Source organism: Halobacteriovoraceae bacterium, from assembly GCA_020635115.1.
Lineage (GTDB): Bacteria > Bdellovibrionota > Bacteriovoracia > Bacteriovoracales > Bacteriovoracaceae > JACKAK01.
The window spans coordinates 57,672-115,342 of the sequence record JACKAK010000007.1; the positions used below are offsets into that span (position 1 = coordinate 57,672).

A 57,671-nucleotide genomic window follows, 5' to 3' on the forward strand; every position below is an offset into this window, starting at 1 on the left:
CAGTTTCATTACTTATTGCCAGAACTTTCATCTTTAGAGAATATACTCTTGGCACCAAGAAAATTAGGAATTCAAAAGAAATTCATTCCAAAAGCAAATGAACTCTTAGAAACTATGGGAATTGAATATGTTGCTCATAAACTACCTTCTCAGATGTCTGGAGGAGAACAGCAAAGAGTTGCTATTGCGAGGGCATTAATTATGAATCCTAGATATATTTTCGCAGATGAACCTACTGGAAATTTAGATAGTGTTAGTGGAAATATAGTCATGGACATACTTAAAAAAACGAATAAAGAAAATGGGACAACAATTTGTATGGTCACACATGATCAAGAATTTGCATCAATGGCCAACCGTGAAATTTATTTGATTGATGGACAAGTAGCTAGAAGTTAAAAAAATAAGTGTAGTTATGATTAGATGTAACTTTACAATTTAAAAGGCGCAATTTTTGAAAAAAATATTTTTGTTTTTAGTTTTTTTTCCTCAATATGTTTTTGCCACAAAATCATGTGCACCTTCTCCATGTATTCAAAATGGTAAATTTAATTCTAGTAAATGTGCTCTCATTTCAAAATGGGTTGCAGTTGGTGAAATTAAAAATATTAAACATAATAAAAAAGGGTTCCCCGAAAATACTGACTTTGCAGAGTTCGATTTTCAAATTGAATTAACTGAAAAAGGTAAAATAGAAGGGACAAATACTTTAAAATTTAAAATCGGTTGGTGTAAAAACGTAGGGCCAATTCCTCGAGAGGTTGAAGGGAGATTATTTAGATTCTATGGAAAAGACGAAACTGAATATTTTTATTTTCAAGAGTTTAAAATATAGTTGGCCAAATAAAAATGAAGTTTTATAAACCTGAAGAATATCAATTAAAGGTCGAAAAATTATATCATTTAGTTTCAAATGATCTGAGAAAAATATTGCCTAAAGCTCGAATTGAGCATATTGGGTCTTCATCTATTCCAGGTTCAGTTTCTAAGGGAGATTTAGATATATTTGTCGGTGTTGAATGTGATGAAATCGATAATGCTTTAAGTATACTGCAGAAACATAGTTACTTTTTAAAAGAAGGTTCATTTGAATGTGAACATCTTAAAATGTTAATAACCGATAAATATAATCATGATGTGGCCCTGCAGTTGGTCGTAAATGGCAGCGAATATGAATTTTTTATTCATTTTCGTGAAATTCTAAGAAGTTCTCCAAATCTCATTGGAGAATACAATGCTTTGAAACTCAGTTGTGCTGGTATGGATGAAAATAAATATCGAAAATTGAAATCGGATTGGATAGAAAAAGTGTTATCTAATAATTAGATTAAAAAATATTCAAATGAACCTTTGATAAACTCCTTTCATTTTAATAGAATATACTAGCTCTTTCTCATTAATTTTTTGGGCAATGATATGAAATGTTTAATAATTCTCTTTTTTATATTATCAACAAACGCTTTGGCCAAAACTATACTTTTTTTAGGAGACTCATTAACAGCTGGTTATGGTATAGATCAAGAAAACTCATACCCATATCTATTAGAAACCTTACTCAAAAAAGAGGGGATCTCAATTGAACTCATCAATGCAAGTGAAAGTGGTGCAACTACAAGTGTTGGTCTGTCTAGATTTAGATGGGTATTAAAGCGAAGAATTGATATTCTCGTGCTAGCACTCGGTGGAAATGATGGTCTAAGAGGGATTGACGTAAATGCAACAAAAGAAAACTTGCAAAAAATAATGACACTTGCAAAAAAAAATAATGTAAGTGTTTTACTTGCAGGCATGATGGCACCTAAAAACATGGGGACTTTATTCACAGAAAAATTTGATAATCTTTTCAAAGATCTTGGAAAAAATAATGAAATATTTTTTATGCCCTTTCTTCTCAAAGATGTTGCCGGTTTGAAAAAAATGAATATTGGCGATGGAATTCACCCTAATGAAACTGGCCATCAAATAATTGCAAAAAATATGTACCCAATATTAAAAAAGGCAATACAAGGTAAATAATGATAGAAGTTATTAATCTGAAAAAATCCTTCCAAGGCCCTCATGGAAAAATTGAAATTTTAAAATCAATAGATCTAAAAGTTAATAAAGGTGAAGTTATTTCAATTCTTGGAAAATCTGGCGTAGGTAAAAGTACTTTGCTTTCACTCTTATGCGGATTGGAATTACCTGATTCAGGAAAAATTATTCTTAATTCTCAAGAATTTAGTTCTTTAAACGATTCTGCTAGAGCTGCATTAAGGTCTGACTACATAGGGTATATATTTCAGAACTATCATTTAGTTTCTAATTTGACAGCTATTGAAAATATTGAAGTTGTCCTAGATATTCAAAAAAGAAAGAATACTAAACAGGAGGCCATCAAATGGCTGAAATATGTAGGACTTGAGGATAGAGCAGATCATTTTCCGTCAACTTTAAGTGGGGGGGAGTCTCAAAGAGTTGCAATAGCTCGAGCTTTGTCTACTAGACCAAAAATTATTTTAGCAGATGAGCCCAGTGGTAGTTTAGATGAGGAAACTGGTGAAATGATTAATGATTTACTATTTAAAATCGTAAAAGAATTTGAAACGTCTATGATTATTGTTACTCACAACCAGGATTTGGCCAGAAGAACTTTTAAAACTTATCAACTCCAACATGGCTCTTTATTAGAATTATGATTTTAAAATTGAAATATGCATGGAAGTTTTTTAGAAACGGTAGAAGATATACATTTCTAATACTTTTTAATTTTACGATCGCTTTATCAGGTCTAATTAGTGTACTTCTTCTTACAGAATCAATGAGAGAATCATTAAATAATCAATCAAGAAATCTTGTCGGTGCAGATATTGTTATTCAAACAAGGCAGGATCTTGAAGATAAAAAAATTTCCGAAGTGGTCAATTTAATAGGTGGAGAAAAAAATATCTCAAAGGTCTATAGTCTATATTCCATGTTATCAGATGGCAATTCATTGCGCTTAATTGAAATCAAAGGTGTGGATAATAAATATCCTTTTTATGGAGAAGTTCAAACTCAATTTGGTTCTCTTGATCTGAAAAATAAGAAAATAGTGGTCTATCCAGAATTAATTGATCAAATTCAAGAAGGAGTACACAGCGTTCAAATAGGTGAGAAAAAATTTGAAATTGAGCAGGTTGCTAAGAACGATACTTTACAAGGTGGAATTACCACAAGTATGGCCCCACGAGTATACATGTCTCATGAAACTTTAAAGCTAACTGAGCTAATGAAACCTGGAAGTACTTTGTTTTATCAGTATCTTATTAAAGATGAAAGGAACGACACTCAACTCATAAAAAAATTAAAAAAATTAATTAATGATCCTGAAATTCGAATATTAAGTGCTACTGAATCATCTGAACAAATTCATCGGATGACTTCATACCTCTTTGATTTTTTGGGAATTGTTGCTCTTATAGGATTATTGTTGGGTGTAATTTGTATATTTTATCTCATAAAAAGTTATATCTCTCATATTCGAAAGGACTTATCTATTCTGAGTTTTATCACCGGAAAAAATAAAATTATCGGGCAAATTATCCAGTTACAAATGAATTTGAATTTAGCATTTTCACTTATATTATCCCTTTGTATCTCTTTTGCCTTCTCATATTGGATCAAAAATCTATTACAAGAATACTTAAAATTTCAAATTGAAATAATTTTTGATTACAGACTTGTCATAACAATATTTACATTTATTCTATTGTTATCTGTGTTAGTCTTAAGACCTATTGTTTATCATCAATTAAATTTGTCTTTTGGAAGTATTTTAAGAAGTAATAATTTTTTTCAGATAAATAAAAGTAAAAGACTCCTGATCGATTTGATAATCTTTATTATCTTTTTTTATTTCATCACCATTATTATATCGAATTCTTTTTTTATAGGAACAATTTTTGTTATTTCATTGATAATAATTTTGGGAATCTGTTCAATCAGTGTTTCAGGCCTGCTTAAATTTATGGCATCTAGGTCTTCTTTATCAAATAATTTTAATTATTTCATAAAGAACCTTTCAAGAGAAAGGTCTGGCCCCATCATTTTAGTATGCACATTTGTTCCAATATTATCTTTTTTAATCATGATATCTCAGCTGGAAGATTCAGTATCAAATGAATTAAAAAATGATCAATCAAAACAACAAGTTATTTTTTTATTTGATGTACAAGAATATCAACTTAATTTATTACAAGAAACAGTAAAAGATGAGGGAGGTGAAGTTTTGCTGATATCACCACTTGTAAGATCTAGACTGACTTCTATTAATAACAATAAACTAAAGAGAGCAGATGAGGATCAATTCTCAAGAGAATCTCAAAGATCGGCCAGATTTAGAAATAGAGGCATAAATCTAAGTTTTAGAGATCATTTGATTGCTGATGAAAAAATTGTGGAAGGGATGTCACTAGAAAAATTTAAAAAAAATCATCCCAATATAAATGGGATTTCTATAGAAAAAAGATATGCTCAAAGAATGCAAATCAAGATTGGGGACGTTTTAGAGTTTGATGTTCTTGGAATTAAAATTAAGGGAACTGTTGCAAATATTCGAAGTGTAAAATGGACAACTTTTAATCCAAACTTTTTTATTTTATTTTCCTCTGGTCTTTTAGAAGATGCTCCTAAGACTTATCTCACTTCCATAAACTCAAAAAATGTCAAAAAGAAAATAATGAATTCAGTATTTAGCAAATTTCCAAATATTTCCATGATTGATGTTGAAAGATTAATAAAAAAAATATACATCATCATTGATCTGATTAATAAGTCAATGTATTCAATGTCAGTTTATATAGTGATACTTGGATTATTTATATTCTTCTCACTTTCAAAAGTTCAATTTGAAGAAAGATCTAAAAATTTTATTCTTCTCAAACTTCTAGGGGCACCCTATAGTTATATATTGAAAAATTCAACTTATGAAATATCTATACTTATGGTTCTTGTTTTATTGTTTTCTTTAATATTTGGCACAATCTTATCATTTATTGTTCAAACAGTTGTATTTGATTTGGAATTCATTTTTGAACTTAAAAAAATAATATTTTTCATTTTACCTTCATTTCTGACAATTTTATTTTTTCAAGTATATACTTATTTAAGAATCAAAAAATCATATTCTCAACTTAGAGAAATGCAAATTAGTGAGTTTTAATAATTTTTTCTAGCTCATAAAAATAGCGTAAAAGTTTCTCTGAAGGATATTTTGATTTTAATACTGAAATGATTTGAGAAATTTTTGAATTATCAAAATGTTGACGATACATACCCATAACTAATTTATGTGCTAAATTGAAACATATACAATAAGGAGGGAGATTATCTAAAGTCTCTTCATGATGTTTTTCTACAATATTTATAACTTCACTAGAAATATTTGGATTCGCCCTCAGAACAGAGGCCATCTGTCTAGGATGTACTCTTAATAGTCTTTCTTGTAATTGATTGAGATCTTGTTCAAGTTCAATATCTTTTAACTGAATGGCCTCTACATTCAAATCATGAAAAAAAGATGCCATGCAAATTTTTTCTTCTATTTGAACATTGTGCCAGTCCATACCTCTTGCAATTTGTGTGGCCAGGGCGCATGTCAAATAACTATGTTCATACTGAAATTGATCGTCCGATTGAGTAATTTCACTAACTAACTTGCTTAGGGATTTATCATTTTTCAAAAAATTTTCTACTTTGTCTGCAAGATCGTTAACTTTACTCAGGACTTCTTCTGAAACACCAATTTCTTGTAAAATCCCTCCAAGAATTTCACGAGCAAAAATTTTATCGAGATCCTTATTGGTGAGACTAGAGAGTTCAATATGAAATTTTTCTTTTGCAGATTGAGTTATATAAAAATCATAAACTTTTCTCCTTATATACTTTTCAACAAATTCCTTCTCGATCCTATCGCCGGCCGCTAAGATCTTGACGTAATTTGTTTGAGAAAGTTGGACAAATATATCACATGGTGAATCCAGGAATTTCAAAAAAAGAATGGCCTTATATGGATAGAACAGAATTTTACTCATGTCACATTCTATCATATTTAAATTAAAGAGGGAGAGTGTAGTGGAAATTTTCATAAAAATTATTCTGATCCATATTGCCGCAGTGAGTTCCCCTGGACCTGATTTTGCACTTGTTGTAAACTACTCTCTCAAAAAAGGAATGAAGAGTGCCATGATTGTTTCTTGTGGAATTGGTACAGGTCTTATCTTCCATATAACCTATTCTCTTTTTGGACTTGGTATTCTTATTGAAAAATATCCTCTTATAAATTCAATGTTTAAATATTTAGGTTGTTTATATATTATCTATATTGGATTTATGATCACTTTTAGCTCTTGGAAAACGAGAGGAAAAATTGTTTTAGAAAGTAAAAAGTATGAAATAAACTCACCTTTTCTTGTTGGATTGTGGACAAACATACTCAATTTTAAAGCTTCACTATATTTCGTAAGTATTTTCTCGCCAATACTCGTAGTTGATACAGTAAAATTAACAGAGAAGTATATTTTATCCTTTTTGATTATATTGATTACAATTTTATGGTTTTGGTTAATTTCATTTATTTTTTCTCGTAATTTTGCTCGTAAGCAATACGAAAAAAGGGCGTATCTCATAGATTGCGCCCTTGGTACAATGATGGTGATGATTGGAGTTTCACTATTAGTGGGCCAATACAGCTCCTAAAATAATTCCTCCTAAAAATCCAAGTCCTACTTGCAACGAATTGTTGCTTTCATGATGGTGTGAATAATAATTGTGGTATTGAATATAATTGTTTCTAAAACGTGAGTAAAAAACAGGTGCTCCATAAAATCTTTGATGAAAACTATTAAAGTGATTAGCTCTCATACTATTAAAACCATTTGAAATTTGGATATTAACCTTATTAAATGTCACTGTTTGTCCAGTAGTATACTTTAGTACAAGCTGATTATTTGTAACAGATAGAATATTAAAACTATCAAATGGTCTGACATCTCCATTAAAACCGAATCCATTTCGAGAAAACGAAGTTGTTTCTAGAATATCTCCATTAACTCTATATTCAATTTTTGCAATTTCTCGGTAAAAGTTCTGATATCTTCCTACAACTCTACCTGAGCCATCTTCAGAGAATTCAAAAATCATTCCAACTTGAGATTTAGAAAAGTCAGTATTTAAACTCATATTATCACATAAATAATATAATCTGTTATACCCACAACCATCATTGAAATGATTTCTCTCAAAACTTATATTTGTGACTTGCCACTGTCCAATCATTTGATCTCTATATTGAGTAACGGGATCAGCTTGCTGGTGTGTGTCAGTTGAATTATTATCACTTCCACAGGCAGTTAAAATAACAAACAAAGCGTAGATTAAATTTAATTTTTTCATAAACAACCTCTCTTTTACTTTTAAATAGGCTTTCTTGATTATTTTATTACAGATTAAGTTAAGATTACGGGCCCTTGAAAAGGTTACATACGTGTGTTAAAAGTTTTGCCACCTTCAACTTGCCGAAGACCCACAAAGCTATGTAGAATAAGGAGTCACTATTAGGATAAACTGGTTACCAGGAAGGTTGACTTATGATTTTCCACGAATTTAAATCACAAATGAAAACACTTATTGTACTATTTTCCATTCTGACTCCTTTGTTTGATGCATTTTCAAGTAATCCTCCCACTTGGTTCGTATTAAATCCCCAAACAGGAGCAGTCGTTGCTGGAAAATCTCATAGGCCTCCTCAAGTATCTGAAAATGAGGTTATCATAAGTAAGCAGGATAGAGATATCTATAACAGGTACGTAAAAGACGTTTTTCTACCAAAATTTCAAAGTGTTGACGATCAAACGGCCTCAAAGCTTTTGGCAAAAAGATATGGAATAGGAGTTGAAAAACTTTATCAAATATCCAAAAAGGTTGAAATGCTTAACTATGCGATTAAAAAAGGAAAAGTTACAACCTCACAGTGATTAAATCTTCTGATTTTCCGAGAAAAAATTAAGAGGCTGTCTAACATCAACTTGACCACCGCCCTTGGGTTTAGGGAACTGAATAACACCCAAAACTTGTTTCATACAATTTGTACCTCGTTTGGTGAATCTTGACCTTTTTGCCAAGACTTGAGATTTGGTAACTTTACCATCGTGCCCAATAGTGAATTGCAGATCAATAATACCTTTTACTTGTTCGTTAACTTGCAGTTCCTTTTGATAACAATGTCTAAATTGGGGGAGATATTCTTGTAGTATTTTTCTTAAAACTTCAGGGTCAATGGATCCAAGAACAACAGTTTCTGGTTCCACATAGGCCGTATCAACTCCTTTTTTAGACGATAGACCATAAGTTCCATATGACTTGTTTTTGAATCCATCACGATCGGAGCCTAAGTTTCCGATTTTAGTAGTGGATTGAGTTTTAATTTCAGAGGATTTATTGAGTGAATTTGTTAAACCAGTATTTACAGCAAGTTGGGCATCGGCCTTATTGACTGTGACTTTTTTAGGTGTATTCGTGTTATTTGTAATCGCACTTAGTGAGTTTTCGAATTTGAAATTATAGGCCTTTATTTTAGGTTTCTTTGGTCTTTGCTCTTTCTTTTCTTCAGTTTTTTTAACTTCTGCCACCTTCTCTAACTTCTTGTTCTGCGGTACTTTTTTTTCTTTTTTAGGCTCCGGTTTTGGTTCTCCTTCTTTTGCTTTTGCCACTTCTTTTTCTGGCTGTTTTTCTTCTTTTTGACCAGGCGGTTTATCATCTGATATTTTCTCAGATGTGGGTTGTTCGGAAGGTATAGGTGCCTTGACAACTTTTTTATAGATGACAGGAGTTTCTTCTACATCTTCTTCTTTGAGAGTTGTTACATCTACAAGCAAAAGCGATAAAACACAGGCAAATAAAAGTCCAGTGACTTTGAATAAATGCATCTGAAACTTTCTGTCTCGGCCAAAAAATGGTGCAAATTTCAAAGCTGGTGGTTTGGGAACGATCTTTATAAGTAACTGAACAGAATTATATGTGAAAAGAAGATTTTCTCCTTCTTCTAATGAATGTACAGAATCATCGCTAAATATTGGATTTTGAATATTTGCCAAATTATAGGCCTTAAACTGATCAATCTTATGGATGGTGATATTACCATTTTTGATGGAAATAAAAGGAAATAATGTATCCTCAAAGATTTCAAGTCGAATATTATTTCTTTTTTTACTATCTCCTAGAGTATATGTTCTGTTTTTTAAAGGTAAATATCTGGTGCTAATTATATTCCCATTTGATAATGTTGTTACTTCAATACTGTCCCCTGAACTATCTTTTTGTATACCGAGATCATTTTCTGGAGCGACTTCTGTATCGATAAAGTCTGAATAATCATATTTATATTCATAGACAGGAATATCTAAGCGTTCAAGCTCAGGCTCATCAAATTTGATATCGCAGTACTCACCATCAATAATTGAAAGACCTTCAACTGGTCTTTTTTCTACAAAATGTTCTCTAAAAGTAGTTACATCTATAATTGAGGTTTCCTGATTAACGTCTTCAATGTCATCTTCAATATGTGTTTCTTCAATATAAAAATCAACACTTCCAAAACGTATAACATCACCTAGAGAAAAAAATATTTCTTCCTTTTTATCTCCATTGATGAATGTACCATTAATAGTATCCAGGTCGATTATTTTCCCAGAGTCCGGGCCCGCTAAATTGATAATGGCGTGATAATAAGAGACAGATGGGTCATTAATTAAAATATCGCAATTAGGCGCTCTTCCTACAATAAGTTGTGACTGATCAAGATTGCGTTGATACAGGACCTCTCCCTCTTTGTAGGCCGTAATTTTTAAGTAATTCATTTCCTGCGCAGTCGAAAACATTTTATTCACCACTTAAGCAATTACTTTTCAAGCTCTTTTAGCTTTTTGGCAACGAGCTCATTTAATTGTTTTGCCATAGTGTTTATATCGGAATTATTTGAATTTTCTTTATTACTTAATACTTCATTTGAAAATTGATATTGACCATCCTTGTAGAGAGCAAATGCATAATATGTTGCAATGTCGGCCCGTTTCACAAATTCTGAATCAATTTTTGTAAAATAAGTTAACGCTTCCTTTGGTTTGTTGTCTAAAACATAGGCAGTACCAATTGCAGCGAGCACATCGATATCCTCAGGAGCACTACTTAACAAACTATTTAAATAATTAATAGATGACTGATAATGTCCGAATTCAAGTTGTAACTGTGCAAGATTAAAAACAGGAGTTTTTAAATGTTTTGCAGTATTAATTGCTTTTTTGAAATGTAAATTTGCCTTGGCCCATTGTGAGTTGGACAAATATATAACTCCTAAATTATTTAAAGCTGTTGCTTTCGTAAGTTGAGTGCTTTTTTTAGAATTTAGTGATAGACCGTAATAAAACTTGGATTTAATGATATCTCCCTTATAGTAATAACAACTCGCAAGAGCATTCCAATATTCGGCCGATTCATTTTCTGGATTATAAAATTGCATGAGATCTTTGAGACCTTCCTTCACATCACCAGAATAGCACTGTGAAATAGATTTTACATATAAACTTTTCTCCAAATTTAAAATTCTACCTTTACTATATCGTATTAAAGATTCATGAGCGAGGACGTCTTTTCTCTCATCATTGATTTCAGTGAATAGGGTTTTTTGAGCACAAGAAGATAAGAATATCATTATAATTGTGAAAACTTTCATTTATTCGCTCCCACAAGATCTATCGTTCCTGTCTTGAGAGACGCAGGATATCGATGGTTGATTTTTTTGATTAATTGGTTTTTTTGTAAAATGGTGTGATTAATTGCCATGATATCTGTATCTTTTAGAATACTTTCTGAAATAGTATTAAATGATTTGATCTCTTTATCCAAATTATGTATTACTTGTTTCATTGCTCCTTTAAAACCTGTAATATACTCTTTTGGCATTTTGGGAGGAGTGAAATTTTCGATTTGTTTTTTTAGCTCTTCATAAAAAGATATCAAAATTTCATAGGAACGAAGAATTTGCTCTGGATCACCACTACTAATAAAACGGTTTGAGGTATTTGAAATATCTTTTAATAGCTGAAATTTTTCTTCTAGAGATTTATTGTAGTGATTTTCATCAAAATCTTTGTTTGACGGTAACGAATATAATTTAAAGTTTAACTGTTTTGGAATATTCTCAGAAAAATTTTCAAAATCTTTATATGTTAAATACTGATTAATACTTTTATTCTCGATATTAAAATGAGATTGTACAAGAGAATCAAGTAACTTTTGGATTTTTTTCTTTTTTGATTCTTCCCCGTTATATTTATTAATTTTATAGATTTCAAAATAGGTAACAAAATATTCTGTATTATATTGTTGAAAACGTGATTTGAAATGATCATATAATTTAATCATATTATCTGAATCTAAACCATCAGCGTAATGCAAAAGTGTTTTATGATAGAGATCACTGATTAGTGTATTTGGTAGACTACATTTATCAAGAAATTTGAAACTATTAAAAATTTCATTATGGTCACTTATAACCAAATTTAGAGAGTGGTATCTTTCAAAAATTTCATTTTTTAGATCGTATTTTTCATTACAGTATCTTTCTAGTAGAAACTTAGTGAGTTTAATTGAATTTTCAAAATCTTGTAGTTTGAAATATCTAATAGACATACTATTTAAATCACTTCTGATTTCATTTACCTCTTTAGATGAAAAATAACTTAGGGCAGTTTTTAACCAGCTCGATGATTTGCTCGTTTCATTTATTTTTAAATAGAGTATTGAAGAGTTATAAGCAGCTTTTGCTTTAACTGATTTAGGATATCTTTCATCGTCAAAGATTTTTTTATAACCAACAATCGCTTCGCTATTTTTACCATTTTTAGATAGTTTATCGAAATCTTCAAAAAGTAAATTCGCTAAAATAACTTCTGCTTTATCAATATAACTTTTCTCGAAACTTAAATAGCCAGATCTCATTTGTTTGATCCAGTAATTTACCCTTGGAGTATTTTTTTCTTTAATTCTTATATCAATAACACTTGTGAGCATCTTTCGTTGTAAATTTACACTTTCTTTATAATGTTGATTGAATTTTTTAATCACTTCAACTGCTTCAACATATTTTTTATTCGTAAAATAAAGGGCATATAAATTTTCAAATATTTTTGAACTATTTTGATCTTGAGGCCAATAGGTAATAAATTTATTGTAGGCATATTCTAACTCGTAATCACGTGATTTTTTAGTCAATTCAACTTTTTCTAACGAACTTAAAATAGCATCAATGTTCTTTCTACTTTTATCATCTTTTACTACTTGTTTTAAGTTATTCTTGCTATTTTTTTCTATTGTCTCAAACGATTTTTTATAATAAATAATTGCATCTTTGTATTTAGATAATGAGAAGAATGTCTCTCCTTGCAGGTATTCGTAATTTGATCTATCTTTTGGATCTAATCCTATAAGTATATTAAAATAACTTATGACTCGTTTAAGTAATTTAGGATCAAAGTCTTTTATTTTTATTTTCCCATTTCTGGTTAATGTTAACTGATGAAGGCCAACAATTTCTTTAATTTTTTCTATCGCATCGAGTGTTTGAGAATCGTTAAGTTGCTTACTTCTTTTCATTTTAAGAAGTTTGATAGAAGTATTGTAAAAGTTACTGAATTTTTTGAACTGTTTATAAACATTTAAATATTCAAGCTGATAATTCCCAATTGATTCTTTTTGTTTGTAACGAATAGACTTTTTCAATCCAGAATTTAAAACTAAAAGTGTTTCTTTATAATCTCCATTTTCAGTTGTAGATTTAGACATTTTGATTAAATATTCAGAAGGATCATTTACATTTTTTAAATAAAAGAGAACACCTTCAGGTATTTTACCTGCGTGAATATGAAATAAACCAACAGAATTAAATATTTGTTCAGACATATCAATATACTTTTTTGTTAAACTCTCTGTATATGAAAGTTTTAAAAGCTCTATTGCCTTTGTGTGTTTTTTTATTTTAAAATAGCACCAGGCGTTATTAAAAAGGTGCTTGGTATACCACTCATCCCCAGGCCTTTTTAAAGCGTAATTATAATACTTGATCGCCTTTTCATATTGTTTTTCATTGTAGTAATGATCTCCTAAAGACGTCCACGCATTGTACTGTGTACCTTTTGATATTGACTGCTCGGCCAGGGCCCTTAATAAATATTTTTCCGTTTGGTTATTGTCTCCATAATCTCTCGAATTTAGAGCAAGCGTGTAGTAAACATCTGGTCTAGATCTAAAGTGGGGATATTTTGATAAAATATTTATACCAAAACGTTCTACTTTGATATTTAATTTTTTAGATTCTCTAAAAAAGTAATCCCTTCCAAATTGCTCTCTTTTTTTTGGAGATGATGAAAGATATGAATTGTTTTCTTTTGTCTTGATAAGTCCAATTTTCTCTGTGTAAAGTTCTAATAATCGGTATTCAAGTTGTGCACTTTTCTTTTTCACTTTTTCAATAAGTAGAATCTCTCTGTTTACTGCCTTCATGAGCTTATGCCATCGATTCTGTTGAAATTTATCAACAGAATCTTCTGCACTCGCTATGAGTGAAAAATCTAAAAATAAAAGGAGAATAAAAAAACGCATTAATTGTAATCTCCTTGAACAATAAATTTAAATTTAGGATAACCAGCAATAGCAGCAGTATGCATTACTTGTTGCATCACTTCGTATGGTAGAGTTTCATCAAGGACAATGTTTATTTTTTCAGTTAACTTCTTATCTCTATTAACGGTATTTGCGGGGGCCCTTTTATACATCTCAAGTTCTTCCGTTTCTTGTTGTTTCAAATCTTGTAATTTTTTTAAAAGAGTCGGAATTTCATTTGATCCAGTTGTAATATTTCCTATGTTTTTATTATTTACCCATATTTCTTTATTCTTATTGACTTGGACAATTACTCCAAATGATCCCATGACTCTCGTATTTGAAAGAGGTAGCTCAATATGTTCTTGAAGGTCGATTGATAAATCAGAAGCATTATAACTTCTTAGAAGAAAAACAAGTAGAATAACTAATATATCCAATAAAGAAGTTATATCTATATCGACATTTTTTTCATTTTTTGAATGTCTTTTATTAAACCTACTTCTCATAAATCCTACATAATTGTTTCAAATGTTATATTGTCAAATAACTTTCTTGTAGTTTTAACAACTCCATTCACTGATTGCCCCGTAAGTGGAGGATGTGACTGATCAACTTTTCTAACTGCATCCATCACTTGAATTATTGTTTTATAACTTATATTTTGTTGTGGTCTAAAGATGGCCGTTTTCTCATCAATATTTTTTACTTTTAACTCTATGAGTGTTCTATTGAGTAAATCCAAATCATAGGCCTTACCATCAAAGGGAATACTTTTTTGTATATCTCCATCTAGTCCTGTTTTGACTAGAATTTCTTGTTTTGATATTTCAACGACTAAATTTAATGGTGGTTTTTGATCCTTAAGATCATTTTCTTCTACCTCACTAACTACTGGAGCAGCACTTTCAAGTTCAAAAATATCTACAAACTGAGCAGACATTAAAAGAAAGAAAATAAATATAAATACTGCATCCATAATTGGAATTAAATTTAGTTTTTCTACTTGATTTCTTTTCTTTCTTGTTTTCATAAAATTATCCTATTAAATACTCCCTGGGGCCGGGGGCAATCCACCATCGTCATCATCATCAATCTCTTCTTTTGTATAAGGAGCTGGAGAATAACTTTCACCAGAGGCAATCGCCTCTCGGTTTTCTTTAATTCCTCTGTTGGCCACCTTTTTTGTACCAAGTAAGTCTACTAGTCTTATTGAATATTTTTCAATATCAGCAATAATCTTATCAGACTTACTCGTTAGAATAGAGTGGATAACTAACACAGAGATTGCTGAGATTAGTCCTAATGCAGTTGTATTCATAGCTTTTGAAATCCCAAGTGCTAAAAGTTTTGCTTTGGAAGCTGGATCAGCAGTAGCAACTGCACTAAAAGACTGAATCAATCCATAAATAGTACCTAATAATCCCACCAAAGTTGAAATATTTGCAATTAGTCCAAGATAATTCATACGTTTTTCCAACCTAGGAACTGCATCTAGAACCGCTGCTTCTAGTGCATCATGTATTTGCTCTTTAGATTGATTGGCCCTTTTTAAGCCATCTCGCAAAACATTTGGAAGAAGTGCCTTTGAATTTGAACAGGATTGAATTGCTTTTTGAACATCGTTGAGAAGGACATTTCTCTTAATGATACTCATAAGGTTATCAGCATCAATGTCGTAAGTAAAAAAACTCATAACCCTCTCAAGTGCAATTGCAATACCTATGATCCATACACCTGCAATGATCCACATAAAGATACCACCATCATCCATGAAGATCCTTAAATCTTGTAGGAACGATGTTTGTTGGATTATTTCATTAGTCGTTTCCATTCTAAACCCCTGAGTTTATCTTAAATTGACTACGTCAACTTTATTTTCTTTATCAAAATTTGTTCTATCATATAAATTTCGGTTAAATGTTCTTCGTTCCCTTTGTTTTACCGAGAGATCTCCAGGAGAGATTATATTTCCTTTGATTTCTAAATCACCAAGATCTATTCTCTCGTACTTTTTAAATTTTATTCGTACATTTTTATTTTTATATTGATCAGGAACTTCATCTTGAGAATATAAAAGGTTCGCATTTAATAAAAATAAAAGTAATATGTACTTCATGATTTAGCTCCTGGCCCAACTTTTACAGACTTACAATTTGACTCTAAACCAAAACTATAGTCTCCAAGTTCATCGGCCCAAAAAGACCCTTTAAATTCCCAAAAAAATTGAAAGGTATCTCTTTTCACATTTTCATGACTCCCTCTTGATCGACCAGAAATTAATTTTTGATTTTTATATAGGAGACTTCTTTTCTTTGATGAAATCTCAAGCTTTATATTGAACATTTCTGCTGAAAAACTATAGATTTCATTAACCGTTTGGAACATATTTTTTTTCACAAAGTGGTTCATTTTTAGTTTTATAAGTTCATAATCATCGAGCACCCATTCTGCCATAATTCTTTTTAACGAATTATTTGGAAGTTTTTTAATCCTCTTGTATTCATCTTTCGATTCATTATAAGCTATTAAATCAAGACTGTATTTTACGGTTTTTTTCATCTTTGTTTTCATATTCCTCATGAAAAAAGTATTTCCAATTTTTGTCTCTTTATTACTCATTATTAAATTGAAAAAGAAATGCTCTGAATCTTTATATTTGTCTAATATTGTTTTCAACTGATTGCTACGCTTTTTATACTCTTCATAATAATTGTTAATTACATTTATTGAATCATCCCACAGGCAAAGTTTAAAATACGCCAGGGACATTAATACTTCAGATTCGGGGTAAAAATATTCTGAAAGAAGGGGAGACTTATAAGTGGTTATGATGCCAAGAGTTCTGTTATAATCTCCCAGCTTATAAAAAACCCACGCTTTTTCAAGTAAGATAAATGGCCAGTTATAGGAAGTTTTAGGAATGAGATCATAGATTTCAAGAGCTTTTTGAAAATCCTCAGATCTATAATACAATCTGGCAGAATGAATAATACATTTTTCGGCCACAAGAATATAATATTTTTTGAGTTTTTCATTTTTAACTTGATCGGCGGCCACACTTGATAGATTTTGGCATCTGTTATAATACTTTTGCGCGTCTTTATCCTTATTGAAATTAGAGCTTATAACACCTAAAACAAACACACTTTCAACAATATTTTTATTGCTCTCTTCAACATTTTTTAAGTATTTTTGGGCCAATTCATAATTTCTTTCGTTAAAATATTTCATTCCTAATAAAAAATTTATGGTTGGGTCACTGAATTTTTTAAGCACATCTATTTCAATATCCATGAAAGCTTCTTTTCCTGTCTTCATAAGAATAACTTCTAGTGCTTTAGAAAACTTATTTGACAATTTTTCAGTTTTTTCGAGATGTAATTTTGCAGAATTTAGAGCTGAAAAATAGTATTTTGAATTAATAAATTGATAGGTCATTTTTTCGTATTTGCTAGGATCTTTTGAACGATAATACTTATAGGCCTTCTTTAATGAAGCTTGTCCATTAAAACTCAGTGAAATAAATAGAAGACCAAATAAGAACTTCATTTTAAAACCTAAAACCAAAGTTTAACATTGTATCTACATTTGTTCTGGTTTTTTCACCTGACAACACTCCAGGTGCTTTATACCAATCATTTTGTAATTCAAGACCAATATGCCAGTTTTTATTCAAATAAAATCTAAGCGCCATTTTCAGCATTAATGCATTATAGGATTCTGTTTCATATATTGTTTCTGCAGAACTATCGGCCGCAGAAGTTTTATTACTTTCTGCTTGTAGTATTCCAAAACCAGCTCCAAAATACCAATCGAAATAGAATATTTTATTAAAAGTATTTATTTTCCCATAAAAGGGAGACCATATAAAGTATCCACCCATGCTTGTGTTAATTCTTCTAATAAAAGGCATAACTTCAGCAGCTCTTTGGACTTCTTTTAAAGCTGTGTTATCTGAATTTTGATACATTGAATATTTCAGTTCTATTCCAAACTCTTCCGTAAAAAAGAAACCTGGTTTAATCTGAAAACCTGTTGTATTTTGAAAATCACTTGATAGACCTATAAGTGCACTTACATCAAAATAAATAGTACCTTTTTTTCTAAACACTTTATTTTGAAGAACGTAAACTTTTTTGTCTGGATCAAGCCAAAGAAATTTATACAAATCAGATTCGGCCGCATAAACTCGTGGGATTATCCATACAAACAATATAAAAAATAGTATTATCCTCTTCATAAACCTTCCAATACTTTTCTCCTCTATTTTACTGATCGACACAAATGCTTGAATAAATTAGTAATAAAAAGGAAAAAAATTCCTTTTTCACTATAAGTTCTTGTTATAAGATAAAAAAAATAATCTATTAACATTAGTTAAAACTAATATTCAATGATAGTGCCTAGAGAAATGGGCATATTTTAGACAAAATAATTTTATTATAAATCATCTCTTACCCGATAAGCAGATAACCATAGACATTCAATATAATCCACGGAGGTATTATGAAGTTTTTTAGATTTAACTTATTCTTAATTCTAATTTCATTTTTGCATTTATCTTGTTCCAGCGGAGATGGTAAAAACGTCCAAGTCAATGGCCTACAGGGCCCCTATGTTGAAAAAAATGATCGTCAGCTACTCATTTCGGTTGTTTTGGAAAATGTTTTTACTGATGGAGGGCTTAGGTATCCATTACATGAAATTAAAGATTCATACATCGAAATTGCTCCACATCAATCAAGTAAAGGAACTCTCTTTGCTGCTTCTTTAAATATTGATGAAATATTAAATGGAGATGTAAAAGAACTTCCTGAAATGTCACTTCCTGGAGGGAGAGCACTACCAGGTGTTTCAAGAGGAAAATTACCTGCTTCAGCATTTACTATTGATAGATTTCCAAATACAGTCATTTATGTTGGAAGTGAGGTATTTGGGATCTTTGTACCTGTTAAAGGATTAAATGTCGGACAAGGTATTTTAACATTTCGTTACTATATCAAAGGACATAGGGCCGGAAATTTATCAGTTGTTGGACACGATGCAAACGGTGAAAATGAAGGTTTACTTTTGATGCTTGATCTAAATGAAACTGTTAAGCAAAAACTTAAAGATCTTGGATATCTTTAAATTTTTGAAAATAAGATAAGAGGAGAGCTTGTCTTTCCTCTTATCTTTTGACATATATAAATCATGAAACACACTTCTGATGCACTGGTATTTTGTGATAAAGGTGAGAATTTAAAAATTCTACTCATTAAAAGAAAAAATAATCCTTATAAAAACTTTTGGGCACTTCCTGGTGGTTTTTTGGAAGAAGGTGAAAATCCACATACTGCATGTCTACGGGAGTTGGAAGAAGAAACCCAATTAAATTTAAACCAAGAAGGTTATCCTCTATCCCTCAGGCAACGAATCGGTCGAGATCCCCGTGGAGAAGTAAAGTCTTATCCTTTTATGTTTCATATTGAAAATGAAGTCCCTGTAATTGCTCAAGATGATGCTAAAGAAGTTAAGTGGATAAGAATTTTAGATTTTCCAAGTTTAGCATTTGATCATGAGGAAATTATTTGTGAAGGACTTGGTTGTTTATTCAATTTATTTAAAGAAAAATTTTCACGAAATTTATTGCCTAGTTGTTTTTATCCATTTTCATTGGACCCTATGAAGGAAGTTGTTTTCTTTGGCGGTAGCTTTAATCCCTGGCACGAAGGCCATGCAGAGGCAATAAGACAAATAAATGAAAAACATAAAATTCCAGTAGTCATTGTTCCAGATTTTAACCCTTGGAAAAAGAGAAATCAATTGAGTTCTTTTTTGATCTTAAAAGAAATTATTTCAAAAAATAGTGATAAGAATATTTTTATCTTTCCAGGTTTTATTGGGATAGAAAATGAAAACCCTACGATAGACTGGATTTCAAAACTAGATTTGACAAAGATTTCACTACTAATAGGAGAGGATAATCTTGAGAGATTTCATCTGTGGAAAAATTATAAGCTCGTATTAAATAAAATTGAAAAGCTATATGTCTTACCACGTGCTCATTGTAAGAAACAATCTAATGAACTGATACTTCGTAAGGTTAAGTTTCTTGATAAGCATCTGTATGAAGAAATTTCATCATCTAAAATCAGAGAGAAAACTAATAACTAGAACCAATCGGTAAACTTGTGAAATCTACTTTTGTTCCTTTTATATCATAAACTTCGCTTGTATCGTTCATTTTTTGAAATGCCGTTTTGTTTTCAATATTTTCAAAAATACTACTAGTGCCTTGTCCTGGTGCGAGAAAGTCAGTATCTTTGTTGCGAGTAAAATCATCATCATAAAAAACGATATAGTCACTAAGCAACTCTTCATCAATAAATGACAACTCAACTGAATTCTTGTTATTTAGGAGTATGTTATCTACAACATAATTTGTAATATCTTTTTTACGATAATAGTTTGAAGAAGCAAAATATTCTCCATTTCTTATATTGATCTCATTGATCAGGATATCAAAGTTATCAACATAATCATTTGAGAATGAAAAATTATTGAAATAATGTAATTTATGAAATTGCCCATCACTATCTGTTAGGTTCAAAGTATGTGTTAGACCAATAGATGTATTGTTAAACATATAGAGATTCATTATTGGATCAGATGAGGCCAGGGTAGTAGAAGATACTACCGCGTATTGATTCGATCCCGTCCCATTGGTGTATGTGTTGCTAAATTGATTAAAATAAATAAAGTACCTGCTTCCACCATTGAGACCTATATAATTTATGCCTATGCTAGGATCGTGTGAGTGAAAGAGATTTGAGCGAATATGAATATTATCAAGTCCATATTCACTAGTGTCATCAAGAGCTGCTATCATATAAACGTTGTTTGCGTTACGTTTAAAATAGATTCCTTCAATGATGACGTTGGGAACTCTGATTTGTATTGAATTATTACTTCCTTCAGTTTGATAGACATAGAAATGATCAGATGGATTATCACTTATGACTCCCAAATGTCTAAAAGATAGCTTTGAATATTTTCGACCTTGAGGTGTTATAAGATGAATTCTGTTTCGATTACTTGTTATATAATTCTCAATTTGTATTTGTATATTAGGTTTCTCTATATGAGCGCTATCTCCATAGCAAAATACCTTAAAGTCTATTTTTTCAGTGACAAGATCTATTTTGCTTCCATTTGTTTTTAACCATCCTTGAGGATAAATAAAATTCAAAGGGTTTTCTAACTCACCTTCATAATGTTTATAAATTTGACTTCCAAGAATATAGTTAACCACTGCGGTTTGAGATATAGATGGTATTGTAGGTACAGATGTTGCGTTAAAAAGGGCTTTCAAACTTATAAATGATTTGGAGATGAAAAAGTGTTTTGTACCACCAGTCGAAATGACATTTCTTGGATTTTTTCCTTTATCTAGAGACTGGACGCTATATCGATTTGTCGATTTATTATATCCTGTCACAACTAATAATGCATTTGCTTGTCTCCTCGTATCGTTGGTATCATATAAAATCAGATCTCCTGCTCCAATAAAATCAATTTGATCTTGATCAATTTCTTCGACATTTTCAAACCATACTTGCCCATTTTTAACCATCAAAGAAAGCTCTCTTCCCTGATTAAGAATAGACTGTGAGTCAATTGACCATGGTGTTCCACTCTCTTCAACTGGCATTAGAGAGCGCATCTCTGTTCTGATAACGTTTCCTTTGGATGTACTACCGGCAACTCTAAAAGCAGGAGAAAAAGAAGTTGAATAGGCCCTAGTTGTATCAATATTTTGCGCCGTTACCTTTAGTCTGATTTTTTGCCCCACTAACCTCTGTGGAATCTTAATATCTCTAAGAAAGAAAAATCCTTTGTTCAAACCTGCAGATGCACTTGGAAGACTTTTGTTATTTTCGTCAATATTCATTAAGAATTCTAGGTCGATATTGCTAAGAAGGAGTGACTCAATTGGGATATCTCCCGCTTCGTTGTAAAAATCAATAGTGAGATTGAAAACATTTTGATTTAAATCAATTCCGCCTTTGTCAAGATAAAGCATGACATCTCTTAAATCCCAATCAACTGAAAATAGATTGTCTTCAAATCGATTGAGAAAGACAAATTCTGTTATTTCATTTTGTGTCTTAATTTCATCGTAAATGATCGACTTATTTCCATGTTCTCCGTCAGGATCAACGACTTCAATGAGTGCCCTGTAGGGCATATTTTTATAGATTGTCTCTATTCCTGCATATGAAAAATCTTTTGCATTGATATGAATTGTATTTTCACCAGCAGGAAAAGGCCCAAGTTTTTTGAATTTTTCACCTAACCCATCTTCATCTATGATATTGCAATCTGCATGCTTACATAGATACAGGTCATACTTAGCATTTTGATTTGTGTCCCCTTCAACCTTGAAAGTTATATCTATAGTTAGATTAGTGGTTGAATTTCCCTGTTTTGAAATGGCCACGGTATTTAAAGCACTCGATTCGACAGATATGATATTCAATGCTTCTGTAAAACTCTCTGGAGATACAATACAGGATGTAAATTGAGTCGCAATAATCAGAAGTAAAAATGCTTTAAAATTCATTAACGTCCTACATCGTTTCTCACGTTTGTATTGACATTATTATAAAGCATTGACTTGTATAATCATTTTGAGTGAATAAAAACAAGATGTTATAAATTCTTTTTACAAATGTTCTTTTTTTTGATGCCTTAGAAGATTGGCGCTTAATAATCAGAACCAATTGGAAGTGAATTCAGATCGACCTGTCGACCTTCACTATCAAAAAAATTACCGGGAAGAGATTCTTTGAAATCAATATTTCTAACAGGAGAGAGATTTCCATTTCCACTTTTTAAAAGAAGATGTTGTTTACTTCTTAAATCTATAGATTCTCCAATTATTATGTCTTGAATGAAACTTTCAAAAATTGAAGAACTTGCTATGATTCTATTATCTCCCAAAATATCTAAATCCATTGGATTATTTGCTACTTCGATCGATCTTATGAAATTCATGGCCCCTTCATATATCCCACTTGAATAATCTCCTGACCCAAAGTCTTGATAGATGAAATCAAAATAACCCTGTTGTCCAAATGATAAGTTGTTAAACACTCCTACTTCGTGTGACTGATCATTGTTTTGAGCGATATAGAGTGAATGAGTCAGATTATAGAAACTATTGTTAAAAATTAGAGGTTTCATACTCCATGCATTGTGATTAGCATGAGGGCTTGTTTGAATACGAATTCCATACTGGAGGTCTACTTGAGCATTACTTGTATCGAATATGTTCAAAAACTGATTAAAATAAATGAAGTAATTCTCTACTCCTAAAAGATTAATAAAGGTAGTAGATCCCATTCCACTACCAGCAAAAATATTTGATCTTATATGGACATTGTTGATAGACTCAGTAAATATATCAGGAGTCACACTTTTTATAAAGTAGGTATTACCTTTAAAGTAAATACCTTCGACTATCACATTTGAGTTTTTAATTTCTAATTCGCGATTGCTTGTTGTAGCATTGTAGATATAGAAATGTGAATTTACATCTAGTCCTGATGCATTCCCTTTATGTCTAAAACTTATTTTAGAATAATTTTTTCCAAGCGGTGTTAAGAGATGAATTTGATGAAGGGGAGAAGTTGTAAAATCGGATATAGTTGTACTATTAGATGGGATATCCCTAGAATTATAATCGCCATAAAGAATGATTTTTAAATTTCTACTATCTGAAACTAAATTTTTTGATTTAGTTATCAAAAGAGTATCAATGATTTCACTAGCAGACATTTCTCCTTCATATCCAAAGGTTGCGTGGCCATCTCGCAACACTTTCAGGTCAGGAGAAATTTCAGAATCAGACACCGCGTAAGTTGTATATGAAAAAGTTGAATAGAGATTTGTAAAAACTTTAGAAATAATGAAATGACTTGTCCCCGTATTAGTCAATGTATTTCTAGGATGACGTCCATGTTTAAGGGATTGAATAGAGTAGAGTGTTCTTCCAAAAACCTCATGAACCCCAGTAATAATCGCAATCGCATTTGTTCTTAAACCAGTATCTAAAGTATCATAAAGAATTATGTCTCCGGCCCCGATATAATTAAGCTTGGCCAGAGCATTCGAATCAAGTGAATCTGTTCCTCTAAACCATGCATAACCTCTTACTACCTCTAATCTCAACTCACTAAGACCTGTTTCTAGTTTATCGATTTTCCAATTATAATTTGGGTAAATTGACCTAAATTCATTAACAATCGTACTCGGATCGGACTGTGTATGTCCTCCGACTTGGAAAAGATCACTTGTCACAGTATAACTTGTTGCAGATCCATGAGTATTTGTTACAGTGACTTGAAGTTTTATATCTTTCAATGCATAATCGGCTAAATTGAGATTTGTGAGTTTTAAAAAGCCAGCATTTGCATTATCACTGGCCTCCGGAAGAGTAATATGGCCAGATGGAATATCTCCAAAAAAATCAAGACCTAAAGTTTCATTATAATTTCCAAGTTTTTTATCAAGTGAATCAAGAATATTTACGTTTACAATAAATTCATTTAATCCGACGTCAACTCCAACACCCTTTTTTAGGTGAAGTACAATATCTCTCGCATCCCATTCTGGAGATATTGTGCGGTATCGGAAAGCATTGACAAATTTTAACTCACCAGGAGTATTGGTAGTAACGATATTTTCAAAGAGATATGACGAAGTTCCACTTGTTCCATCACTATCACTTACAGACAATTGGGCCCTGTAGGTCGAACTGGGCAGTATTCCTCCAGAAAAGTCATTTTCATTGATTGTAATAGTATTCTTACCTTCTTGAAATGGACCAAGATAACCAAAGGCAGATTTTAAATCATTTTCGGCCTCAATATTACATGCTGCTCCATCACACATTTTTAGAGAATAAACGGCATTTTGATTATGATCTCCAACCACATAAAAATTAATCTTGATAGTCGTATTTGTGGAGGAGTGAGAAGGTGAACTGATTTCAATAGAATTAACTGATTCAACATTACTCGATATTATATTTGTGGCCTCAGTGAAAGATTGCGGATCCACAACACACGAACTTATCAGGATAGTACCCAATATATAAAAAATGAGTTGTCTCAATTCCTTCACTTAAAATTCTCCCAATAAGTCTATCGGTCCAATTTTGACAGAAATAATCGGAGATAAATGCTAAAACTTTAAAATGAAATAATACTAAATAGTTAGTATATAAACCTAAAGATTTAATAAATATAATTATAGATTTTTTCGACTATAATAGTTGGCGGTATAAATCCATTAATCGCATAGTTAATTTACCAGGCACACCATCCTTAATATTTACAGCATCAACTTGAGTTATTGGAACTATTTCCTTAGTTGAACTTGTGAGAAAGGCCTCATCTGCCGCTATTAGCTCATCTTTATGAAAATTCTTTTCGATGGCCTCTATTTTATTTTCCTTGCAAATTTCAAGAACTTTTTTTCTAGTTATTCCTTCCAAAATTCCAACTCCAACAGGAGGAGTGAAGAGCTTTCCTTGTTTAACCATCCAGATATTACTGGTTGTTCCTTCTGTTACAAGACCCTCATTATTAAGCATAATTGCATCAAAAGCGCCTTTTTTCTTGGCCTTAATATATGCCAACATATTGTTAAGATAATTTCCTGATTTAATATTTGGGTCAGTCGCTTTCTTTGGATTTCGAATAATATCTGTAATGGCCATATTCACACCTTTTTCATACCACCATTTTGGATTTTCTTCTTGAATCCGAGCAAAAATAATAAGGTTATTAGTTCCGGCCAAATCTGGATCTAATCCAATTGCTCCCTCTCCACGAGTAACCATAATTCGCAAATAGACTTCTTGATTATCAAATGAATCAATTAATTTTTGACACTCATCATAGATTTCTTGGCGAGAATATTGAATGGGCATATAAATTTGTTCAGCAGATCTCCATAGTCGATCTAAATGTTCTTCAAATAAAAATGGGATTTTTCTATAAGTTCTAGTAACTTCATAAACTGAATCTCCAAATAGTAAACCCCTGTCAAATACAGAAATCTTGGCGTCTTCACCTTTGCGTAAATCAAAAAGAACTTTGTTTATAGATACTACATGTTCATTAGTTTTCATATCATCTCCAATTAGTGTAGGATTTTTAGTCGAAGTTCTTTTTTTTGCCAAGTTTTTACATCCGTATGATGACTTTTACTTTGTTGAGACATACAATGACGACATGAATAAAATGTTTAAATTAGCACTACTTATTTTTCTCCTTTTTTCTGGTCAAGTATACGCCACACTTTTATTAGAGTTAGAAGATGACTCAGATGGCAATCCAACTATATCTGTGGGATATAATAAAGGTGCCGCAAATTTTGACATTGGCCTGTATGTTGATACACTTAGCACAAATTCAGGATCTTCCGCAACAGACCCAATCGTTGTTTATGTTCCTGTCACAGATGGTACAATTAACAAGCTTAACTTTATTAAAGCAGATAGTAGTGCCGGAAATGACGACTATGACCTGGCCAATATAAGTATTAAATTGACTTTCTTAGCTACTACCGAAAATGAAACAGACGATGAATTTACTGTGTATGGTGGGCTCTATGAAAGTGATACTGATACGAGTTTAGAGATTTTTAATTACGACACAACTTACTCAACATCCGGTACTATTTCAAAAGGCTTAACTGATCGGCAAGTTAGTTTTATATTCAGTTTGCAAGACTTATGTAACGAACATACCGCAAGTCCTTGTGACAATCTTAGTACTGACAATTATGCCACCGAGTTAAGGGCGTACCTCTACTTAAAAGAAAAAGGGAGTGTCACTTTAACAGATACAATTGGAACAGGTGGTTTACACTTTAAATTCGTTATCAGTAATATTAATAATGACGGAGTGACAACTAAGTTTCTAAATAATGAAGCTGAACCAGGTGATAATAGACTCTACACAGATATTTCTTCTACTGCAGAGTATAGCTACCCTCTCGACACATATCTACTTGTGGATAGTGCAGGTTCATCAATTTCTGCTGGTACATTTGGCGCAACGGTAACCTCAGGAGGAACCACTCAAGTCGCTGATGTCCTTCCTTATACTCCAAATGGAGAGATTGCTTATAAGTATATTGATCAGGCCAATCCTTTGGTCAATGATACCACGTACTGCTTATCACTTATTCAGGTTAATAAATTCTATCTTTCTAACCTTGTCGCTGATGGCATATGTGGTACCCCTAAGGATATTGAAACATTACTCAAAGAAAAACAATGCTATCTTTTAACGGCCGGATTTGGAAGAGATCACAAAGTCATTAATTTTTTTAGGGATTTTAGAGATAATGTTTTACTCAATTATTCTTTGGGAAAAAGTTTTGTCGAGTTTTACTACAATACGGCCCCTAACTACACTTCTTACATCCATTCCTCTCCACGCCTATCCCTTTTTATCAGGTCATTTGCATGGATTGCCTATTATTTTATAAAATTTCAGTATTTTATATACGGAATCTTAAGTATTCTCATACTTGGTAAAGCTTATTTAACTTTGTCAAAAAGAAGAACTAAAGTAAGCTAAAAAAGTGTCGACAAGATAGCATAATTTAATCAGAAGAGGGTAATTAAATGATTAATAAAGGCGAGACTGTCATACTTCTAGCAGACGATGAACCAGATATTCTTGAACTTATGGAAGAGGAATTTGATTTTGCTGGTTATAAAACCCTCTCAGCATGTTGTGGAAACGACGCTATTGAAATATTGAAAAAAGAAAAAGTTGATGTGATCGTTTCTGATTACAAAATGCCAAATGGTAATGGATTTTTTATTCTAGAGCATGTCAAAACAATGCCCGAAGAATCTAGACCACTATTCTTTTTTGTTTCTGGCCAGGCCGATATTTCAGTACAAGAGGCCATTAATGCAGGAGCGCGTAAGTTTTTTTCTAAACCATTTGATCTGGATGATCTCATCTCAGAAATAGAAAAAGATATTGAATCATTCCATAGCGCCAAGGCTTCATAGGTTGAATTTTTTTAAAATTTATTTTTGATCGAAAAGGAATATTTATCATCGATTCTAAGGGAATAAATGAAAATAATTTCACCATCGAGATGTATGAAGCTGCTGCCGAAGAAGTTGTATTTGATAGTGGACTTGTTATTATTACAGCACAGATGAAAGACTTCAGAGTAATTCAAACTAAACACTCTGAATTATCTTTTGAGGCCAGGCAAGTCGCTCTTCTAAGAATTCCTATTACAATAAAAGAAAGATTTGAAAAAATTTTGAAATTTGTAGATCTTTTAGAAGATGACGATGATGTACAAAAGGTTTACCATAATCTTGGGTTTAATGAAGCATATATGAATTAGGTGTAATTTGAAAAAGACTTTGATGGTAATTACAAGAAATCAAGAGTGGAGGAGTGAGATCAAGGCCCTTCTGTCCAATTATAAGGATCTAAAGGTCAGGTTTAGCAGCTTTAGGGCCGATATTGTTGAGGCCATTAGTAAAGACAGTCTTCAGGCATTTTTAGTCGATGATTCTCTACCTATAAGAGATTTGAAAGTTGTTTTAAGATCTACTCTTCTAAGTTCAGGAAACTCTGATAGTGCTGTTTTTTTTGCCCCTCATGATTTTTCTACTCTTCAAGATATAGTTGATGCAGTAGAAATAAATGATTTGCAACTTATAAATATGCCAACACCGGCCAGTGAGATTTCACAGCTTATTATTGACTATCTTTTTCCCAATAACTCAGCACAGGAAAAAGTTAGTGGAACTATATTTAGTGTTGATCCAAAGTTCATGAAAGTTGTCGTTGACGCCGCAAAAAGTGTTATTGAAGAAATGGGTATGGTCAAAGATATTGCTCATAGTGCTCCTGTTTTTTTAGATTCTATTGCAGACTCTATGGAAGTTGAAATTTCAGGAAAACTCTCAATTACTTCACATTCTTTTAAAGGTTCTTTTTATATTTCATTTCCTAAAAGTACTTATTTGAATCTTTATGGCAATATAATGGGTGAACAATCTGAGGAAATTAATGATGATAACAAAGATTTTGCCTCAGAACTTGCAAACATCACCTACGGAAAGTGCAAGGTCCTTCTGAATCAAGAGGGATATGATTTAAAAATGGCCATTCCCTCTTTGTCACTAGATAAAATTATAAAATCAGGGCATCCCATAATTGTTGTCCCGTACACTTCTTCAATTGGAGAATTCTATATTCAAATTGCACCTAATCTTATCTAATCTTTTGAATTTTTGGGGCCATAAAAAGATTATAAATAGTCAGAACAATTGTGAGTGGTAAATAATGTAAAACAAAAGCATTTGGGTTTCAGCTGTTGATTAAAAACCTATTCAAACCTGTTCATATGCCTTGTTAATTATTTAAAATCTTATAAATTTTTCCTCCTGCTAAAATAAGTAATCAGGAGGTTCGTATGTTTATTTCAATAGGTAAGGCCAGTATAATGATGGGTGTTTCTGTCACAACTTTAAGAAGGTGGGAGAGATCTTCTAAGTTCTGTTGCGATCACAAAACTGCTGGAGGACATAGGCGTTACTCTGTGACAAAAATCAAAGAGTTTATTGGAGAGGCCATCAACAACATGTCTAAAAAAGTTGTGGCCTATGCTCGTGTGTCTTCACATGATCAAAAAGAAGATCTACAAAGGCAAGTTGATCGTTTAGATAAGTACTGCTCAATTCACTTTCATTCTTATGAAGTTATCAACGATTTAGGTTCCGGGATGAACTATAAAAAGAAAGGCCTAAAAAGATTACTCAAGCTGATTTTGTCAGGACAACTTTCAAAAATAATTTTGACTCACAAGGATAGACTGCTGCGTTTTGGAAGTGAACTTATCTTTCAAATTTGTCACTTTTTTGGTGTAGAGATAGAGATTCTAGAAGAGAAGAAAAATTTAAGTGATGAACAAATTCTCGCCTTTGATGTTTTAGAGATGATCACAGTCTTTAGTGCAAGACTGTATGGAAAGAGGTCTCATCAAAATAAAAAGGTATTGACTGCTTAGAGATGTAGACGTAAGTTATGCGTATGTATGCATTAGCACATAAAATTGAACTTAAACCAACAAACAAGCAGGTGACTTACTTTAAAAAAGCAAGTGGTATTGCTCGTTTTACATGGAACTGGGCATTGGCAAGTTGGAATGAGTATTATCTTTTTAATCAAAATCTTCCCAAAGATGATAGAGACTCTATTAATGGGTTGATGCTAAAAAAAGAATTTAACGCCATTAAGAAGCAAGACTATCCTTGGGTTGGAGAAGTTTCAAAGTACGTGTGCCAACAGCCTTTTATTCAACTCAATCACGCCTACAGTCGCTTCTTTAAAGGATTAGCTCACAAACCAAAATTTAAAAAGAAAAATGTTTCTCGCGATTCTTTTTACATTGGCGGAGATCAAATTAAGGTGAAAAACAAAAAGGTCTGGGTGCCTAATCTTGGTTTTGTCAGACTCAAAGAAGAACTTAGGTTTAAAGGCAAGATACGCTCCGCCACTTTTTCCAGAAAAGCAAATAGGTGGTTTGTGTCGATTCAAGTTGATACAGAAGTGAATATAAAAAATAAACTCAAAGACAATTCAGTTGGAGTAGATCTAGGAGTCAACTCACTCATTCATACTTCCGACAATATTAAAGTAAGTGCACCCAAACCACTCAAACAAAATTTAAGAGTTCTCAAAAGACAGCAAAGAAAACTCGCTAAAAAAACATTCAATTCCAGTAATTACCACAAACAAAAACTTAAAGTAGAAAAAACACATTTAAAAATTGCAAATACTAGAAAAGACAATCTGCATAAAATCACTCACTTTCTGACTCAAAACTACAAAAAGATTGCCATAGAAGATCTGAATGTAAAAGGGATGCTTAAAAACCACAAGCTTGCCCGAGCAATCAGTGATCTAGGTTTTTATGAGTTGAGAAGACAATTGAAATACAAATCAGCTCTTAACGACAATGTCCTTTTTGTGGCGGATAGATTTTATCCAAGCTCAAAAAAGTGTGGCCGATGTGGCAAGATCAAGAATGACTTGAAGCTTAAAGACAGAAGGTATAAGTGTTCCCACTGTGGATTGGATATTGACAGAGATTTAAACGCGGCAATTAACTTAGAAAGTTTTGTTAATCATAGAATACGGGGAGCTGCCTCGGAATTTACGCCTAAGGAGATGACGGCAATTGATCTTTGGAAACTATCTAAAGATAAAACCAGCATCGATGAACTAGGAAATGAACACCAGAATTACGTGAGTAGTTTTGGGTAGGTTTCATTCAGCGGTAAGTGGAAATTGAATGGATTTGATATGGGCATAATTAATATTAAAATAAATAAACTTTGAACCAAGTCCAAAGATCAAAGAAATAAGTATTGCCATTAATTGAAAATTTGAACTTTTTCTAAATACCTTTATGAGGGATATTCCCATAAAAGTAGGAATTAAAAAAACACAAAAAGTAGTGAAACTAAAAAATGAAAAACTCGCAAAGTTTGCTAAATGTAAAAAACCTTCTAAGTTTAAAAAGATACCCAAGGCCACACAAACATTGGTGGTTAGTGCGGCCAAGAAGGAAAATATTAAAGTCTGTTGAAAGACGATTTTCACTATTTTAAAACTTTTTCTAATTCTCCAGAATGATACATTTCCATCATAATGTCATTTCCACCGATAAGCTGTCCCTTGTACCAAAGTTGTGGGTATGTGGGCCAGTTGGCAAAGTCTTTTACACCTTGTCTGATTTCTGGATCACTTAAAATATCAAAGCTCTTAAATTGAACTCCAACCTGATTTAAAATACCAACTGCATTTGCAGAAAAACCACATTGCGGGAAATCAGGATTTCCTTTCATAAAAAGAAAAACATCACTTGAATTGATTAGACCTTCAATTCTGCTATTTAAATCACTTGCCTTAGCTTGAGATGATTCTGTTATATTTTCACCTTTTTCAGAAATGATATTAAAAGGACTTTGATCATTCATATTTTTCTCCTCTATTTAGTCATTGTTTTTATCTGCACAGCGTGTAGTTCATTTTTAAAGCTTTCTTTTAAAATATTCATAACCATACGATGTTGTTCCAGTAACATTTTGCCAGCAAAGGCAGAACTTTTAACTTGAAGCCCCAAATGATCTGATGTTCCTGTCAAATCAGTAATTTCAACTTCGGCATCTGGCAATTGTGCAGTGATTAAATTTTTTACTTTCTGAAATTCCATAATTAACTCGCAAAAAAACTAGTGATATATGTCATGGTTCTGAGTAGTATTGTGACACGGCCTAAAAGACGATGTCTTCTTAAAAATGTACTCTTTCCATTTAAAATCTTTTTTCCTGTTATCGTCATTGCGATGTAGCATAAGACACTTAGCAGGGCAAGTATAACGTGAATATTGAGTATAAGCGGATTCTCTACTGCTTTAGAAGCTTTGTTAATTGCCCCACGGTTTAGCTCTATTTGTAGAATCAAAAGGACGTCCCAAATCATGGCCGTTGACATGATTTTTATGTGTAGTTGTCTATTTGATTTGGATATCAAAAGTTTTATGACTCCCAAATACATTAAAATAAGTATAAAAGTGGATTGAATTTGAAAAAGGATAGCGGTGTCAATATTCATCCCAAATAGCATTATTGAATTCATTTTATTCCTTTTCACATTACATGTTGAAATTTCCCCTACATTAGGCCAAAAATACAGGGACTTCAATCATTTGTGCAATTGACGCACATATCATTTAAAGTCCGTAAGGATTTTGCGAGGAATTATGACTAAATCTTCTTTAGGACGTTGGGCGGTTATTGATATTGAAACCAGCGGGATTGACCCATCATATGACACCATCATAGACGTTGGGTTTTTGCAATTTGAAGGAACAAAGCTTGTTCGTTCATATCAGTCTTTAGTTTATAGAGAAGGGGAACTTAGTCAGTTTATTCAAAAACTAACAGGTATATCCTCAAGTATACTCAAAAATGCTCCTAAGTGGAAAGAGGTTGAAAATGAGGTTTGTGAACTCTATGGACACACTTTACTCGCCCATAACAGTGATTTTGAAAAAAGTTTTTTAGAAAAAAGTTTTGATGCAATTGAAGATGGTACTCAAAGAGAAATTTATGCAGATTCATTAAATTTTTTAGGACTTCTTTTTCCTGATTCTGAAAGTTTGAAACTGGAAAAATTTATTGTGAAATGGGGGCTGGCAGATAAGGAAATTCATAGGGGATACGAAGACTCTGTTGATCTTTTAAAAGTATTAATTGTTGCAAAAGGTCTTATTGAGAAAGATAAGAAAAAAAAATCTTATCTAGATTCACTTATATTGAAATATCAGTTGGATGAATGGTGGTATGCTAGATTTTTTAAACTTACCGATTGTGAAACTCTTGAAATTGCTGAGACAATTGGTTTTGATTCAGAAGAAGCAGTAAAAAAAGCATTTGAACTCACAAGCAATATTGAAGAAGTTATTGATGTGAATATTTCCATGGAACATGGTTTTTCTGGCGAACATGTTAAACAAGCATTACAAAACGAAGAACAAATTCGTACAATTCTACCTCAGTACAAATATCGAAAAACACAAGAAGATCTTGCATTAAAAGTAGGACAAAGTTTTAAAAACAATGTTCACTCATTAGTTCAGGCCCCAACCGGTACAGGAAAAACGATGGGATATTTAGTTCCATCAATGCTTTTTTCTTTAGCTGAAGATAAACAAGTTCTAGTGGCCACTGGTACCAAAACTCTGCAACAACAGGCCATGAAAAAAGATGTACCAATTGTAAAAAAAATATTGGGATTGACAGACAATGACATCAAAGTGACTCGGCTAGTAGGTTCCAATAATCACTACTGTGAACTTATGTTTCATGATGAAAATAAAGATAGTGTAGGATTACTCCTGCCCAATTTAGATTTTGAACAAAGATTTGCGAAAGCTTTTTTTGAAATGGTTTTCTTTCATAATTCTAATGTTGAAGACGAAGAATATATTATTAAAGGGGCCCTTCCATATGTACTTAAAAAGAAAAATCAAGAACTTGATATTATTGAAGAAAATATTGCAGTTGATTTTAGGGCCTGCTCCGGTCATAAATGTCCATTTGCTCGAAGTTGCTCCTATTTGAATTCTCTTAAAAAGGCCAAGGATTCAGATATTATTATTGGTAATCACGCGCTGATGTTTCAATGGCCCAGGGGGTTTCCCAGACCTTCTCATATCGTAGTGGATGAGGCCCATAAAATTGAAAACGATGCAACGAGGTCTTTCACTTTTGTTTTTACTCAAATCCATTTTGAACACTTCGCTAATTCCTTACTAAACTCTCAGGGACTCGGTTCACTTTATTATTTATTAGCTCAAAATGAAGAATCAGTTGGCACTAGTACTGAAACCATCAATCATCTTCGAAATGAGAGTCGAAAAATTTATGAGATGCTTAAAGATCAAATTGATTTTTTACCCAATTTATTTGAACAATTTTTTAAGGCCACCCCACGTTATTCTGAACTCTATTGGAATGAACTTCCAATGATAAAAAAGGAAGCTGCAAATAATAACTTAGCACTTTCAATTATTGGAGCACTTGAGAGCATCCAATTTCTATTAAATGAATTATATACGCTTTTTTTACCACATCATTCTCGTTTTGAAATGAAATCACTAAACATAGACAATCAGATTACAGCATTGACAAGATTTGATTTTTTTATGGGAGTACTCACTGATTTGATCACTGCGATTGAAAGTTCCCTAGATAAATCAGAATCACTTATAGGTGAATATTCTCGGTCTTTGAGATTTCATGATAAATTTGGATATGAGCTTGTCACAGCTCCAATAGACATAGGTAGAGTTCTACATGATCAACTTCTTTCGACTTCCTCTTCAGTAGTTTTTACTTCAGCAACATTAGGCAATATGTTAGGTAACCATGGAGCAAAAGGAATTGAATGGTCCACAGGATATTTATATCTGGGCCCTGAAAAAAGATTTAAAAGCGGACTATATCTCCCTCCTGTTTATGACTACAAAGAAAAGACTCGCGTTTTCCTCTGTGATGATACACCTGCTTTGTATGATCATCATTTTGTCGAAACTGCACTTAGGCCTGTTATCTCACTTATTTTAGATCTTGGAGGAAGATCACTTTTACTTTTTTCAGCAAAGGCCAGATTTGAATTGGCCCGAGAAATATTATTAAAGCAATTAGAAGGAAAACTCCCGCTGTTTATTCAAGGAATGGGAGAAAATATAGTTCAGGAATTCAAAGAAGCAGGAAATGGTGTATTGTTAGGGATGGAAACATTTGGAGAAGGAATTGATATTCCAGGAGATTCTTTGCAATTTGTTTTTATCGATAAAATACCAGACTTACCAATGGATAAAGTTATTCAAGACAGAAGAGACTACTACGAAAAAAACATTGGTAATGAATTTAACGATTATTATCTTGCTCATCGAACACGCTCGTTACATCAAAAACTTGGCAGATTACTAAGAACAGAAAAAGACCATGGTGGAGTCATTGTTGTGGATTCTCGAATAAAAAAATGGAAAGGCAAAACTTTAGGCCAGCTTAAAGACTTAATGAATCCCTATGAAATTCATCGAACGAACTTGGTCGATGCTTGTGATGGTGTGAGAAAATTTTTAGACATTCATTAATATAATTTTTAAAAATCACTATCAGGATTAAGATCGTTAAAGTACTTAACTTCTATTCTCACTCCGTCATCCACTGATTCTAGAATATAAGGTATGGCAATATGCTTGCTCATATATGCATCAATTTCTTTGATTTTCTGAAACTCACCCTTAGAATTGGGCGACATTGAGTATTGACTATCCTCTTGGATTTTGTAGTGAACAGCAACTAAATCAGCACCATTAACCGTTATCTTCTCATTGGTCATACTCACTCTTTGTAAGGATATTGTCTTTGTATAAGGAGGCCCAACATATTTCCAATGATTATCACAGAAAAAAGATTGATATGTGTTTTTTTGAGTTTGATCAAATTTTTTAGTTAGAAAAAAAGCAAGTGACGTAACAGTTGTCGGAGTGGAAATATGAAACCTAGGACCTGTAGGGATTTCTACACGCTTTTTTTCTTTTGTAGATTCAAACTTGTACTTGATAACGTTTATTTTATCGTCGAAACGATAAACCTCTTCTGTTTTCTCCTGGCCAAGCATTTTTTTGATGATAACTTTTGTCGGTATAAAATCCTTATTAACAGAATAAGCAACACCCACCTTTAATAGCTCTCCAGTTGCAACCCTGGCGATAATTTCAGAAAAATAATGAATGGATGATTCTTTCTTGTTCTTATAGACATCATAAGTTTCTTCACAATAAAGATTTGTGCCTTTGTAGTAATTAAATGCGCCGCGATATACCTTGTCTTTTTTCTGATATGGGTGTTCAAACATGATTCCATTCTATATCATTACCAAGTAAATAAAAATATTTTTTGTAATTATGAGACGGAATCCATGACAAAAAAAACAGAATTACATTTTATCTTATTTAAAAGGCTTTGGGAGTTATTAAAGGGCCCTGAATTCATCGGTCTAACCGTTTCGGCCAATCTTTTTATAATTCTCAATGCGGCCATATTTTATTTTCTTGAATATGAAGAGAACTATATGATTGATTCTTTTTTAGACGCCGTATGGTGGTCCTTTACAACTATCACAACTGTAGGGTATGGAGATATCGTTCCTGTGACGACTATTGGTCGAATTCAGGGCATATTAATGATGTTGCTAGGGACAGGATTATTTGTGACGTTTACTGCACTTTTTTCTAATGCAATACTAGGTAGAAAAGTTGAGGGAATACAAGAAAAAGTTAAAGGACTTGGAAAAACTCTGGGAACTACACGAAAAGAATTTCAAGAGGAAGAAAAAGCAATTCACACTGAAGTTGATCAACTTAGAAGACTAATTGCAGAACTAGAAGAAATTGTAAATAAGCGACGTAAATAGTTGACCTTAGAAAAGGAAAACAAAATGAGCTATGAAATTTATAAAATCATCCACATCGTTGCCATTATCGGCGTCTTTGCATCTCTTGCTGTCTCTCTAAGTACTCCTGCTGGAGAAGTTCAAGTCAAACACAAAATATTAAATGGCCTAATGTCTTTTCTCATTCTCGTTGCAGGAATGGGACTTCTGGCCAGAATTGGAATAAAACATGGGGAAGGTTTCCCAACTTGGGTTATAGGTAAATTTGTGGCATGGGGACTAATTGTCATCGGTGGGCCTATTGCCATTAAAAGAATGAAAACAAATAGAGAAAAAATGAGTCTTGTCTTTATTTTAATTGGTATCGCAGCGATTGTTATTGCAATCTACAAACCATGAAAAAAGATTATACCTATAAATTTTTAATTGTTTTCTCTCTTCCTTCCATTTTTTCATCAATGCTTGAGCCGTTGGCCTCAGTAGTCGATACTGCCCTTGTTGGGCATATTGAAACTTCCTGGTTAGCGGCACTGGCCGTTGGAACAGTGATATTTAGTTCAATTACATGGATATTTAATTTCTTAGTTCACGCCTCTACTCAAACTGTTGCCGTTTCTCGTTCAAAAGATAATTGGCAAGAGTTTGGAAGCAAAGTTAAGTTATCATGCATCATAGCGATAACAATAGGAATTACAATTTCAGCAATTCTCTATTTTTTCAAACTAGAATTTTACCAACTTCTCGGTACGGATCCCTCCTTGTATTCTAATGTCGATGAATACTTTCACACACGATTAATCGGACAAGTCTTTATCATTCTCTATATAACCTTGTTATCGATACTAAGAGGCATGGAAAGAGTCACACTCTCATTTTGGATTGTTATCTTTACAACCTTACTCAATGTGATTATTTCATATATGGCACTTTACGCCTTTAACTTTGGACTTAAGGGAGTTGCGTTCGGGACAGTCGTCTCTCATATTATCGGGGCACTCATCTGTTTTCTTTACCTTCTCAGTAATCCTCAAATTCGTGCAGGAATTTTTGGGCCATTTCACTCAAAAGAAGAAATATTCACTTTTGGCAAAAACTCATGGTCAATGTTTGGACGAAGCTTTTTTTTAACAAGTGCCTTTCTGATAGGAACACGTGTTGCCGCTAGCATTGGAGTCCTCGAATTGGCCGCTCATCAAGTTATGACTCAATTGTGGTTGCTTTCTTCATTTTTCATTGATGGAGTTGCTATCACTGGAAATGTAGTAGGGGCCGGCCATTTCGCCCATAAACGCTATGATATATTTCTGTACGTTGCAAAAAAATTACTCGTTATAGGTCTAGGAATTGGAATTCTTTTTTTAATTAGTTATTTATTTGGATTAAAGTATTTCAGTTTGCTTTTTACAAAAGACCCAAAAGTTATTGAACTATTGAAAGATCTCTGTTTGATTCTTGCTCTAAGTCAAATCCATAATGCCCTAGCTTTTGTTCTCGATGGAATTATTTTCGGAGCTGAAGGCTTTTCATATTTAAGAAAACATATGTTCATCGGCTTTGTTTTTATATTTATTCCGCTGATCTATGCAGCACAAACTCAAAAATCTTTGGCCATCCTTTGGTTCGCTCATTGTGCATTAAATTTCTATAGACTCACAAGTGGTGGACAGTTCTTAAGAAAAATTTCATCCTAATTGATGATTGTGCAACTTGACTCGATCCATCCAATTTGGGATGCTAAGCAAATTATATATTTATGGGGTTTTTATGAATAAAATTTCAAATTTTGCAGATTATGAAAATCAATATCTCCAATCAATCGAATACACCGATGCATACTGGGGAGAAGTCGCTTCAAACTACCATTGGTTTCAAAAATGGAATACTGTTTTAACAGGTAACTTCAAAGAACAAAACGTAAAATGGTTCGATGGTGCAACCACAAATCTTTCTTATAATTGTCTCGATAGACATCTCAAAAAAAATGGCAATAAAACAGCACTCATTTTTGTTTCTAATGAATTAAACTCTGAAAATGAACATTTTACTTTCAAACAACTTCATGAAAAAGTCTGTCAGTTTGCAAATGTCTTAATATCCAAAGGAGTTCAAAAGGGAGACAGAGTTTGTTTTTATATGGGAATGACACCTGAGCTATTAATTGGAATTTTGGCCTGTACGCGTATTGGGGCCATTCATTCAGTCGTTTTTGGGGGATTTTCTGCTGTTTCTTTGGCCGGACGACTCAATGATTGTAAAGCAAAAATATTAGTGACTAGTGATGGTGGTCTCAGAGGAAACAAAGTCATTCACCTCAAAGAAATTGCAGATGAAGCTCTCAAGCATTGTCCCGCTGTGGAAACTGTTCTCGTTCACAAAAGAGCAAATAACGAAATTTTTATGAGTCCTGGACGCGATGAAATTCTTAATGGCCTATTGGATAATGCATCTAAAGAATTTGAGGCCACACAGATTGAATCCGAAGATCCTCTTTTTATTCTATATACCTCAGGCTCAACCGGAACTCCTAAGGGGCTTTTACACACTACTGGTGGATATATGGTTTGGGCCGGTGAAACTTTTAAAAATGTCTTTCAAATGGATGAAGATGATATATTCTGGTGTACGGCAGATATTGGATGGATTACTGGCCACACCTATTTAACATACGCACCATTATTAAATGCCAATACAACTGTTATGTTTGAAGGAGTACCAACTTATCCCGATGCCGGAAGATTTTGGCAAGTAGTAGAAGATCTGAAGGTCACTCATTTTTATACAGCACCTACGGCCATTAGGGCCCTCCAGGCATGTGAATTAGATTTTGTGAAAAAATATGATTTATCTAGTCTAAAAGTTTTAGGATCAGTAGGAGAGCCAATTAACGAAGAGGCCTGGGAATGGTACAACGTACACGTAGGAAATAAAAAATGTCCAATAGTAGATACTTGGTGGCAAACTGAAACAGGAGGAATAATGATTTCTCCACTTGCTGGTATTACAAAACTCAAACCAGGCCATGCAACACTGCCACTGCCTGGAGTTCAACCAGGTTTATTCACGCATGAAGGTGAAGAAATTTCGCAAACACAAGCTCAAGGTATACTGTGTATTAAAAAACCCTGGCCAGGTATGGCCAGAACAATTTGGGGCAATCCTCAAAGATATAAGGAAACTTATTTTTCTACCTATGAAGGGCTCTATTTCACTGGTGACGGGGCCAAAAGAGATGAAGAAGGTTTTTATAGAATTACCGGAAGAGTGGATGACGTGATCAATGTATCAGGACATCGTATTGGAACTGCTGAAGTTGAAGATGCTATCGATCAACATCCAAAAGTAGTTGAGGCCGCGGTGGTTGGTTTTCCTCACGATATCAAAGGACAAGGGATCTTTGCCTATGTAATACTTTCTGAACCTATGGAATCAAATCAGTTGAAAAAAGAAGTTAATAGTATTGTCACAGAAATGATTGGCGCAATAGCTAGACCTGATGAAATTAAAGTCGTCTCAGCACTACCTAAAACTAGATCTGGAAAGATCATGAGAAGAATTCTAAGAAAAGTCGCAGCAGGGGACACTAAAGATTTAGGTGATATTTCTACACTTCTAAATCCAGAAGTTGTTGAGGAGCTTCTTTCTTGAGACAAGATTTGTTTTCAGATTCTTATTGGGAACATAACTATTCAAATCCATCTGAGATGGATGGAATTGCCAATGCAAAAGAGCACGCTCGATATGCAAAAAACTTTTTTGATATTGAGATGATCCATATCAACTCTATGATGGATCTTGGAGCAGGACTTGGTTTTTTATTAGCATCTTTTGTGAAAGAATTTGTTCCCTATGAAGTGAAGGCCATTGAGCCATCAAACTACGCTTTCAAGGAGCTCAAACAAAAACAACTAAAAATTGTAGATGGTATGAAAGTATCATTATCTCAGAGTGATTTATATACTTGGTGCAAGAGTAAGGACGAGAAAAAAGTTTTTGATTTAGGAATTTGTACCTCTGTCTTACAATATATTGAAACTGATAAAATAGAAAAAATTGTTCCTGTTCTTGCAAAGCGTTTTAAATATCTTTATCTTTCAGTCCCAACTGATAAGGAGCTAGATAGACAAAAAGATGAATGTGAATTTCATGACCACTATGCAATTAGAAGATCAAAAACAAAATACTACAAACTTTTGAGTACTCATTTTACATTCGTATCTGCAAGGATTTTGGAGAGTAAAGAATTTTTCAATGAATTAGATACTGACCTAACTGACTTGTTATTTAGATTTTAAAACTAAAGTCGACGCATTCTCTTTTTTATATCCAACGGAAGGCCACTTTTTCCAGTCCAACCCCCTCATTCTGGACAACATTTTAATAGCTAAGTGCTACAATCAATTAGTCTGGAGGAATTATGCCAAAACAGAAATATTCATCAGAGTTAAAGGAACAAGTACTCGCCGAATACGAGGAAATTGTCCGGAGTATATAGGGGGTCAGAAAGCTATTACTTCCTAGAGCACGAAAAGGCCTCTAAAGAGTGACATTTTACATTAATAATTGAAAACTATAACTATCAGATATAAAAAGGAAAATAGAATTAATGAAAATGTAAAAATAGACGAAAAACTATCATAGGGAATAATGTCCTTGAGAGCACTGCGCATGACATTTTACCCTCTAACCCAAAGTGACATAATTGCTCATCATTCACAGTGCTTAGTGGATAGTGTGTAGATACTACTCAAAGATGTCACGCATTATTTAGTAAGCGAAAAAGACCGACCACCTGCAATGTTGGTATTATTTGATTAAACAAAAAAACAATCAAATACCAACAAGGAGGTCGGTCTTATGAATTTTAAAACAAAACAACAGATTAGGATAGATATTATCTCTCAGTATCTTAACGGTGAACTTCGATCTGAAGATGCTTGCTGTGCTTTAGAAATTGGTGAAAGACAGTTTAGGAGGCTTGTGAAAGGGTTTAGAGAACAAGGTGTTGCTTCTCTAATACATGGTAATAAAGGTCGAATACCTCACAATAAAACATCAATGAAAGTATCCAATAAAATTATTCAACTTTATCTTGGAAGATATAACGGCCTTAATCTCGTTCACTTTATTGAAAAACTACGCGAAAATAATTCTCATGAATTTGACAGCATCCCTACTTACACCACTATTAGAAACCTTTTACTACAAGAGGGCCTGATTATTCCCTACCAGAAAAAAGCAAAAAGAAAATCTCACCCTAGAAGAAAGCGTTATGAGAAAGAAGGGTTAATGGTTCAAATTGATGGAAGCCCTCATCGCTGGATTCATGACTGTTCACCTTTTTGTCTGACTGCTGCCATTGATGATGCCACTGGAAAGATTTTAGCTGCGAAATTTACTCCTACAGAGACAACTTTTGCAGCGATGGATGTGGTGGAACAAATAATTAATAAATATGGTGTCTTCCAAATGCTTTATTCTGATAAGGCCGGAATTTATGGTGGCGGGAAAAGACAGGGTTTTACAAATATGAATAGGGCCATGAACGAGCTTGGAATTATCTCTATTCAGGCCAACAGTCCTCAAGCGAAAGGACGGATTGAGAGGCTATTTAAAACCCTTCAGGACAGGCTTTGTTCAGAAATTAGGCTTAGAGGGATAAAGAATATTGAAGCTGCAAATAGGTACTTAGAAGAGTTTATCACTGCCTACAACCTGAAGTTCTCAGTATCTGCAAAAGATCAAAGACCAGCTTATAGAAAACTTGAAGAACTAATAGATCTCAATGAAGTTTTGACGATTAGAGATCATAGAAAAATAGGTGAAGGGGAAATATTAAGTTTTGAAGGCCATAAATACCTTGTCTCAAGGGAAAATGGCCATTCACTTATTGGAAAAACAGTGGAGATTAGGCGATACAGAGATGGAAAGTTGGAAATGTTTTTATTAAATGGAGTGAAACTGGCCTATGAATGTTTTGAGGATTTAAAAAGGGTCGCATGATGAAAAAATAATAGGGTCAAATTACCTTAAAAAGTAGTTTGTAAGGGGAAGTAAATATGAGGAAACTAAAAAAAGATTTAAAAAGGTTACAATTTATGGAAATCTGTCCGTAAAACTAATTACATTAAGCAGGTGTTGGTCAAAATCGCTTAACATCAAATAGGACATTTTTCTCAGGTAGTTACAAGTACTTAGTGGATAGTGCCAGAAAAAATACACAACTGGTTTTTCCTAAGATATCCAAGCGCGTCAATAAAATTAAATAGTTAGAGTAATTATGTGTCAACATTCTCGAGTTATTTTAGTTCGAGTATAATATTTCCATGGCTGCACGTAGGTTAAACTTCTCTATTATTATTTTTCTTTTGTTCACTGTTTCTTGTGGTAAGGGAAGGATCAACATTCGATTAAATGTTAAATCAAAAACAGACATTGGAACATCTATCACTTCCTCAAATCTTGTTGGCTCCTGGAATGGTTTTGGTGGACCAGCACTGGATGTAGTTGTTCGAAACAGTTACGCCTATATAGCAAAAAGTTATAAAGGTCTTGAAATCTATGATGTTTCAGATTTCTCAAACATCTCTCTTGTTGGAAGGTATGACACAGCTGGGAATGCCTGGGGAGTCAGCTTATCAAGTGACGGTAATTATGCCTATGTGGCAGATAATTCCAATGGACTAGTGGTTGTAGATATTTCAACTCCAAGCGCTCCAAGTCTTGCTGGCTCTTATGATACTGCAGGGAATGCCTTTGGAGTCAGCTTATCAAGTGACGGTAATTATGCCTATGTGGCAGATAGCTCCAATGGATTAGTGGTTGTAGATATTTCAACTCCAAGCGCTCCAAGTCTTGTTGGCTCTTATGATACTGCTGGGTTTGCCTGGGGAGTCAGCTTATCAAGTGACGGTAATTATGCCTATGTGGCAGATAGCTCCAATGGATTAGTGGTTGTAGATATTTCAACTCCAAGCGCTCCAAGTCTTGCGGGCTCCTATGACACAGCTGGGAATGCCTGGGGAGTCAGCTTATCAAGTGACGGTAATTATGCCTATGTGGCAGATTACTCAAATGGATTAGTGGTTGTCGATATTTCAACTCCAAGCGCTCCAAGTCTTGTTGGCTCTTATGATACTGCTGGGTTTTCCTATGGAGTCAGCTTATCAAGTGACGGCAATTATGCCTATGTGGCAGATAGCTCCAATGGATTAGTGGTTGTCGATATTTCAACTCCAAGCGCTCCAAGTCTTGCGGGCTCCTATGACACCGCTGGATCTGCCTTAGGAGTGAGCTTATCAAGTGACGGTAATTATGCCTATGTGGCAGATAATTCCAATGGACTAGTGGTTGTCGATATTTCAACTCCAAGCGCTCCAAGTCTTGCGGGCTCCTATGACACCGCTGGATCTGCCTTAGGAGTGAGCTTATCAAGTGACGGTAATTATGCCTATGTGGCAGATAATTCCAATGGACTAGTGGTTGTCGATATTTCAACTCCAAGCGCTCCAAGTCTTGCTGGCTCTTATGACACTGCTGGGTTTGCCAGAGGAGTCAGCTTATCAAGTGACGGTAATTATGCCTATGTGGCAGATTACTCAAATGGATTAGTGGTTGTCGATATTTCAACTCCAAGCGCTCCAAGTCTTGTTGGCTCTTATGATACTGCTGGGTTTTCCTATGGAGTCAGCTTATCAAGTGACGGTAATTATGCCTATGTGGCAGATGGCTCCAATGGACTAGTGGTTGTCGATATTTCAACTCCAAGCGCTCCAAGTCTTGCGGGCTCCTATGACACCGCTGGATCTGCCTTAGGAGTGAGCTTATCAAGTGACGGTAATTATGCCTATGTGGCAGATAATTCCAATGGACTAGTGGTTGTCGATATTTCAACTCCAAGCGCTCCAAGTCTTGCTGGCTCTTATGATACTGCTGGGTTTGCCTGGGGAGTCAGCTTATCAAGTGACGGTAATTATGCCTATGTGGCAGATGGCTTCAATGGACTAGTGGTTGTCGATATTTCAACTCCAAGCGCTCCAAGTCTTGCGGGCTCCTATGACACCGCTGGTAATGCCTATGGGGTGAGCTTATCAAGTGACGGCAATTATGCCTATGTGGCAGATGGCTTCAATGGACTAGTGGTTGTCGATATTTCAATTCCAAGCGCTCCAAGTCTTACTGGCTCTTATAACACTGATGGTAATGCCTATGAAGTCAGCTTATCAAGTGACGGTAATTATGCCTATGTGGCAGATGATTACAATGGACTAGTGGTCGTAGATATTTCAACTCCAAGCGCTCCAAGTCTTTATATTCCGTCTTACTGACCCCCCTATATACTCCGGACAATTTCCCCGTAAGGATTTTGTGTTAAAATGACTAGGATGTGGATTCTGTACCGTTAGCATTAAGAAAAGACTTAATGTCTTCTTTTAATCAAAATAAAGTTTTTGGATCCTATCTATCCAATTATTTTTTTCACTTCTCTCTAAAAAAGATGCCTTAAATGAATTTATCGCCAGTTGTTTCAAATCTTCTTTTGATAGATCTAGAGCTCTTGCACATTGTTTAAAATTTTCTCCCAAATATCCACCAAAATAAGAGGGGTCATCAGAATTTATCATCGCGACTAGGCCTCTATTTAAAAGTTTTTTTAGATTATGATCTTCAAGCTTGTCAAAAACACATAGTTTTACATTTGATAAAGGACAAACTGTGAGAGGAATTTGTTTTTCAACAAGTTGTTCAACTAAACGCTCATCTTCTAAACTCCGCACTCCATGGTCAATTCTCTTCACTTCTAGAAGATTTATTGCTTCCCAAATATATTCCGTAGGTCCCTCCTCTCCAGCATGAGCAACAGTCAGAAAACCTTCTTGGATTGCTCTTTTGAAAACTCTTTCAAATTTACTCGGAGGATGACCTACCTCTGAAGAATCAAGACCTACTGCTTTAATTTTGTCCTTATGTTTAAGGGCCATATCCAAAGTCTTTTGGGCCGAATCTTCATCTAAATGTCTTAAAAAACACATAATAATTCTCGATGAAATCCCAAAATCAACTCGTGCTTTTTCCAATGCATTAAAAATTCCATTGATTACAGTATCAAATTCAATTCCTCTATCAGTATGTGTTTGTGGATCAAAAAAGATTTCAGTATGCACCACATTGTCTTCTTTACACTTTAAAATATAGGCCCATGTCAAATCGAAAAAATCTTGTTCTTTGATGAGAACATTCGCCCCTTGATAATATATATCTAAAAAAGATTGAAGATTATGGAAGTTGTAAGCAGCTTTTACTTCTTCAACTGAATTAAAAGGAATATTGATATTATTTCTTTTTGATAATTCAAACATAAGCTCAGGTTCCAAAGAACCTTCAATGTGTAAATGAAGTTCTGCTTTAGGTAGTTTTTCAATAAATTCATTTAGACTTTCCATTCCTGCACCTCGTTTCATTTTATTTAAACTATTATTGCCGATTCTGTTTTGATAGTAAATCTCTGACTTGCAAGAGTTGAGCTATAATTGAAATAGATATTTCTTCAGGAGAATTATCTCCAATTGGTAGACCTAATGGAATATGTAATCGATTTATAAATTCATCACTTACTCCTAAACTTTTCAATTCTTTTGAAATTGTATTTTTCTTAGAAAGTGATCCAATCGCACCAACATATGGAGCATTTGGAAATTGAAGATATATTTCACGGAGAAACGAAACATCGCTGCTATGTCCTTTGGTCATACAAAGGAAATACGTTCTCTGATTAAAATTGGAAATTATTTCTTTGACATTAGCGCTATGAATAATTTGAACATTGTCTAATTTTCTTAACCATTCTAAGCGATCATCAATAACTGTAATTTGACAATTGAGTTTTGATAAGAATTTTGTAAGTGCTTGGGATACATGTCCTGCTCCGAAAATAGCAACTGGCCAGGATCTTCCTGGAAAAGATTCAAATAATAGCTGAACGACTCCACCACAAGTCATTCCAATATCTTTTTGTAAATTCCATTTGACTAAATAGGGAGATTTCAAAGTTTCTTTTGATAACATCATTTGTGCAAACTCAATCGCACGTGCTTCAACCTTTCCACCTCCAATTGTGCCCAAATCTAGTCCATCATTGGTTACAATACACTTTGCTCCCGGGTCTTGTGGGGCAGAACCATCAACACTTATAAGGGTCACCATGACAAAAGATTGGTTTTTATTCAATAAATCAATTGCTCTTTGAAACATTTTTTTTATCCCACTTCAAAAATTCATCAGGATGAATTGCTCTTAAAATTCTCTCGTTTGTTGCTGGTATATCAAGCAAAGGATATTTATTCTTGTAATGATCTAAATAGGTTAATGCATTTTGCGCTGCAGTCCACACACTGATAGCAAGAAGCAAAGGTGGCTCTCCAACTGCCTTGGTTCCTCTCACATTCATATAATTTTCATCATTTTCTAATAACTCAATTGTGTAGTGCCTGGGTATATCTTGAATATTAGGAATTTTATATGTACTTGGTGCGTGAGTGAGGAGAAAACCCTGATCATTGTAAACCAGGTTTTCACTTGTCACCCAACCCATTCCCTGTATAAATGCTCCTGAAATTTGTCCCTTGTCCAAGGATTCATTAATAGGTCTGCCTAAGTCCATTAAAATTTGGGAACTACTTACTTTTAATTCTCCACTGTCTTTATCAATAATCACCTCACTTAAGGCCACTCCTTGAGTGAAATATAAGAATGCATTTCCCTGTCCTGTTAATTTATTAAACTCTATACCTGGTATTTTATAATGAGCATAATCGCTTAGACTTATTCTATTCAAATAGGCCTCAAGTATAAGATCTGAAAAATGAATAGATTTTTTTTGATACAAAACTCTATTTTCTCTGAAATCTACATTGAAATACTGAGCGACACCACTTTTCCAGTCTGCCCCTGCATTGGGATCATTCAAATGATCTATCTCTGAAACTTCAACTTCAGGTTGGCTTCCCAAACCAGATGTGTTTTTTGCCCATTTCTCTTCAGGGATTTCAAAAACTTTAAGAGCAAGTTGAGATAATCTGTATTTTATTTTTCTTACGGCCAAAAGTGCTGCTGCTCCATTTAAATCAGTACCTGAAGAAGCAGCTGTGGGTGAAGTGTTGGCATTTTTATCAGTTCTAGTGGGCATTAATCGTATTTGAGATGTTGAAATCCCTAACTCACTAGCAATTAACTGGCCAATTCTCGTATTCACTCCCTGGCCCATTTCTGTCGCTCCTGTTGCAACTTGAACCGTTCCATCCTGATGTATAATGATTGAAGCATTCGCTTGATTTAAAAATCTTGTCGTAAAGGAAATTCCAAACTTAACGGCCGTTAAAGAAAGTCCTTTGAGGTATCTGCCATTAGAAAGATTGAATTGTTCTATTTGTTTTCTCTTTAAATCGTATTCAAAGGATTCTTGGGCCTTTTTAAATAGTTCTTCTAATTTATTATTTTTAACTTCTTGTCCATAATGAGTGATATTTTTAACAGGAGTATAAAGATTTAATTTCCGAACTTCTAATGGGTCAATTTTAAGATAGTGAGAAATTTCTTCAATAATTCTTTCAATTGTAGACACACCTTTAGGGCCACCAAATCCTCTAAAGGCAGTATTAGAATGATGATTTGTTTTACAAACTTGTCCAGCAACTAACATATTTTGTATAAAGTATGCATTATCACAATGAAGCATTGCTCTTTCCATGATGGCCGTACTTAAGTCGGCATAAGCTCCAGCATCTGAAAAGAGATCAACCTTTAGCGCATTAATAGTTCCTTTCTGGTTAAATCCAACTTTATAATTAATTTTAAAAGGATTTCGCTTTCCAGTTATAATCATATCATCATCTTTTGTTAAACATAGACGAACTGGAACATTTAATTTTTTCGCGCACAATGCGGACATCGCTGCAAATGGGGCCGACTGTGACTCCTTACCTCCAAAACCCCCTCCCATTCTTTTTACTATACATACAACATCTTTTTGATCGATTCCGAGGGCGTGAGCGACTGTATGTTGAGTCTCAGTTGGGTGTTGAGAAGAAGTATGAATTTCAAGTTGGCCATCTTCTAGTGGATAAACAATGCTTGATTGATTTTCGAGATAAAAATGTTCTGCACCTTGAATTTCAAGAGTTCCCTCGATCTTATGTTCTGCACTTTGGTATGAATCGTTAAAGTTTCCTCTTTGAATGATCCTCTTTTCTCCAATAAACGAGTTAGCTTCAATTGCTTCTTCGATTGAGAGAATACTTGGAATGTCTTCATAAGTGATTTGAATTAATTTTTTTGAGTACTGTACATCACTCAAATTTTTACCAACAATAATTGCAATGGGTTCTCCGGCATACTGACAAATGTCAGTGGCCAAGATGGGTTGATCTTGAAAGATAGCTCCCCAAAAATTGTAATGAAAATCTTTACCCGTAAAAACGGCAATGATATTTTTATTTTTTAATGCTTTAGAAAAATCAATATTTAAAATTTTGGCATGGGCCCGATGTGAGTAGAGTACGTCTGCATAAAGTTCATTTTTGAGCATGGACCTATCATCTATGTATTCAGATTTACCTCTAACATGGCCTTGAGCACTGTCGTGGGGAATACTCATCTCAATTCTCCTAAAGTGCGCTTTAATTTATTTTTAAATAAAACTCTTCGATAACTACTTGAACCTCTTATATCAGATATCGGTTCAAATTCTTTTAAAGCAATTTCACATAAATCTTCCAAATTAATTTTTGAAATATCTGTTCCTATTAAAAAATTCTCTGTCCTTTTTAATCTTAACGGAATAGGGGCAACTCCACCTGCAGCAATCAGAGCATCTTCAACCTGTTCACCTGATAATTTGATATTAAAGGCCAAATTAATTGTAGATATATCTAAATCTTTTCTAACACTGCTTTTAACAAATTTTAATATTCTATTTTGAGGCAAATTAAATTGAATATTTTTAATAATCTCCCCTTGTCCAAGACTGGTTTTTTTATAATTTATGAAAAAATCAGATAATTTTTCTCTACGTTGTTGGCCATTTGAAATTATTTCAAGCTCAGCATCTAAACTCAACAGAACTGGAGCGTTATCACCAATAGGTGAGGCATTTGCAATATTTCCGACAACGGTCGCAGAATTTTTAATCTGAGGTGATGCAAAAATATTCAAATAACGTGCATATTCTTGGCAATGAACTTCTAAAAAGTTTCTAAAACTATTTATACTTACTTTAGATCCTATTTTAACCAAACCGTGATCATTGATGAGATCATAGGATTCTTTAATAAGATGTAAACTTAAGAATTTTTTTAACTTTAGATTTCTTTTATTTTGCATAACCCCGAGGTCAGTTGCGTTGGCCATGATTATTGCATCAGGATTTAAGGCCAAAAAATCTAGAGCTTTTTCATAACTTGTGGGGATAAAGCAAATTAAATTTTCTGATTCAATTAATAAATCTTTTGAGCAGATAGTAAGGAGCTCATTTTCAATTGATAGAGTATGATATCTTTCTTTAAGACTCGTCTCTCTTTTTATTTCCATCGACTGGCCAGCTTTGACTAGAGAATCAAGACCTGTACATCGACATAAATTTCCTGTTAAATAATTTTTGCATTCCTTTACAGATACAATATTTTCTTTTTTACTGATTTTTTTCTCACATAAACCTGCTAGAGACATTGCAAATCCAGGAGTACAAAAACCACACTGTGTTGCATGATTCTTAAGAATAGACTCTTGCGCAGGATGTAGAGTATCATTATTTTCAAGAGATTCTATTGTTAAAATATGCATTCCATGGACAGTTGGAAGAGGTGTAATACAGGAGTTAATTGCGAAAAAGGCATTATCCTTGAGGGGATTTAAGCAAAGGATTGTACAAGCGCCGCAGTCGCCTTCTGCACAAACTACTTTTGTACCTGTTAAACAAAGTTCTTTTCTAATATAGTCTGAAAGCATCAAATCAGAGTAAAAATGATCAACTTCACATAACTTGCCATTTAAATAAAATTGGATCACATGAATTCCTATCTGTTAAATTAATCACTCATTGTCTTTAAATAACTAGATAAAGACAAGTTTTAATCTTACAAAATTATAGAGTTAGCGTTATGCGTAACTAAATGCTCTACTCACATTTTAGCTTTTTTCGCATTTCCCATAAGAGATGTCCAATATAGGCCCTTCGGTTTTCTTTTGTACAAATCATCAGAAGTTTGGTGATTTTTAAATTATCTGGATCAGAATAAAGAATTTTTAACATCTCCTCAATATAGTTTGTATCGAGCGTAATATAGTTATCGGTACCAACTCCAAGTCTAACTCCTTTTTTTTCCCACCATGAAAATGGATGATCTTTGTAATCAGGGAAAGAGCCTGTGAGTTTCATATTTGAAGTGGGAAGGGCAACTAAGGAAACATTTTTCTGAATGACTCTATTGAGAACATCATGCTGGTAATGTTCTACTTCTGTTGCAGTATGAAATTTTGTTTTCAAAAAAATTTCTTTTTCTTTTTCTGTGAGTACTTGTCCTTTAAGTAGTTTTTCTTTAACTTTTGGATCATTCCATTGCATATCTAATAATTCTAAATACTCACTAGTGTTTTTTAAAATGGGGATCTTCACTGCATTAAGATCAATAATTCTTTGATAAAGTCTATGAAAGTAATAATTTGGATTTATTCCTAAACTCAATCCATGTTCTAACGTATCGATATGCCAAATGTTCATAGAGTTATCAACAGATTGAATTCCTTTTTTTAATGTTTTCCATGTTTCTCCATGATGCGATCTTATTCTCATCCCATTTAATTGCAATTTTCTGAGCCCTTGTTTCATTTCTTCAAAATGTCTTTTTCGGTATAACTCTTTTTCATTTCCTACTGTGTCTACTTCAACTAGTTTGTCCTTTAGTTCCGGAAATTTTTTGATAATATTTAAGAGTTGATCGACCTGATGGTTAAAATGATCTTTTTTACTTTCAAAATGTTCACCATCAAAAAAATCGGCCTCTTTTCTAAAACAAGGTGAAAGAACATAATCAAAATCTGGATGTTCTTTTTGAAAGTCTTTAAAACCATCATTTAAACCCAAAACAACATCAGTTTCTGTAATTTGTTCAATACCAGGTATTTTTTCGTTTTCAATGTTTGTGGCCCGAGAGAGGGTGAATTTTAGTCTTATATTTCCTACGTTATAATTATTGTAGAGCTCGCTGGCCATATGATAAGCGGCCTTTTTATGCATTAACCTATTTGTGAGAACAAGTTTTGGGAGATACAATATTTTTAAATAGGTCATAAATTGCTCACCCTCTTGCAATCTTATGAGGTGATCCACATCACTGACATTTTTTATGCCTTTGTATAATTTACCATAGGCCTGTGATATTTTTTGTTCGTAAATTTTGGCATCTTTGCTTGAGAGTAGCTTTTCTAGATAAGGATAGAGAAAATCAGCAGTGAGAGAACCAGTGAGATGTATATGATCTTCATGATATTTTAAAGGAAAAGTTTTAAAGAATTGAAATAAAGCTTGAGACACACTGTGTCTCAAAAGAGTTGAGATATCAACCTCATCCTGCTGAAAACCATTGAGTAGCCTTCTAAATTCTTGCGTACTTTTGTCAAGTTGTGGATTGACCTTTATTTCTTGAGAATAACTTAGTAGTTCCAAAGTGTCATTGAGAGAGACTCCATTTGTATCGCTAATGATTTCTACTAATTGTTTGTAGAGTGAATTCGTCAGTATTTCTTCATTCATTTCTTGTCCTAAGTATATAAATTCTTATTGATCTGAATACCATTTTAACAGACAATAAGATTAATAAAAGTGAACCAAAATTATTGTCTAAAGGAAATAGCATGAAATCCATTCTCGTTGTTGATGATAGTAAAACCATTCAAAAACAAATTACATATTTCTGCAATGAAACATTTCCAGATATTAAGGTTATTACAGCAAGTTCAGGGGAAGAGGCCACTGAAATTGTCATGTCTTCCACTGAAAATTTCCTTGGTGCAATACTTGATTATAATATGAAGGGAATGAATGGAGTTGAGCTTTCTGAAAAAATATCTGAAAAAATACCATACTCTCAAATGGTTCTATGTACAGCAAATGTCCAAGAAATGGTTCGGGCCAAGGCCGAATCTGCAGGACTTACATTTATAGAGAAACCTCTAACTATTGAAAAATTTGAAGAAATCATGGAAACATTTACTGGAGAGTAAGTTTGCAATTAACTGATGAACAAAAAGATATTCTGGCAGAATCTTTCAATCAAGGTATTGGAAAGGCCGCAAATTCGTTTGCGATATTACTTGGAAATAAATATGAAGTTCACTTGGACGTGCCAGATGTTCTTATTTTAAGCATAAATGAAATGTTTAAAATTATAGAACAGAAAGCAAAAAAAGTTACTACGGTTGAACTTGACTACACAGGCCCATTTGAAGGGCATAGTTTAATGGTTTATTCTTTTGAAGATTCTCAAAAACTAGCTCAACTTTTAACTGGAGAAGAAATAGTTCCTGATACGTTATCAGAAGATGATATTGATGCTTTGAAGGAAGTTGCAAATATTGTTTTAAACGCCGGAATTGGAACGATCGGAAACATTTTCTCGGCCCAAGTTGAAACAGGGCTACCGAATTTGAAATACGGAAAAATTGAAGATTGTTTAAGTGAATATCTAGACAAAGAAGAAACGAATATTCTTTATATTAAGTCTAAATTTAATATTGGAGATAACCCTCTGGATATAGTCATTTCATTATTACTTGAGAGTTCCAGAATTGAAGAGCTCCTGTCTTTTGTAAACGAGTATCACAAAAAATTATTTGGTGAAAAATGAATATTTTAATTGTCGATGACTCAAAATTTGCCCTTAAGCGACTTGCAGAAATGATTCTTGCATATAATAGCGAATATAAAATCAGCATGGCCCTCGATGGTATTAAGGGGCTTGAAATTTTAAAAAAACAAAAATTTGATCTCGTAATCTCTGACTATAATATGCCAGAAATGAATGGAATAGATTTTATTAAAGAGGCCATTCATGAATATGATGTTCCAAAAACAGCAATTATCTCAGCAAGTTCAGCATATATGACTGGAAAACAAAGAGTTCCAGATGGAGTGTTCTACATTCAAAAACCAATCTCTCAAGAACAAATTACGAATTTTTTTGATAAGAACTTTTAAGAATTTCATAAGCATCTTTTAATTTCTGGAAATTTTTTTGGGATACTTTTGAGGTTTCTTCGTTTTTTAAATTTATATCTAAACTATCTGGATGATATTTTTTAGCAAGTTTGAGATATATTTTTTTTAGCTCTTTTTTGTCAGGTATATCATTCTTAATCTTAAATATTTCTTTAGCAGTCGTTATGTCATTTTTATTATTTAGCTCAGGAAGTTCGATGAGGACTTCTTCAAAACGACATAATTTTTCGAGTTCAGAAAATAATTCTTTAGGAGTATAAAGGGAGGATTTATCAATAAATGAGAATATTATAATCTTTTCCTTTTTTTCTTTGAATTTGACGATACATTTCTTTAGTGTTGCAGGAAGAGTTGAAAGTTTTTTAGCAATTTGCTCAATGAAATATTCAGATAAATCACTATCATAAAATGATTCTAAAATACAGTTTGCACAAATTAGTTTTCTAAAATGATCAGTTGAAGGAAGTTGTCTCAAATTTTTTAGTTGTAAAATATCATTTCCAGTAATGACTAATCTGAAAAGACTTGTAATATTTGGAATATCTACTTCCAAAAAATATTTATTTTTTAACTGTTTCAAGATCGCTGTATAAAATTCACCCCCCCCCCATGCCAAATCATCAATTGCTTTTAGAAACTCAGCAATATCTTGAAACTCTTGCTTGTCTTCTAATGGAGAAATCGATTTTAATCTACTATTGTAAATTTCTTGAATCTCATACATATATTTCTTAGTTTCTTTTTGTTTTGTGTTTTTAAACTCTGGCATATTTGTATTTTGTGACTGCATCAGCTTTTTTTGGTTTTCAATCATTACATCTAAATTAATTTTGTGATCCTTTTTCTTGTTGATTTTTTTCTCATAGATTTGTTGTATTATCGTGGCGATTACTTTTGAAAAAATAAAAGTAAAAAAAACAATAGGGAGTGTATAACTAAGAAACTCAATGATTCTATCCATAAATACAATTATATATTATAATCAATAATATGAAGTTTTTTCTTAAAGAATTGCCCTTAAATTTAAAAGTAGATTGGAAGATTTCACGAGGATCTTCAAGACAAAAATTGAATTATATACTCTTTCATGAGCAAGAAGGATTCTTAGGCATGGGGGAAATAGCGCCAAATTCCTACTATGGGGATAGTCCTCAAAAAGTTCAAAAGGATTTTGAAAAATTAAATTTGATTTCTTCAAATTGTAAAAATATTGATGATCTATTTTCTCAACTAAATGACAACACATTCACAAATTCATTTATGTCGGCATTAGTTCAAAGTTTTATATCAAAATCAGACTTAGAAAATGCAAATAATGTTAAGTGTCAAACATCTCAGTCAATACCTATACTTGACTTTAGCGAATTTGAGAAATTTTTTAAACAATTTAATCTCAAGGATTTTACTTACATCAAGGTTAAAATTGATAAGAATAATTCTGCTGAGTTTGTAAATCTTGTTGAAACATTTTTAGCAACACATCAAAAATTGCGTATTGATGCTAATGAATCATTCTTGAATTTAAACGAATTTTTAGAATTCACCCAAAAGATAAATTTAAGTAAAGTTCAGTTCTTTGAACAACCATTTAGCGCTAAGAACAAGCAAACATATATAGACCTTTTTACTAGAGTAAAATCCAATCAACTACCTATGAAAATTATCTTAGATGAAAATATCACTCATCAGGCCATAACCGAGGATTACCAAAATATGGCCCATGGTGTGAATTTTAAATTTAGCAAGTCGGGTGGAATTAAAAATTTAACCCATCAAATACAGCAGGCCAAAAAATTAGGATTGGAGGTAATGATCGGATGCATGATTGAAACATCTTTAGGTATTTCACAGGCCTTATTATTAAATGAATCTGTTGATTATTTCGACCTTGATGGTTTTTTCTTTATTGAAAATGAACCTTTTAAACTCCTATCTACTCAACAAGACAAGATTTATCTTTCACAGCCTTTTAGTCAAACCCAACTAAGTGTATACTAATTGAGTATCCAAGGAGTGGATGATATGAATGTAAAAAGGATTTTTACAGGGTTTATAATATTAATTTGTCTAAATTTGTCAGTCTCTGCGAACAGTGTTACTGATTCAATAGATGGACTTGGACTTGTCTATCAAAAAAGAAAATTCGATTTTTGGATAAATTATTTTACAGAAAGATCCCAAGAGAGATTTCAGCGTCAAATGAATAATGGTGCCAAGTACTATCACCTTGTGAAAAGTATATTTAAATCTCATGGGCTACCTGAAGATTTGTTTTATGTAGGTTTAATAGAATCAGGATATCACTCTAAAATAAAAAGCTCTGCAGGTGCTGAAGGACATTGGCAGTTTATGAAGTCTACCGCCAAAGAAACAGGTCTAAGAGTTGATGGTTTAGTAGATGAGAGACATAATATTGTTAAATCAACTCACGCTGCCGCAAAATATTTTAAGGATCTTTTTAATATTTTTGGAGATTGGGAACTTGCCCTTTGTTCCTACAATGCCGGCCCGTATAAAATAATTCGTGCAATTCAAAAAGGAAATACACGAGACTATAGAGAGCTTGTACATAAAAAACTTATTCCGAAGGAGACTATGTTTTATGTTCCAAAAATCGCGGCCGCTCGTGAAATTTTTGAAAACCCCAAAGAGTTCGGGCTACGAGAATTAAATTTTTCTGATTCATTTGATAAATTAAAAAAAGTAAAAATTTATAGATCTTTTGATTTAAATAACTTGGCCAGAAATGCCAATATCGATACTGAAACAATTCTTAAATATAATCCAGATATTAAGGCCAGATGGGTAAAAGTAAGTCGAAAAAACCCTTTTTCCCTTTATCTTCCTCAGGAGTATGAAAATGCTATGAAAAAAATTGGTCGTATAATGGATAGTAAAACTACTTTTGAAAATTTTACTCAACAAACAGATATGAACTGGAGGGGAATAAAGTTTCATAAAGTAATCGAAGGTGAAAACTTAGGCCTACTAGCAAAAAAATACAATGTTTCAGTTACTAGTATTCTAGACTTAAATAGACTCAGAAGGCCCAAAATCTATCCTGGTCAACTCATTAGAATAGAAAGATCATCTATTCAGATACCTTATACTGTCAAAAGAGGTGATGATCTTAATAAGATTGCTGCGAAGTTTAAAACTCAGATAAGAAAAATACAGACAATGAATAAATTAAAAACAACGAATATATATGTTGGTCAAAAGATTTATGTGCCAAATAATATTTAAACAGATATATTCTTCTTTCCATTAGTACATGTCACGGGCAGAAAAATGAGAATAGGATTTGATGCGAAACGCGCTTTCCATAACAATACTGGACTTGGTAATTATTCAAGAAACTTGTTTGTGGGGCTTCAAAAATATTTTCCACAGCATGAGTATCTCTATTTTTCACCCCCCTTGAAAAATAATGAACTTCTTTTTTGGGGTGAACAAAATATTAAGATGAAAAATGTTATAACTCCAGCAGGTATAATGGGAAAAAATTTTTCTTCACTATGGCGCTCTGTCTTTATTTCCAGAGAATTGGAAAAATATCATCTCGATATATACCATGGCCTAAGTCATGAACTACCTTTTGGAATTCATCATTGTAAATTAAAAAAGATTGTCACTATGCATGATCTTAT

55 protein-coding genes (2 of these 55 cut by a window edge) are annotated in these 57,671 nt (G+C 33.1%); 30 read left to right on the plus strand and 25 right to left on the minus strand.

The features are described from left to right. The 6 genes from H6622_11920 to H6622_11945 all read left to right on the plus strand — a co-directional run. Positions 1 to 399: the 3' portion of an ABC transporter ATP-binding protein gene (locus H6622_11920; protein MCB9062217.1), read on the plus strand. 261 nt of this gene lie to the left of the window's left edge; the window shows 399 of its 660 coding nt (coding positions 262–660); its start codon lies beyond the left edge, outside the window; the stop codon is at positions 397 to 399. A 55-nt stretch (positions 400 to 454) separates the two neighbouring features. Continuing rightward, complete coding sequence (locus H6622_11925) at positions 455 to 835, plus strand: hypothetical protein (GenBank protein MCB9062218.1); 381 nt, start codon at positions 455 to 457, stop codon at positions 833 to 835. A gap of 14 nt (positions 836 to 849) precedes the next feature. Then, entirely contained in the window at positions 850 to 1,326 is a 477-nt protein-coding gene (locus H6622_11930; protein MCB9062219.1) for a GrpB family protein, read from the plus strand. Positions 1,327 to 1,416: 90 nt separating this feature from the next. Further along, positions 1,417 to 2,016, plus strand: a complete 600-nt coding sequence (locus tag H6622_11935; GenBank protein MCB9062220.1) for an arylesterase — start codon at positions 1,417 to 1,419, stop codon at positions 2,014 to 2,016. Further along, positions 2,016 to 2,678: an ABC transporter ATP-binding protein gene (locus tag H6622_11940; GenBank protein MCB9062221.1), complete on the plus strand. Its 663-nt coding sequence runs from the start codon at positions 2,016 to 2,018 to the stop codon at positions 2,676 to 2,678. Before H6622_11935 ends, H6622_11940 begins: the two co-directional genes overlap by 1 nt. Further along, positions 2,675 to 5,182 carry a hypothetical protein gene (locus H6622_11945; protein ID MCB9062222.1) on the plus strand — a complete coding sequence of 836 codons (2,508 nt, stop codon included), beginning with the start codon at positions 2,675 to 2,677 and terminating at the stop codon, positions 5,180 to 5,182. Before H6622_11940 ends, H6622_11945 begins: the two co-directional genes overlap by 4 nt. Here H6622_11945 and H6622_11950 read toward each other — a convergent pair. Further along, positions 5,169 to 6,053: a hypothetical protein gene (locus H6622_11950; protein ID MCB9062223.1), complete on the minus strand. Its 885-nt coding sequence runs from the start codon at positions 6,051 to 6,053 to the stop codon at positions 5,169 to 5,171. The genes H6622_11945 and H6622_11950 overlap by 14 nt on opposite strands. 40 nt (positions 6,054 to 6,093) lie before the next feature. Here H6622_11950 and H6622_11955 point away from each other — a divergent pair, with 40 nt between their 5' ends. Continuing rightward, complete coding sequence (locus H6622_11955; GenBank protein MCB9062224.1) at positions 6,094 to 6,717, plus strand: LysE family transporter; 624 nt, start codon at positions 6,094 to 6,096, stop codon at positions 6,715 to 6,717. On the opposite strand, the gene H6622_11960 is transcribed toward H6622_11955, so the two are convergent. Next, on the minus strand, positions 6,694 to 7,413 hold the full coding sequence (locus tag H6622_11960) for a hypothetical protein (GenBank protein ID MCB9062225.1): 720 nt from the start codon (positions 7,411 to 7,413) through the stop codon (positions 6,694 to 6,696). The genes H6622_11955 and H6622_11960 overlap by 24 nt on opposite strands. A 194-nt stretch (positions 7,414 to 7,607) precedes the next feature. On the opposite strand from H6622_11960, the gene H6622_11965 reads away from it, so the two are divergent. Beyond that, positions 7,608 to 7,994 (plus strand): hypothetical protein, encoded by a 387-nt coding sequence (locus H6622_11965; protein ID MCB9062226.1) that lies wholly within the window; start codon positions 7,608 to 7,610, stop codon positions 7,992 to 7,994. Here H6622_11965 and H6622_11970 read toward each other — a convergent pair whose 3' ends face one another. From H6622_11970 to H6622_12010, 9 genes are read right to left on the minus strand one after another with little or no spacing between them, the layout of a single operon-like run. After that, entirely contained in the window at positions 7,995 to 9,896 is a 1,902-nt protein-coding gene (locus H6622_11970; GenBank protein MCB9062227.1) for an FHA domain-containing protein, read from the minus strand. 20 nt (positions 9,897 to 9,916) lie between these two features. Beyond that, positions 9,917 to 10,747, minus strand: a complete 831-nt coding sequence (locus H6622_11975) for a hypothetical protein (GenBank protein MCB9062228.1) — start codon at positions 10,745 to 10,747, stop codon at positions 9,917 to 9,919. After that, entirely contained in the window at positions 10,744 to 13,674 is a 2,931-nt protein-coding gene (locus tag H6622_11980) for a tetratricopeptide repeat protein (protein ID MCB9062229.1), read from the minus strand. The genes H6622_11975 and H6622_11980 overlap by 4 nt, the downstream gene beginning before the upstream one ends. Beyond that, positions 13,674 to 14,183: a biopolymer transporter ExbD gene (locus H6622_11985; protein MCB9062230.1), complete on the minus strand. Its 510-nt coding sequence runs from the start codon at positions 14,181 to 14,183 to the stop codon at positions 13,674 to 13,676. Before H6622_11985 ends, H6622_11980 begins: the two co-directional genes overlap by 1 nt. 5 nt (positions 14,184 to 14,188) lie before the next feature. Next, positions 14,189 to 14,707, minus strand: a complete 519-nt coding sequence (locus H6622_11990; protein ID MCB9062231.1) for a biopolymer transporter ExbD — start codon at positions 14,705 to 14,707, stop codon at positions 14,189 to 14,191. Between the two features lie 12 nt (positions 14,708 to 14,719). Then, complete coding sequence (locus H6622_11995) at positions 14,720 to 15,508, minus strand: MotA/TolQ/ExbB proton channel family protein (GenBank protein MCB9062232.1); 789 nt, start codon at positions 15,506 to 15,508, stop codon at positions 14,720 to 14,722. Between the two features lie 15 nt (positions 15,509 to 15,523). Beyond that, entirely contained in the window at positions 15,524 to 15,793 is a 270-nt protein-coding gene (locus H6622_12000) for a hypothetical protein (GenBank protein MCB9062233.1), read from the minus strand. Continuing rightward, positions 15,790 to 17,226, minus strand: coding sequence for a hypothetical protein (locus H6622_12005; protein MCB9062234.1), 1,437 nt, complete (start codon positions 17,224 to 17,226; stop codon positions 15,790 to 15,792). Before H6622_12005 ends, H6622_12000 begins: the two co-directional genes overlap by 4 nt. A gap of 1 nt (position 17,227) precedes the next feature. Then, positions 17,228 to 17,917, minus strand: coding sequence for an outer membrane beta-barrel domain-containing protein (locus tag H6622_12010; protein MCB9062235.1), 690 nt, complete (start codon positions 17,915 to 17,917; stop codon positions 17,228 to 17,230). A gap of 266 nt (positions 17,918 to 18,183) precedes the next feature. Between H6622_12010 and H6622_12015 the strand changes: the two genes are divergently transcribed. Both H6622_12015 and H6622_12020 read left to right on the plus strand, forming a co-directional pair. Continuing rightward, a complete protein-coding gene (locus H6622_12015) occupies positions 18,184 to 18,807 on the plus strand; it encodes a hypothetical protein (GenBank protein ID MCB9062236.1) in 624 nt (207 codons plus the stop codon). A gap of 63 nt (positions 18,808 to 18,870) precedes the next feature. After that, entirely contained in the window at positions 18,871 to 19,833 is a 963-nt protein-coding gene (locus H6622_12020; GenBank protein ID MCB9062237.1) for an NUDIX domain-containing protein, read from the plus strand. Here H6622_12020 and H6622_12025 read toward each other — a convergent pair. The 3 genes from H6622_12025 to H6622_12035 form a co-directional block, all read right to left on the minus strand. Next, positions 19,823 to 22,282 carry a hypothetical protein gene (locus H6622_12025; GenBank protein ID MCB9062238.1) on the minus strand — a complete coding sequence of 820 codons (2,460 nt, stop codon included), beginning with the start codon at positions 22,280 to 22,282 and terminating at the stop codon, positions 19,823 to 19,825. The genes H6622_12020 and H6622_12025 overlap by 11 nt on opposite strands. Before the next feature lie 143 nt (positions 22,283 to 22,425). Then, positions 22,426 to 24,846 (minus strand): hypothetical protein, encoded by a 2,421-nt coding sequence (locus H6622_12030; GenBank protein ID MCB9062239.1) that lies wholly within the window; start codon positions 24,844 to 24,846, stop codon positions 22,426 to 22,428. A gap of 142 nt (positions 24,847 to 24,988) precedes the next feature. Continuing rightward, entirely contained in the window at positions 24,989 to 25,858 is an 870-nt protein-coding gene (locus H6622_12035) for an aminotransferase class IV (GenBank protein ID MCB9062240.1), read from the minus strand. A 103-nt stretch (positions 25,859 to 25,961) separates the two neighbouring features. Here H6622_12035 and H6622_12040 point away from each other — a divergent pair, with 103 nt between their 5' ends. The 6 genes from H6622_12040 to tnpB all read left to right on the plus strand — a co-directional run bounded on the left by H6622_12040 (position 25,962) and on the right by tnpB (position 31,046). After that, positions 25,962 to 27,317, plus strand: coding sequence for a hypothetical protein (locus H6622_12040; protein ID MCB9062241.1), 1,356 nt, complete (start codon positions 25,962 to 25,964; stop codon positions 27,315 to 27,317). Between the two features lie 47 nt (positions 27,318 to 27,364). Next, the gene (locus tag H6622_12045) at positions 27,365 to 27,763 is read left to right on the plus strand and encodes a response regulator (GenBank protein MCB9062242.1); all 399 of its coding nucleotides are present in this window, start codon (positions 27,365 to 27,367) and stop codon (positions 27,761 to 27,763) included. Positions 27,764 to 27,768: 5 nt separating this feature from the next. Beyond that, positions 27,769 to 28,113 carry a YebC/PmpR family DNA-binding transcriptional regulator gene (locus H6622_12050; GenBank protein MCB9062243.1) on the plus strand — a complete coding sequence of 115 codons (345 nt, stop codon included), beginning with the start codon at positions 27,769 to 27,771 and terminating at the stop codon, positions 28,111 to 28,113. A gap of 22 nt (positions 28,114 to 28,135) precedes the next feature. Next, positions 28,136 to 28,999: a chemotaxis protein CheX gene (locus tag H6622_12055; GenBank protein ID MCB9062244.1), complete on the plus strand. Its 864-nt coding sequence runs from the start codon at positions 28,136 to 28,138 to the stop codon at positions 28,997 to 28,999. A 194-nt stretch (positions 29,000 to 29,193) separates the two neighbouring features. Further along, positions 29,194 to 29,787 carry an IS607 family transposase gene (locus H6622_12060; protein ID MCB9062245.1) on the plus strand — a complete coding sequence of 198 codons (594 nt, stop codon included), beginning with the start codon at positions 29,194 to 29,196 and terminating at the stop codon, positions 29,785 to 29,787. Between the two features lie 17 nt (positions 29,788 to 29,804). Beyond that, positions 29,805 to 31,046 carry an IS200/IS605 family element transposase accessory protein TnpB gene (gene tnpB, locus H6622_12065; protein MCB9062246.1) on the plus strand — a complete coding sequence of 414 codons (1,242 nt, stop codon included), beginning with the start codon at positions 29,805 to 29,807 and terminating at the stop codon, positions 31,044 to 31,046. Between the two features lie 3 nt (positions 31,047 to 31,049). Here tnpB and H6622_12070 read toward each other — a convergent pair whose 3' ends face one another. Genes H6622_12070 through H6622_12085 form a run of 4 tightly spaced genes read right to left on the minus strand, consistent with a single transcriptional unit; the run spans position 31,050 to position 32,423 of the window. Further along, positions 31,050 to 31,385, minus strand: coding sequence for a hypothetical protein (locus tag H6622_12070; GenBank protein MCB9062247.1), 336 nt, complete (start codon positions 31,383 to 31,385; stop codon positions 31,050 to 31,052). After that, on the minus strand, positions 31,385 to 31,762 hold the full coding sequence (gene grxD, locus H6622_12075; protein ID MCB9062248.1) for a Grx4 family monothiol glutaredoxin: 378 nt from the start codon (positions 31,760 to 31,762) through the stop codon (positions 31,385 to 31,387). Before grxD ends, H6622_12070 begins: the two co-directional genes overlap by 1 nt. Positions 31,763 to 31,773: 11 nt before the next feature. Further along, complete coding sequence (locus tag H6622_12080; GenBank protein ID MCB9062249.1) at positions 31,774 to 31,998, minus strand: BolA family transcriptional regulator; 225 nt, start codon at positions 31,996 to 31,998, stop codon at positions 31,774 to 31,776. Positions 31,999 to 32,000: 2 nt separating this feature from the next. Further along, a complete protein-coding gene (locus H6622_12085; protein ID MCB9062250.1) occupies positions 32,001 to 32,423 on the minus strand; it encodes a hypothetical protein in 423 nt (140 codons plus the stop codon). A 124-nt stretch (positions 32,424 to 32,547) separates the two neighbouring features. On the opposite strand from H6622_12085, the gene H6622_12090 reads away from it, so the two are divergent. Further along, positions 32,548 to 35,451, plus strand: a complete 2,904-nt coding sequence (locus H6622_12090) for a hypothetical protein (protein MCB9062251.1) — start codon at positions 32,548 to 32,550, stop codon at positions 35,449 to 35,451. A gap of 8 nt (positions 35,452 to 35,459) precedes the next feature. Here the strand turns inward: H6622_12090 and H6622_12095 are convergent, their stop codons facing one another. Then, positions 35,460 to 36,218, minus strand: a complete 759-nt coding sequence (locus tag H6622_12095; GenBank protein ID MCB9062252.1) for a hypothetical protein — start codon at positions 36,216 to 36,218, stop codon at positions 35,460 to 35,462. 63 nt (positions 36,219 to 36,281) lie between these two features. On the opposite strand from H6622_12095, the gene H6622_12100 reads away from it, so the two are divergent. The 7 genes from H6622_12100 to H6622_12130 all read left to right on the plus strand — a co-directional run bounded on the left by H6622_12100 (position 36,282) and on the right by H6622_12130 (position 45,079). Next, positions 36,282 to 36,776 (plus strand): ion transporter, encoded by a 495-nt coding sequence (locus tag H6622_12100; protein ID MCB9062253.1) that lies wholly within the window; start codon positions 36,282 to 36,284, stop codon positions 36,774 to 36,776. 24 nt (positions 36,777 to 36,800) lie between these two features. Further along, complete coding sequence (locus H6622_12105; GenBank protein MCB9062254.1) at positions 36,801 to 37,154, plus strand: SirB2 family protein; 354 nt, start codon at positions 36,801 to 36,803, stop codon at positions 37,152 to 37,154. Continuing rightward, positions 37,151 to 38,446: an MATE family efflux transporter gene (locus H6622_12110; protein ID MCB9062255.1), complete on the plus strand. Its 1,296-nt coding sequence runs from the start codon at positions 37,151 to 37,153 to the stop codon at positions 38,444 to 38,446. Before H6622_12105 ends, H6622_12110 begins: the two co-directional genes overlap by 4 nt. Before the next feature lie 73 nt (positions 38,447 to 38,519). Further along, the gene (gene acs / locus H6622_12115) at positions 38,520 to 40,400 is read left to right on the plus strand and encodes an acetate--CoA ligase (protein ID MCB9062256.1); all 1,881 of its coding nucleotides are present in this window, start codon (positions 38,520 to 38,522) and stop codon (positions 40,398 to 40,400) included. Continuing rightward, positions 40,397 to 41,047: a class I SAM-dependent methyltransferase gene (locus H6622_12120; protein MCB9062257.1), complete on the plus strand. Its 651-nt coding sequence runs from the start codon at positions 40,397 to 40,399 to the stop codon at positions 41,045 to 41,047. The genes acs and H6622_12120 overlap by 4 nt, the downstream gene beginning before the upstream one ends. A 562-nt stretch (positions 41,048 to 41,609) precedes the next feature. After that, positions 41,610 to 42,755: an ISNCY family transposase gene (locus H6622_12125; protein ID MCB9062258.1), complete on the plus strand. Its 1,146-nt coding sequence runs from the start codon at positions 41,610 to 41,612 to the stop codon at positions 42,753 to 42,755. A 323-nt stretch (positions 42,756 to 43,078) separates the two neighbouring features. Further along, positions 43,079 to 45,079, plus strand: coding sequence for a hypothetical protein (locus H6622_12130; GenBank protein MCB9062259.1), 2,001 nt, complete (start codon positions 43,079 to 43,081; stop codon positions 45,077 to 45,079). Positions 45,080 to 45,184: 105 nt separating this feature from the next. Here the strand turns inward: H6622_12130 and H6622_12135 are convergent, their stop codons facing one another. The 5 genes from H6622_12135 to H6622_12155 all read right to left on the minus strand — a co-directional run bounded on the left by H6622_12135 (position 45,185) and on the right by H6622_12155 (position 52,557). Next, the gene (locus tag H6622_12135; protein ID MCB9062260.1) at positions 45,185 to 46,195 is read right to left on the minus strand and encodes an adenosine deaminase; all 1,011 of its coding nucleotides are present in this window, start codon (positions 46,193 to 46,195) and stop codon (positions 45,185 to 45,187) included. A 31-nt stretch (positions 46,196 to 46,226) separates the two neighbouring features. Continuing rightward, positions 46,227 to 47,003 (minus strand): xanthine dehydrogenase accessory protein XdhC, encoded by a 777-nt coding sequence (gene xdhC, locus H6622_12140; GenBank protein MCB9062261.1) that lies wholly within the window; start codon positions 47,001 to 47,003, stop codon positions 46,227 to 46,229. Then, positions 46,984 to 49,404 carry a molybdopterin-dependent oxidoreductase gene (locus tag H6622_12145; protein MCB9062262.1) on the minus strand — a complete coding sequence of 807 codons (2,421 nt, stop codon included), beginning with the start codon at positions 49,402 to 49,404 and terminating at the stop codon, positions 46,984 to 46,986. Before H6622_12145 ends, xdhC begins: the two co-directional genes overlap by 20 nt. After that, positions 49,401 to 50,813 (minus strand): FAD binding domain-containing protein, encoded by a 1,413-nt coding sequence (locus H6622_12150; protein ID MCB9062263.1) that lies wholly within the window; start codon positions 50,811 to 50,813, stop codon positions 49,401 to 49,403. Before H6622_12150 ends, H6622_12145 begins: the two co-directional genes overlap by 4 nt. Positions 50,814 to 50,922: 109 nt before the next feature. Next, the gene (locus H6622_12155) at positions 50,923 to 52,557 is read right to left on the minus strand and encodes a hypothetical protein (protein ID MCB9062264.1); all 1,635 of its coding nucleotides are present in this window, start codon (positions 52,555 to 52,557) and stop codon (positions 50,923 to 50,925) included. Between the two features lie 101 nt (positions 52,558 to 52,658). Here H6622_12155 and H6622_12160 point away from each other — a divergent pair, with 101 nt between their 5' ends. The 3 genes from H6622_12160 to H6622_12170 are packed head-to-tail and all read left to right on the plus strand — an operon-like array spanning position 52,659 to position 54,000. Continuing rightward, complete coding sequence (locus H6622_12160; protein MCB9062265.1) at positions 52,659 to 53,027, plus strand: response regulator; 369 nt, start codon at positions 52,659 to 52,661, stop codon at positions 53,025 to 53,027. Between the two features lie 2 nt (positions 53,028 to 53,029). Beyond that, a complete protein-coding gene (locus tag H6622_12165; protein ID MCB9062266.1) occupies positions 53,030 to 53,650 on the plus strand; it encodes a hypothetical protein in 621 nt (206 codons plus the stop codon). Next, a complete protein-coding gene (locus H6622_12170) occupies positions 53,647 to 54,000 on the plus strand; it encodes a response regulator (GenBank protein ID MCB9062267.1) in 354 nt (117 codons plus the stop codon). Before H6622_12165 ends, H6622_12170 begins: the two co-directional genes overlap by 4 nt. On the opposite strand, the gene H6622_12175 is transcribed toward H6622_12170, so the two are convergent. Continuing rightward, positions 53,972 to 54,982 (minus strand): J domain-containing protein, encoded by a 1,011-nt coding sequence (locus tag H6622_12175; GenBank protein ID MCB9062268.1) that lies wholly within the window; start codon positions 54,980 to 54,982, stop codon positions 53,972 to 53,974. The two genes, H6622_12170 and H6622_12175, sit on opposite strands and share 29 nt — an antisense overlap. 29 nt (positions 54,983 to 55,011) lie before the next feature. Here H6622_12175 and H6622_12180 point away from each other — a divergent pair, with 29 nt between their 5' ends. The 3 genes in view from H6622_12180 to H6622_12190 are tightly spaced (at most 45 nt apart) and all read left to right on the plus strand, a layout consistent with a single transcriptional unit that may run on beyond the window. Next, a complete protein-coding gene (locus H6622_12180) occupies positions 55,012 to 56,019 on the plus strand; it encodes a hypothetical protein (GenBank protein MCB9062269.1) in 1,008 nt (335 codons plus the stop codon). 24 nt (positions 56,020 to 56,043) lie between these two features. Next, complete coding sequence (locus tag H6622_12185; GenBank protein ID MCB9062270.1) at positions 56,044 to 57,267, plus strand: LysM peptidoglycan-binding domain-containing protein; 1,224 nt, start codon at positions 56,044 to 56,046, stop codon at positions 57,265 to 57,267. A gap of 45 nt (positions 57,268 to 57,312) precedes the next feature. Next, positions 57,313 to 57,671, plus strand: the start of a protein-coding gene (locus H6622_12190; protein MCB9062271.1) for a glycosyltransferase family 4 protein. It continues 787 nt past the right edge of the window; only the first 359 of its 1,146 coding nucleotides appear in the window; its start codon is at positions 57,313 to 57,315; the stop codon falls past the right edge of the window.

Bases quoted from the DNA above. Each gene is read 5' to 3' on its own strand.
- H6622_11930 (MCB9062219.1), top strand. From the start codon at position 850: ATGAAGTTTTATAAACCTGAAGAATATCAATTAAAGGTCGAAAAATTA.
- H6622_11935 (MCB9062220.1), top strand. From the start codon at position 1,417: ATGAAATGTTTAATAATTCTCTTTTTTATATTATCAACAAACGCTTTG.
- H6622_11940 (MCB9062221.1), top strand. From the start codon at position 2,016: ATGATAGAAGTTATTAATCTGAAAAAATCCTTCCAAGGCCCTCATGGA.
- H6622_11945 (MCB9062222.1), top strand. From the start codon at position 2,675: ATGATTTTAAAATTGAAATATGCATGGAAGTTTTTTAGAAACGGTAGA.
- H6622_11950 (MCB9062223.1), bottom strand. From the start codon at position 6,053: ATGAGTAAAATTCTGTTCTATCCATATAAGGCCATTCTTTTTTTGAAA.
- H6622_11960 (MCB9062225.1), bottom strand. From the start codon at position 7,413: ATGAAAAAATTAAATTTAATCTACGCTTTGTTTGTTATTTTAACTGCC.
- H6622_11965 (MCB9062226.1), top strand. From the start codon at position 7,608: ATGATTTTCCACGAATTTAAATCACAAATGAAAACACTTATTGTACTA.
- H6622_11970 (MCB9062227.1), bottom strand. From the start codon at position 9,896: ATGTTTTCGACTGCGCAGGAAATGAATTACTTAAAAATTACGGCCTAC.
- H6622_11975 (MCB9062228.1), bottom strand. From the start codon at position 10,747: ATGAAAGTTTTCACAATTATAATGATATTCTTATCTTCTTGTGCTCAA.
- H6622_11980 (MCB9062229.1), bottom strand. From the start codon at position 13,674: ATGCGTTTTTTTATTCTCCTTTTATTTTTAGATTTTTCACTCATAGCG.
- H6622_11985 (MCB9062230.1), bottom strand. From the start codon at position 14,183: ATGAGAAGTAGGTTTAATAAAAGACATTCAAAAAATGAAAAAAATGTC.
- H6622_11990 (MCB9062231.1), bottom strand. From the start codon at position 14,707: ATGAAAACAAGAAAGAAAAGAAATCAAGTAGAAAAACTAAATTTAATT.
- H6622_11995 (MCB9062232.1), bottom strand. From the start codon at position 15,508: ATGGAAACGACTAATGAAATAATCCAACAAACATCGTTCCTACAAGAT.
- H6622_12000 (MCB9062233.1), bottom strand. From the start codon at position 15,793: ATGAAGTACATATTACTTTTATTTTTATTAAATGCGAACCTTTTATAT.
- H6622_12005 (MCB9062234.1), bottom strand. From the start codon at position 17,226: ATGAAGTTCTTATTTGGTCTTCTATTTATTTCACTGAGTTTTAATGGA.
- H6622_12010 (MCB9062235.1), bottom strand. From the start codon at position 17,917: ATGAAGAGGATAATACTATTTTTTATATTGTTTGTATGGATAATCCCA.
- H6622_12015 (MCB9062236.1), top strand. From the start codon at position 18,184: ATGAAGTTTTTTAGATTTAACTTATTCTTAATTCTAATTTCATTTTTG.
- H6622_12020 (MCB9062237.1), top strand. From the start codon at position 18,871: ATGAAACACACTTCTGATGCACTGGTATTTTGTGATAAAGGTGAGAAT.
- H6622_12025 (MCB9062238.1), bottom strand. From the start codon at position 22,282: ATGAATTTTAAAGCATTTTTACTTCTGATTATTGCGACTCAATTTACA.
- H6622_12035 (MCB9062240.1), bottom strand. From the start codon at position 25,858: ATGAAAACTAATGAACATGTAGTATCTATAAACAAAGTTCTTTTTGAT.
- H6622_12040 (MCB9062241.1), top strand. From the start codon at position 25,962: ATGAATAAAATGTTTAAATTAGCACTACTTATTTTTCTCCTTTTTTCT.
- H6622_12045 (MCB9062242.1), top strand. From the start codon at position 27,365: ATGATTAATAAAGGCGAGACTGTCATACTTCTAGCAGACGATGAACCA.
- H6622_12055 (MCB9062244.1), top strand. From the start codon at position 28,136: ATGGTAATTACAAGAAATCAAGAGTGGAGGAGTGAGATCAAGGCCCTT.
- H6622_12060 (MCB9062245.1), top strand. From the start codon at position 29,194: ATGTTTATTTCAATAGGTAAGGCCAGTATAATGATGGGTGTTTCTGTC.
- tnpB (MCB9062246.1), top strand. From the start codon at position 29,805: ATGCGTATGTATGCATTAGCACATAAAATTGAACTTAAACCAACAAAC.
- grxD (MCB9062248.1), bottom strand. From the start codon at position 31,762: ATGAATGATCAAAGTCCTTTTAATATCATTTCTGAAAAAGGTGAAAAT.
- H6622_12080 (MCB9062249.1), bottom strand. From the start codon at position 31,998: ATGGAATTTCAGAAAGTAAAAAATTTAATCACTGCACAATTGCCAGAT.
- H6622_12085 (MCB9062250.1), bottom strand. From the start codon at position 32,423: ATGAATTCAATAATGCTATTTGGGATGAATATTGACACCGCTATCCTT.
- H6622_12090 (MCB9062251.1), top strand. From the start codon at position 32,548: ATGACTAAATCTTCTTTAGGACGTTGGGCGGTTATTGATATTGAAACC.
- H6622_12095 (MCB9062252.1), bottom strand. From the start codon at position 36,218: ATGTTTGAACACCCATATCAGAAAAAAGACAAGGTATATCGCGGCGCA.
- H6622_12100 (MCB9062253.1), top strand. From the start codon at position 36,282: ATGACAAAAAAAACAGAATTACATTTTATCTTATTTAAAAGGCTTTGG.
- H6622_12105 (MCB9062254.1), top strand. From the start codon at position 36,801: ATGAGCTATGAAATTTATAAAATCATCCACATCGTTGCCATTATCGGC.
- H6622_12110 (MCB9062255.1), top strand. From the start codon at position 37,151: ATGAAAAAAGATTATACCTATAAATTTTTAATTGTTTTCTCTCTTCCT.
- acs (MCB9062256.1), top strand. From the start codon at position 38,520: ATGAATAAAATTTCAAATTTTGCAGATTATGAAAATCAATATCTCCAA.
- H6622_12125 (MCB9062258.1), top strand. From the start codon at position 41,610: ATGAATTTTAAAACAAAACAACAGATTAGGATAGATATTATCTCTCAG.
- H6622_12130 (MCB9062259.1), top strand. From the start codon at position 43,079: ATGGCTGCACGTAGGTTAAACTTCTCTATTATTATTTTTCTTTTGTTC.
- H6622_12135 (MCB9062260.1), bottom strand. From the start codon at position 46,195: ATGGAAAGTCTAAATGAATTTATTGAAAAACTACCTAAAGCAGAACTT.
- xdhC (MCB9062261.1), bottom strand. From the start codon at position 47,003: ATGTTTCAAAGAGCAATTGATTTATTGAATAAAAACCAATCTTTTGTC.
- H6622_12145 (MCB9062262.1), bottom strand. From the start codon at position 49,404: ATGAGTATTCCCCACGACAGTGCTCAAGGCCATGTTAGAGGTAAATCT.
- H6622_12155 (MCB9062264.1), bottom strand. From the start codon at position 52,557: ATGAATGAAGAAATACTGACGAATTCACTCTACAAACAATTAGTAGAA.
- H6622_12160 (MCB9062265.1), top strand. From the start codon at position 52,659: ATGAAATCCATTCTCGTTGTTGATGATAGTAAAACCATTCAAAAACAA.
- H6622_12170 (MCB9062267.1), top strand. From the start codon at position 53,647: ATGAATATTTTAATTGTCGATGACTCAAAATTTGCCCTTAAGCGACTT.
- H6622_12175 (MCB9062268.1), bottom strand. From the start codon at position 54,982: ATGGATAGAATCATTGAGTTTCTTAGTTATACACTCCCTATTGTTTTT.
- H6622_12180 (MCB9062269.1), top strand. From the start codon at position 55,012: ATGAAGTTTTTTCTTAAAGAATTGCCCTTAAATTTAAAAGTAGATTGG.
- H6622_12185 (MCB9062270.1), top strand. From the start codon at position 56,044: ATGAATGTAAAAAGGATTTTTACAGGGTTTATAATATTAATTTGTCTA.